Here is a 55436-nt window from a genome sequence, read left to right on the forward strand (position 1 = left end):
CGAGGCCCGGCGCCCGTCGGTGGAAACATCCCGCCGCAATGTGGTGATCTCGATCGGGCGATGATCGAGAATGGCGGTGATCGTGCCATGCGCGATGCCGGTCGGCACGGCGCGCAGGCCAGCGGCCTTCACGCGCCGGACCACCTCCTCCGGCAGATGGACGGTCGCGATGTCGATATCCTTGACCGCGATGCCCAGCAGCGCGTCCCGCACCGCGCCGCCGACGAACCGCGCTTCGCCTTGGTCTGCGCCCAGCGCCTCGCAGAGCGCCAGCAGGCCCGGCCAGGCCCGCCATTCGGCATCGGGGAGCCGCTCGGGGAGGGGCGCGCTCATGCGGCCGCCTCGATGCGCCGGGCGAGGTTGACCAGCATCGCTGCCGTCACGCCCCAGATGCGATGTTCCTGCCACAGAAACTCGTAATAGCTGCGCGTGCCGCCTTCCCAGTCCACGGTGCGCAACGCCCGGTTGGTGGGATCGAGCAGAAAATCGAGCGGCACCTCGAAGATGGCGTCAACCTCCGCCTCGGACGGCCGCAACGCCAGATCGGGCGGGACGACGCCGACAATCGGCTCGATCTCGAACCCCGTGCCGGTGCGGAAGCGATCCGATCGGCCCATCACCTCCACCGCTTCGGGCGGCAGCGCGATTTCCTCATGCGCCTCGCGCAGTGCTGCCTCCACCGCGTCCCGGTCGCCCGGGTCCAGCCGGCCACCGGGAAAGGCGACCTGCCCGGCATGGGCGCGCAGCCCTGCGTGGCGCAGGGTGAAAATCATGCCCGGATCGGGGCGGTCTGTGACCGCGATCAACACCGCCGCGGGGGTAAACGGCCCCTCCGGCTCGGGCCGGTTGCGATACAGGAAGAAATCATGCGTATGCGCCGAGTCGAATTCCGGGCGCAACGAGGCGGTCAGCCGGTCCCGCCAGCTCATGCCGTCGTCTCCAGCGCGTGAAAGATGCCGCCGCTCCACAGGCCCAGAGGATCGTGCCCCTCCGCAATGGCAAGATCGGCCAGCGCATAATAGACCGGGCGGATCAGCCGCGCGCGCAGGCCAGCCTCCAGCCCGAGCGCGGGACGCGGCCCCGCCGCATTCTCTTCCATCCCCAGCGGATGGGCGCCGTCAGCCGTGATCCACTGCCCGGTCGCCCCAATGCGAAACCGCAGCGTGCGCGCCTGCCCTTCCCCGTCGCTCGCCATTTCCACCGCAAAGAAAGGCGCGTCCTCGACCTCGATGTCGAGCATCTCGACCGGGGTCACCAGCACATGCCGCCCGTCCGGCTCGCGCCGCAACAGGCGCGCGAACAGGCTCACCAGTTCGGGGCGGCGGATTTCGCGCTCCTCATGAAACCAGCGGCCCTGTGCATCGATTCGCATGGCGCTGTGCCCGCAGCGCGTGGGCGACCAGTCCATGACCGGATAGGGCCGCGCCGGATCGGCATCCTGCGGGACGCCGGCAATCGGCAGATCGGAACCGGGATCGAGAGGCGCAACCATGCGCTGCAGATAGGCAAGGCCAGCCGGCTTGGCAAAGGGCGTCTCGCACCCGTACCACACGGCGTCCGCCGCGATCAGCGCGCTCAGACCGCCGGCGTGGCCGTCGCCCCCGCCACTAGGGCCGTGCCGCGCGGGCCAAGACTGCCGGCGGAGGGCAGCACCACGCCGGGCGCCGCGCGGGTCAGCAAGCGGTGCCGCTCGACCGGACCGGGCACCGCCCAATCCCCCGTTGCATCGGCCGTAAAACCCCAGAAACGGCCATAATATTCAGGATCGCCGATCATCACCAGCGGATCGCCCGGATGCAGATCGACGGTTTCGATCAGCCGGTCCATCAGCGCGCGGCCGGTGCCATGGCGCTGCATCGCGGGGACCACCGCGACCGGCCCGACCATGATCAGCGGTCTCTCGCGACCGTCCGGCCCGTGCAGCGCCACTGGCCAGCTCTGCAGCGTGCCGATCAACTGCCCGTCCGAATCGAAGGCGGCGAAGGAGAGGTCCGTGAACCAGGCCATGCCCAGGCGGATGCGATAGGCCGTGCGGCCGTGGCGCGCCGGGCCAAATGCCGCATCGAGCAGCGCGGTGATGGCCGCGTCTCCGGTTCCTGCCAGCTCGCCGATCCGTGTCACCGCTTGCCGTCCGCCTTCCAAGCGGGCAATAGCGCCCGAGGCGGCGGCCTTTAGCGCTTCACGCCCAAATGAAAAGGGTTATTCGAGGCTATGATGGCGGGACGCGAGGCGGGAATGCCAGGAACGGGAGGGCACAGCGCCAATCCGGCAAACGGCGTGAATCCCATGGATGACATGCTGCTGCTCGAGATCGAGGATCTTGAGGTGGATGTGCTGACCGGCATCTATTCCGAGGAAACCCATCTGCCGCAGCCGCTGCGAATCAGCATTCGCGCCCTGCTCGAGCATCGCAGCCATTACGAGCCGAATACGCCGCTCAGCACGTCCAAAAACTATATGGACCTCAAGCATGCGGCGACCACGGCGATCACCCGGGGCCAGCACTTCATGCTGGTTGAGGCCGTGGCCGATCACATCATCGACACCATCTTCCTGCAGGACCGCAAGGCGCGCCATGTGACGGTGAAGATCGTCAAGCTGGCCCTCTCCGAGCGGAACGAAAAGATCGGCATCACCCTCTCGCGCTGGCGGAAATAGGGCCGCGGGTCCACATCCCTCCGCCCCCCCCGTTCGCGTCGAGCGAAGTCGAGACACGAACGGGATGTGTGGGGGCGCGAAAACCTAACCCTTCTTCAGCCCAATCTCGCGCAGCCGCTCGTGCAGATAGTCATGCGCGCTGATCGGCGGTTCACGCAGCGGATTCTCCGCGCTCACGCATTGCGGCAGCGCCTCGATCATCACGTCCGGCTCCAGATGCAGGAAGAAGGGCATGGAATAGCGCGGAATGTGGCGGCGCTCGGGCGGGGGATTGACGACGCGGTGGCTGGTCGAGGGCAGCACATGATTGGTCAGCCGCTGCAGCATATCGCCGACATTGATGACCAGCGCGCCGGCCGGCGGCGTGGCCGGAATCCACTCGCCCTCGCGCGTCAGCAGCTGCAGCCCGCCTTCCTCCGCGCCGAGCAGCAGGGTGATGAGGTTGATATCCTCATGCGCGCCGGCGCGAATGCCCGGCGCCTGCGCGGAGACGGGCGGATAATGCAGCAGCCGCAGGATGGAATTGCCCTCGTCGATCTTGGCGTCGAACCAGTCGGGCGCGAGGCCGAGATGGCGCGCCACGCCGGAGAGGATGCGCGCGCCCACGGCATCGAACGCCGCGAACAGCGCTGTAAAAGTCTCCTCGAACCCAGCGATCTCGCCCGGCCAGATGTTGGGCGGCATATCGGCGGCGAGGGGATGACCGGCCGGCAGGGCGCGGCCGACATGCCAGAATTCCTTGAGGTCATTCTCGCTGGCACCCTTGGCGACCTCTGTCCCGAACGCCGTGTAGCCGCGCTGTCCCGCACCGCCGGGCACGAGATAGGCGCGCTTGACCGGATCGGGCAGCGCGAAGAACGCCTTTGCCAGCGCCCAGCCCCGCGCCACGAGGTCCGGGTCCATCCCATGATCGGTGACGATGGCGAAGCCATATTCGCGGAAGCTGCTGCCGATCGCATCGGCGAAATCCTGCGGCGAGAGGCGCGCGAGCGAGAGAGTGGGGACATGCCCCAGCGGATCGGATGACGTCATGACGGTCTCACTCGAACGTGAAATGATGATGCCTGACTAGGCGTTCGCGGCGCGGCTGTCACGCCGGGCCTGGCGGGCGGAAGGCCCTTGCACGCCGCGTACCGGCATGGAATGGCGCCCGGGCAGGCTGGCAAAGGAGGATCGATCGCCCATGCGCTACTGGCTGATGAAATCGGAGCCCGATGTGTTCTCCTGGGACGATCTGGTCGAGAAGCGCCGCGCCGAGTGGGACGGGGTGCGCAACCATGCCGCCAAGCTGAACATGAAGGCCATGGAGGTCGGTGACCAGGCGCTGTTCTATCATAGCAATATCGGCGTCGAATGCGTCGGCATCATGGAGATCGTGCGCGGGGCCGAGCAGGACAGCACGGACGAGACCGGCAAGTGGTTCGCGGTGGAAGTCGCGCCGGTGCGCAAACTCGCCAAGCCGGTCACGCTCAAGCAGATCAAGGCCGATCCTGCATTTGCGAACATGGCTTTGGTGCGACAATCGCGCCTGTCCGTGTCGTCGGTGAGCGACGAGGAATTCCAGAGAATCGTTGATTTATCAGAGCAATGAGCATTTCCAATTGAATGCGCAGGCCACAACGATTGCAGTTTTTGCATCCATCGCCCGGCCTTTGCAATTGAACTTTGCTGCGTTGCAACACAAATGGCCTCCAGAGACCCGGGCGCTGCGCCCGATCAATTCCGGGAGCCACGACATGACCATTCTCAAGAAGATTTTTGCTGCCTACATCTCTGCCGCTGCCATGAGCGTTCCGTTCGGCGGTCTGTAAGCAGCTGAGGCACGGCGCGACCCACTGAGGTCGCTCTGCTGCAAATCAAAAGGCGACGCTGCAAGGCGTCGCCTTTTTTGTGCGCCTTTTTTGCTGGCGAATCTGCGGCCGCTTCCCTACAGCGCGGACCAATGATCGGCCCGGCGCGGATTATCCCCGGACTTATCCACACTCATCCACAGTTTTGATCTCGCTCCCCGCATTGCAGCGGCGGATAATGCTTTGCACGACTCGATTCTCGTGAGACCATCAAGCCATAGAGAGACAGAAATTTTCTGTTAAATCAGGATGTTGAGTCGATCTTACGGACCAAGACCTGCGCGCGGCAACGTGCTCAGGGGATTGGTTCGGCCCGCCGCCAACCGCAGGATCACGCTTCCCCCGGGAACAGGATCGCGAGGCAGCGGGGATGGATGCAGGCTCTGCCGTCTAGGCATGATCCCACATCCGCAAAGGCCGGCACGGCTTGCCCTTCGGGCGAGCCTCGCGCGGTCGATCCGAAGGCGGCCTGCCGCAGCCGGATCAGCACGTCGGACTTCCGCAAGGAACAGGACGTGAGGCGCACGATCTGACGATCGAGAGCGTCGTGCCAGACGCTGGATGTCCCGGAGACGGGCTGGAAGGCGATGGCATCGTGGGGGCCGGTAGCGATGCCGGCCCCCATTTTCATGAGTCGCGTGCGGTGAAAACCCCGCGCGCCGGCCTTGGCTCAGGCCATCAGCGCCTCGGCCTCATCCAGCGTATCCGACAGGAGCTGGACGACGGCACGATAGGGCTCCGGCCCCGCCATGTTCAGCCCCGCGCGCTTGAGGATCTCGACCGGATAATCCGAGCCGCCGGCCTTGAGCACGGCCAGATAATTGTCCCGCGCCTTCGCCCCGCCGCGCTTGATTTCACCGGCGAAATAGACGGCGGCGGAGAAGCAGGTGGCATATTGGTAGACGTAGAAGCTGTTGTAGAAGTGCGGAATATAGGCCCATTCATTGCCATAGGCCGGCTCCATGCCGACCTTCGGCCCATGGTAGCGCGCCAGCAGATCGGTGTAGAGCGTGGTGAAGGCGCCACCCGACAGACCATCGCCCGCCTCGGCCCGGTCATGCGCCACCAGTTCGAACTCGGCGAACATCGTCTGGCGGAAGAAGGTGCCGCGAATATTCTCCATCCGCTGGCCGAGATAGAAGAGCTTCTCCTCGCGCGTCTTGGCCTGCGACTCCATATAATCGAGCAGCAGCAGCTCGTTCAGCGTCGAGGCGATCTCGGCGGTGAAGATCGGATAATCCGCTTTCTCGAAAGGTTGCGCGGCATTGGCGAGCAGGCTGTGCATGGCATGGCCCCACTCATGCGCATAGGTGCTCAGGCTCTCATATTCGTCGCTCAGGTTGAGCAGCAGATAGGGATGCACATCATAGGCGCTGGACTGCATATAGGCGCCCGGCCGCTTGCCGGTCCGTGGCCACGGGTCCATCCACCGCGCGGCCGTCGCGCGTGAGAGGGAGGCGGCATAATCGCGCCCCAGCGGCTGCACCGCCGCGAGCGTCAGTCGCCGCATCTCATCGAGCGAAAAGCGGCGCCCCGTTTCCACCAGCGGCGGATAGATATCGTAATAATAAAGGTCCGGCAGCTTGAGCATCCGGCGGCGCAGCTCGAAGTAACGGTGAAGCTGGGGCAGGCCCTTGTTGGTCTCCGCCACCAACGTGCGATAGACGCCCTCCGGCACATTCGACCCGGCAAGGGCCGATGCCAGCGCGGTGGGATATTTGCGCGCCTTCGCATCGAAGATATTGCCGCGGACCTGCGCCAGATAGGTCGCACCGAAGCTGTTGCGGAACTCGCCATAGGTCTTCCAGAAGGCATCGAACACCGCCTTGCGATCCGCCCGCTCGGGCGCCGCGCGGTGGACGGTATAGCCCTGATTGTCGAGCTTCACTTTTTCGCCGGTTGACAGGGTGATGCTGGGCCAGGGAATGTCCGAACTGCGCAGCTGGTCCGAAATGTCTCCCGGCGCCGAGAGCACGGATGTTGCGCTCGCCAGCAGCCCTTCCCCTTCCGGCGAGAGGGTGTGCGGCGCGCGACGCAGCATGTCGGCCAGCGCATGATCGAACCGATCGCGCAACACGGCATTCCCGGCGATGAACTGCTTGATCTTCGCCTCGCCGATGCTGAGCACTTCCGGCGCGATCCAGGCGCTGGCCTCGCTGAAGGCGGTGAACAGGTCAACCGCCTGCCCCTGCTTCTCCTGGTTCGCAGAGACGCGCACATCTTCGTCGGCACGCAGGCTGGCATAGACATAGACGCGCAGGATCTGCCGGTAGAGATCGGACTGCATGGTGAAGGCCGCCGCGAGCGTCTCGGCACTTTCGCCGAGCCGCCCCTTATAGGCCGCCATGCCCTTGACCGCCTCGAGCGCGGAAAGGCGGGCGCTGTCCCACGCGGCATCGTCGGCATAAAGCGCGCTGAGATCCCAGGTAATATCCCGGTTGGAGGTGGTTTGCGCGGCAAGCGAAGCAGGCGCCAGCGCGGCGAGGCCGGCAATGGCGGCGGCGGCCACGGCTTCGCGGCGGGAAAGGTCGGTCATGCGGTCATCCTGATCGGGCGCCGCGGAACAGGCAGCGCCAGGTTGCGATGCCCCACTGTGTCGGCATTGCGCCTCGATGGGAAGATGCTTGTGCGAAACGGGCGGCGCCCGCACGGCCCGCCGTTGCCCAAAGGAAAAGGCCGCCGGTTTCCCGACGGCCTTCCCTGATACTAAAACGGTGAACTTCTTAGAAGTCCATGCCGCCCATGCCACCCATGCCGCCGGGCATGCCAGCCGGAGCCGAGGACTTGTCCTCGGGCAGCTCGGCAATGGTCGCCTCGGTGGTGATGAGCAGACCGGCAACCGAAGCCGCGTCCTGCAGAGCCGCGCGCACAACCTTGGTCGGGTCGATCACGCCGGCTTCCACCAGGTTCTCATAGACGTCGGTCGAAGCGTTGAAGCCCCGGGTCTCGTCATTTTCGCGCAGCAGGTTGCCAGCGACGACGGCACCGTCGAAGCCCGCATTCTGAGCGATCTGACGCAGCGGCGCTTCGATGGCCTTGCGGATGATGTCGATGCCGCGGGTCTGGTCGTCATTGACGCCCTTGAGGCCGGCCAGCGCCTTGGTGGCGTACAGCAGGGCCGTACCGCCGCCGGGGACAATGCCTTCCTCGACAGCTGCGCGGGTGGCGTGCAGCGCATCGTCAACGCGATCCTTGCGCTCCTTCACCTCGACCTCGGACGCACCGCCAACCTTGATGACGGCCACGCCGCCAGCCAGCTTGGCCAGACGCTCCTGCAGCTTCTCGCGGTCATAGTCGGACGTGGTCGTCTCGATCTGCGCGCGGATCTGCTCGGTGCGGCCCTTGATGGCATCCGCATCGCCAGCGCCATCGACGATGGTGGTGTTGTCCTTGTCGATGGTGACGCGCTTGGCGGTGCCGAGCATGCCGACCGTGACGTTCTCGAGCTTGATGCCGAGATCTTCGGAGATCACCTCGCCCTTGGTGAGGACGGCGATGTCTTCCAGCATGGCCTTGCGACGGTCACCGAAGCCCGGCGCCTTCACGGCAGCGACCTTCAGGCCACCACGCAGCTTGTTGACGACGAGCGTGGCCAGAGCCTCACCCTCGATGTCCTCGGCGATGATGAGCAGCGGACGGCCCGACTGCACCACAGCCTCCAGGATGGGAAGCAGCGCCTGCAGCGAGGAGAGCTTCTTCTCGTGGATGAGGATGTAGGGGTCAGCCAGCTCGACCTGCATCTTCTCGGGGTTGGTGATGAAGTAGGGCGAGAGGTAGCCGCGGTCGAACTGCATGCCTTCCACGACGTCCAGCTCGAAATCGAGGCCCTTGGCTTCCTCGACCGTGATCACGCCTTCCTTGCCGACCTTTTCCATGGCCTCGGCGATCTTCTCGCCGACTTCGGTGTCGCCATTGGCCGAGATGATGCCGACCTGGGCGATTTCCTTGTTGCCGGAAACGGCCTTGGAGCGGGCCTTGAGGTCCTCGACAACCTTGGTCACAGCGAGGTCGATGCCGCGCTTAAGGTCCATCGGGTTCATGCCGGCCGCAACTGACTTCATGCCCTCGCGCACGATCGCCTGGGCGAGAACGGTCGCGGTGGTGGTGCCGTCACCGGCAATGTCGTTGGTCTTCGAGGCCACTTCGCGCACCATCTGGGCGCCCATGTTCTCGAACTTATCCTTGAGCTCGATTTCCTTGGCGACCGACACACCGTCCTTGGTGATGCGGGGGGCGCCGAAGCTCTTGTCGATCACAACGTTACGGCCCTTGGGACCGAGGGTGACCTTCACTGCATCGGCGAGAATGTCCACGCCGCGCAGGATGCGCTCACGGGCATCGCGGGAAAATTTGACGTCCTTGGCTGCCATGTTGCTAGTCCTTCCTTGAATTCAACGGAGTGCGAAAATCAGGCGATGACGCCCAGAATGTCGCTTTCCTTCATGATGAGCAGGTCTTCACCGTCGACCTTGACCTCGGTGCCGGACCACTTGCCGAACAGCACGCGGTCACCGGCCTTGACGTCGAGCGGCGTCACCTTGCCGTCTTCCGCCTTGGCGCCCGTGCCCACGGAGACGATCTCGCCTTCCTGCGGCTTTTCCTTGGCGCTGTCGGGAATAATGATGCCACCGGCAGTCTTCTCATCGGCTTCGATGCGGCGAACGAGCACGCGGTCGTGCAGCGGACGAAATCCCATTATCCAAGTCCTTTCCATAGCGGCGGGCGCTGTCGCTCTCCGATGGATCGCCCGGCCGGCCCTTGCCGAAGCCTGCGCGCCCCCCGGATACCGACTCCGGCACCCCGCCTGTGAAACACTGTGTTAGCACTGTCAGCGAGTGAGTGCTAACGGCCGCCATATGGGTCGGTCGAACCCCACGTCAAGGCGCGGTGCAGCAAAAAACTATTCGTTCTTTTGCCCGCGCGGTGGACCGTTCGGCGTTCTCGGCCGTTGGACGGTATCGCGTCGAAGGCGTCGCGATCCATCGATGACGGTCACTCATCCGCCTCAAGGACCGGCTGAACGCCCCTAAATGATATTGCGAACTAATCGCAAAGAAAAGCCGGAATCTGGCCCGATCGTCATTGAACGGTAAGGAAATTGGGCCTATGGGCGCCTCATCGACCACCGCGCAAAGAAGGAGACGCGCATGGCCCGGAAGAAGATCGCGCTTATTGGTGCCGGCAATATCGGCGGCACGCTTGCTCACCTCGCGGCTCTCAAAGGGCTTGGCGATATCGTCCTGTTCGACGTGGTCGAAGGGATTCCCCAGGGCAAGGCGCTCGATCTCTCGCAGTGCGGTCCGGTCGAAGGCTTCGACGCCAAGATCACCGGCTCCAACGACTATGCGGACATTGCCGGGGCCGACGTCATCATCGTCACTGCCGGCGTCGCCCGCAAGCCGGGCATGAGCCGTGACGATCTGCTCGGCATCAACCTCAAGGTCATGAAGGCCGTCGGTGAGGGCATTCGCGACAATGCGCCCGACGCGTTCGTGATCTGCATCACCAACCCGCTCGACGCGATGGTCTGGGCGCTGCGCGAATTCTCCGGCCTGCCGCACAACAAGGTCGTCGGCATGGCCGGCGTGCTCGATTCGGCCCGGTTCAGCCACTTCATCGCCGAAGAGTTCGAAGTGTCCGCCAAGGACGTCACGACCTTCGTGCTCGGCGGCCATGGCGATACCATGGTGCCGGTCGTGCAATATTCCACGGTCGCCGGCATTCCCGTGCCCGACCTCATCAAGCAGGGCCGCTCCACCAAGGAGCGTATCGACGCCATCGTGCAGCGCACCCGTTCGGGCGGCGGCGAGATCGTCGGCCTGCTCAAGACCGGCTCGGCTTATTATGCGCCCGCAACCAGCGGCATCGCCATGGCGGAAGCCTATCTGGGCGACCAGAAGCGCCTGCTGCCCTGCGCCGCCTATGTCGAGGGCAAGTACGGCGTCGACGGCCTGTATGTCGGCGTGCCGGTGATCATCGGCAAGGATGGCGTCGAGCAGATCGTCGAGATCGCACTGGATGACGAAGCCAAGGGCAATCTCCAGGTCAGCGTCGATGCGGTCAAGGAACTGCTGGTGGCCTGCAAGGGCATCGATCCGAGCCTGGCCTAAGCGATGACGCGCATCGCTTGCTCCTCCTGTTCCCCGGCGAAGGCCGGGGCCCAGCAGCGGCCGTGATGCAATGACCTGCGCCGGCTATGTCTACATCATGGCAAGTCGGCGGAACGGGACGATTTATACCGGTGTGACGAGTGATCTGGTGAGACGGGTCACGCAGCATCGGACAGGAGAGATCAAGGGCTTCACCACCAAATATGGCTGCAAGCTGCTGGTTTGGTACGAAGCCCATGACGATCTTCAGAACGCGCGACAGCGCGAACTGCGGATCATTGAAGAAATAAACCCGGACTGGAACGATCTGTTCGAGTCCATCTGTCAGAACTGGACCCCGGCCTTCGCCGGGGAACAAGGAAGCGAAGCGAGCCCATGAGCATCCTCGTCGACAAGAACACCAAGGTGATCACGCAGGGCATGACCGGCGCGACTGGCACGTTCCACACCGAGCAGGCGCTGGCCTATGGCACGCAGATGGTCGGTGGCGTGACGCCGGGCAAAGGCGGCACCAGCCACATCGGCCTGCCGGTGTTCGACACGGTGGAAGAAGCCGTGGCCAAGACCGGCGCCACCGCGAGCGTCATCTACGTGCCGCCGCCATTCGCCGCCGATTCGATCCTGGAAGCGATCGACGCGGAAGTGCCGCTGATCGTCACGATCACGGAAGGCATTCCGGTGCTCGACATGGTGCGCGTGAAGCGCGCGCTCTCGGGTAGCAAGTCGCGCCTCATCGGCCCGAACTGCCCCGGCGTGCTGACGCCGGACGAGTGCAAGATCGGCATCATGCCCGGCTCCATCTTCCGCAAGGGTAGCGTCGGCGTGGTCTCGCGCTCGGGCACGCTCACCTATGAGGCGGTGTTCCAGACCTCCAATGCGGGCCTTGGCCAGACGACGGCCGTCGGCATCGGCGGCGATCCGGTCAACGGCACCAATTTCATCGACGTGCTGGAGCTGTTCCTCGCCGACGAGGCGACGCAGAGCATCATCATGATCGGCGAGATCGGCGGCGATGCCGAGGAGCAGGCCGCGCAGTTCCTGATCGACGAGGCCAAGAAGGGCCGCAAGAAGCCGATGGCCGGCTTCATCGCGGGCCGTACGGCACCTCCGGGTCGCCGCATGGGCCATGCCGGTGCGATCGTCTCCGGCGGCAAGGGCGATGCGGAAAGCAAGATCGCGGCGATGGAAGCAGCGGGCATCAAGGTTGCGGCCAGCCCTTCGGAGCTGGGCACGACGCTGCTTGAGGTGCTCAAGGCGTAGGTGGTTAACAGCCGCTTCACCCGGGACGGCTTAAAAGGCCGGTCCGGGATGGCGGCACAGGCGTCTTCCGCCCGGCGGAGAGAGGCAAGGATCGAACCGATGGGTTACGAGAATCAGGAATTCAGCGGCGCGCAAGAGGCCGAACAAGGGCCGAGCTGGGCGCGCAAGGGCTGGCCACTCGACAGCACGGACGATCTGACCGCCGCGCTCGACCCCACGCAGATGCAGGTGGCGATCAAGGCCGCCGCCGCCAAGAGCGGCGCGCCCGCCTCGCAGGCCGATGTCGCCAAGGCGGCCGCCGATTCGATCCGCGCGATGATGCTCATTCGCACCTATCGCGTGCGCGGCCATCTGGCTGCCAATCTCGATCCGCTCGGCCTGAGCCAGCGCGACCTGCCGGCCGATCTCACGCCGGAATATCATGGCTTCTCCGGCGCGGAGCAGGACCGCAAGGTCTATGTCGGCGGCGCGCTCGGCCTTGAGTGGACGACGATCCGCGAGCTGGTGGACATTCTACGCGCCAATTACTGCGGCAATGTCGGCCTCGAATATATGCACATCTCCGATGTGGAGGAGCGCCGCTTCCTGCAGGACCGCATGGAAGGCAAGGACAAGGAAATCATCTTCACGCCCGAGGGCAAGAAGGCGATCCTCGCCAAGGTCATCCAGGCCGAGCAATATGAGAAGTTCCTCGGCCGTAAATATGTCGGCACCAAGCGCTTCGGCCTCGATGGTGGCGAGTCGATGATTCCGGCGCTCGAAGCCGTGATCAAATATGGCGGCCAGTTGGGCGTGCGCGAGATCGTGTACGGCATGGCCCATCGTGGCCGTCTCAATGTGCTGGCCAATGTCATGGCCAAGGGCTTCCGCGTGATCTTCCACGAATTTTCGGGCGGCACCGCCAATCCCGAGGATGTCGGCGGCTCCGGCGACGTGAAATACCATCTCGGCACGTCGACCGACCGCGATTTCGACGGCATCAATGTCCACATGTCGCTGGTGCCCAACCCCTCGCACCTGGAGACGGTCGACCCGATCGTGCTCGGCAAGGTGCGCGCGCAGCAGCTGTTCCGCGACGATATCGGCCCCGGCAAGCACAAGCAGGTGCTGCCCGTGCTCATCCATGGCGATGCGGCCTTCGCCGGCCAGGGCATTGTATGGGAGTGCTTCGGCTTCTCCGGCGTGCGCGGCTACAATACCGGCGGCTGCATCCACTTCGTCGTCAACAACCAGATCGGCTTCACCACCAGCCCGCAGTTCTCGCGCGGCTCGCCTTATCCGAGCGATGTCGCCAAGGGCGTGCAGGCGCCGATCATCCATGTGAATGGCGATGATCCCGAGGCGGTGACCTTCGCCTGCAAGCTGGCGATCGAATATCGCCAGACCTTCCATCGCGACATCGTGATCGACATGTGGTGCTATCGCCGCTTCGGCCACAATGAGGGCGACGAGCCGAGCTTCACCCAGCCGCTCATGTATGCGCGCATCAAGCAGCATCCGCCGGTGAGCGAGGTCTATGCCTCGCGCCTGCGCGAAGAGGGCGTGGTGGACGATTCGTTCCTGTCAGCGCAGGTCGAGGGCTTTGTCGATCATCTCGAGGAAGAGTTTGAATCGGCCAAGACCTACAAGGCCAATCATGCCGACTGGTTCGCCGGTCGCTGGTCGGGCCTGCATCAGCCCGCCGACATCGAAACCGCGCGCAAGAATGTCGAAACTGCGGTGTCCCCCAAGCTGTTCGAGAGCCTGGGCCGCACGTTGACGACGGTGCCCGAGGGCGTGAACGTCCACCGCACCTTGCGGCGCGTGCTCGATGCCAAGGCCGAGATGTTCAAGACCGGCGAGAATTTCGACTGGGCAACGGGCGAGGCCTTGGCCTTCGGTTCGCTGCTGTCGGAAGGCTATGGCGTGCGCCTGTCGGGTCAGGATTCGGGACGCGGCACGTTCAGCCAGCGTCACGCCGTCTGGGTCGATCAGGACAGCGAGAAGAAGTACATCCCGCTCTCCACCGTGCCGCACGGCCATTTCGAGGTCTATGACAGCCCGCTCTCCGAATATGGCGTGCTGGGCTTTGAATATGGCTATGCCATGGCGGACCCCAAGAGCCTGGTGCTGTGGGAAGCGCAGTTCGGCGATTTCGCCAATGGCGCGCAGATCATCATCGATCAGTATATCGCCTCGTCCGAGTCCAAATGGCTGCGCGCCAACGGCCTCGTGCTGCTGCTGCCGCATGGCTATGAGGGGCAAGGGCCCGAGCACAGCTCCGCACGGCTCGAGCGCTTCCTGCAGCTCTGCGCGGAAGGCAATATCCAGATCGCCAACTGCACCACGCCAGCCAACTATTTCCACATCCTGCGCCGGCAGATGCTGCGCCCGTTCCGCAAGCCACTGATCATCTTCACGCCCAAGTCGCTGCTGCGGCACAAGCTGGCGGTGAGCAAGGCCGAGGATTTCCAGGGCGATCGCCACTTCATGCGCATCCTCTCCGACCCCACACCGGCGGCGGACGAGCAGACGCGCCGGCTGGTGCTGTGCTCCGGCAAGGTCGCCTATGACCTCATGGAAGCGCGCGACGCAGCCGGAGACAAGGACGTGCAGATCGTCCGCATCGAGCAGCTCTATCCCTTCCCGACCGAGGCGCTCGCGACGCGCCTCAAGCGCATGACCGCGCTGGAGGAAGTGGTGTGGTGTCAGGAAGAGCCCCGCAACAATGGTGCATGGTTCTTCGTGGAGCCCTATATCGAGGAGGCGCTCGATCAGGCCGGCAAGGCGCCGATGCGCGCCCGCTACGCAGGTCGCAAGGCTTCGGCCTCGCCTGCCACCGGCCTTGCCCGCCGTCACCAGGCCGAGCAGGGTGCGCTTATCGCGGACGCGCTCGGTCACAATGTGCGCACCGAGATCAAGCGCCAGAAGAAAGCATAGTCCGCGCAGGCCGCGCCGGGCAGGAGGAAAGACATGGCCACTGAAGTGAAAGTGCCGACTCTGGGTGAATCCGTCACGGAAGCGACGGTGGGCCAGTGGCTGAAGAAGCCCGGCGACGCGGTGAAGGCCGATGAGCCGATCGCCAGCCTGGAGACCGACAAGGTTGCGGTGGAAGTCCCCGCGCCGGTTGCCGGCGTGCTGGGCGAGCTGCTGGTGAAGGAAGGCGACACCGTGAATGTCGGCGCCGTCATCGCCACCGTGCAGGAAGGCGCGGCTGCGGCCAGCAAGCCCGCACCCGCCAAGGCGGAAGCCGCCGCGCCGGCCCCGGCCAAGACGGAGACAGCGCCTGCACCGACGCCGACGCCGACGCCCACACCCGCGCAGGCCGTGCATGAGGGCGACAGCACGCTCGGCGCCATCACCCTCTCGCCTGCCGTCCGCCGGCTGGTGCTGGAGCATGGCCTCGACCCCAGCAAGATCAAGGGCACGGGCAAGGACGGGCGCCTGACCAAGGACGACGTGATGGCCGCCATCGCCGATGGCAGCGCCGTCGCGAGCGAGTCTGCCGTGGCCGCCGCCGCGCCGGCACCGGCGACCGGCAGCTCCGGCCCGTCGCGCCATCAGGAGCGCGTGAAGATGACGCGCCTGCGCCAGACCGTCGCCCGGCGCCTCAAGGAAGCGCAGAACAACGCCGCCATCCTGACCACGTTCAACGATGTGGACATGAGCGCCGTCATCGCGGCGCGCGCCAAGTATAAGGATCTGTTCGAGAAGAAGCACGGCGTGCGTCTGGGCTTCATGGGCTTCTTCGTGAAGGCCGCATGCATGGCGCTCAAGGATATTCCGGGCGTCAATGCGCAGATCGAGGGCGACGAGATCGTCTACAATGATTTCTGCGACATCTCGGTCGCGGTGTCGGCGCCCAATGGCCTCGTGGTGCCGGTCATCCGCAATGCCGAGACGATGAGCATCGCCGAGATCGAGAAGACCATCGCCGATTTCGGCAAGCGCGCCAAGGAAGGCACGCTGTCGATGGCGGACATGGCCGGCGGCACCTTCACCATCTCCAACGGCGGCGTGTTCGGCTCGCTCATGTCGACGCCGATCATCAACCCGCCCCAGTCCGGCGTGCTCGGCCTGCACCGCATCGAGGAGCGCGCCGTGGTGGTCGACGGCCAGATCGTCGCGCGCCCGATGATGTATCTGGCGCTGAGCTACGATCACCGCATGGTCGATGGCCGCGAGGCCGTGACCTTCCTCGTCGCCCTCAAAAACGCCATCGAGGACCCGACCCGGCTGCTGATCGATTTGTGAGGCAGGCAAACATTGCAAACTAGCCCGTGCTCCTGCGAAGGCAGGAGCCCATCGGCGGAGATGAAACGACGAAACGTGGCTTCCTATATCTGATGGCCAGCAAGCCCAATGGCACGCTGTACCTCGGAGTCACGAGCGACCTTGTCGCGCGATGCCATCAACATCGCGAGGGCCATGTCGAAGGGTTCAGCAAACGCTATGGTTGCCGGCTCCTTGTTTGGTACGCAGTATATGACGACCTGCAGGAAGCGCGGCTGCGCGAACTGCAGATGAAGAAATGGAAACGGGCCTGGAAAGTCCGCCTGATCAGGGAGAACAATCCCGGATGGCGCGATCTGTGGTCGGTGATTGCGACCTAGCCGTGGGTTCCTGCCTCCGCAGGAACACAAAGCGGTGACCGGTCAATGGAGCGAGTAATGGCAGACCAGTTCGACTATGACGTTCTCGTAATCGGCGCCGGGCCGGGCGGTTATGTGGCGGCGATCCGCGCCGCGCAGCTTGGGCTGAAGACCGCCTGCGCGGAAAGCCGGGAGACGCTGGGCGGCACCTGCCTCAATGTCGGCTGCATTCCCTCCAAGACGCTGCTGCACGCCTCGCACCTGTTCCATGAGGCCAAGGATGGCGTGCTGGCCAAGCACGGCATCAAGCTCGGCTCGGTATCGCTCGATCTGCCGGCGATGCTGGCGGACAAGGATGCGGCGGTGAAGGGCCTCACCGGCGGCATCGAGTTCCTGTTCAAGAAGAACAAGGTTGAATGGCTCAAGGGGCTCGCCAGCTTCAAGGACGCGCACAGCGTCGAGGTGGCCGGCAAGACCGTGACCGCCAAGAACATCGTTATCGCCACCGGCTCCAGCGTGACGCCGCTGCCCGGTGTCGAGATCGACAATGACAAGGGCGTGGTGGTCGATTCCACCGGCGCGCTGGCGCTCAAGAAGGTGCCGGATCATCTGGTAGTGATCGGCGGCGGCGTCATCGGTCTCGAACTGGGCTCGGTCTGGGGTCGCCTGGGCGCCAAGGTCACCGTGATCGAATATCTCGACCAGATCCTGCCCGGCATGGACGGCGAGGTGCGCAAGGAAGCCGCCAAGCTGTTCGCCAAGCAGGGCTTCGAGATCCGCACCGGCACCAAGGTGACCGGCGTTGCCGTCAAGGGCGGCAAGGCCAGCGTGACGGTCGAGCCGGCTGCCGGCGGCACCGCCGAGACGATCGAGGCCGATACAGTGCTGGTCGCCATCGGCCGCCGCCCGAACACGCAGGGCCTCGGCCTCGACAAGATCGGGCTGGAGCTGAACCAGCGCGGCCAGATCGAGACCGGTCCCGATTTCTCCACCAAGGTCGATGGCGTGTGGGCCGTTGGCGACGTGATTCCCGGCCCCATGCTCGCGCACAAGGCCGAGGATGAAGGCATTGCGGTCGCGGAGAACATCGCCGGTATGACCGGCATCGTGAACCATGACGTCATCCCCAGCGTCGTCTACACCAGTCCGGAGATCGCCGGTGTCGGTCTGACCGAGGAAGCCGCCCGCGAGAAGGGCGAGGTCAAGGTCGGCAAGTTCCCGATGATGGCGAACAGCCGCGCCAAGGCGATCAGCGCGACCGACGGCTTCGTGAAGGTGATCGCCGATGCCGAGACCGACCGGGTGCTCGGCGTGTGGATCGTCGCCGATCCCGCCGGCACGATGATCGCCCAGGCCGCGCAGGCCATGGAGTTCGGCGCGACGTCAGAGGACATCGCCTACACCTGCCACGCCCACCCGACGCACAATGAGTCGGTGAAGGAAGCCGCGATGGCGGTACTCGGCAAGCCCATCCACATGTGAATTGGCATCCTGACCGGCTTGTCCGGTCAGGCGACCGCCGGGGTGTCATCCCGCCGCAGATAGGCGAACATGTGCGGCACATAGTCGGCCTTGCCGATCTCGATGCCTTCCTTTCTGAGGATGGCGTAGGCCGTCACCACGTGAAAATAGAATTGGGGCAGCGCCCAGTCGCGGGCGTAATCTTCACCGGTCATGTCGAAGGCGAGACCGCCGGGAAGGTCGAGCGCGATCGGCAGGCTGGCCCCCGCATCGAGCGCACCGCTCGGCAGCGCATCCAGCGCCGCCAGGGCCTCCGCCAGCCGGGCCCGCGCTTGCGCCAATGATCCCGGCGAGTGACCGGCAGCCTGCCCTTCCGCAGCCAGCGCCACGAGCGCCGCCGGGAGCGGTTGTCCGCGCAGCCGGAATAGCGCCTCCTGCGCCTGCAATGCCGCGAAACGGATCTGCGCTGCCAGCGGATACATGTCTGGCGCCAGTCGCGCGGCAAGCAGCGCTTGTGCCCCCGCCGGCATCTGTTGCTCTGCCTTGTCCAGCAAGCCGGACAAAGTGCGCAGCATCTGGCGGTAGGTCGGGACGAGGCTTGCGGTCAAAGACATGGAGGCTCCGTAGGATCGGCCAAACCGAGCCAGACTAACGTTGCCCCCGCCCCGTGGACAAGCCTTGCCTACTGCATTCCCGATGGCAGGATCGACGGCGATTCCCGCTCCGGCTGGGGCTGCGCGGGCGGCGCCTGACGCTGCTGCTGCGGCGGCCGTTGCTGGCCCGGCTGGGCGGGTGTCGGGCGCGCCGGGCGTTCGTCGCGGCCGAGCACTTCGTCGATCCAGCGCTGGTCGATCCGGCGCGGCGCTTCGGTGCCGCTGGTGTCGCCCGGTGTCGCGCCTTCGGCACCGCTGCTCTGGCCCTCGGCGGGCGGCAGGGGCAGGCCATTCTCGTCCACCATCATGCCATTGTCGGGCGAACCATAGGCCTCTTCGTCCGGTTCGAGCTGCCATTCGGGCAGCACCACCTCGGTCTCGAAATTCTCGACCGGGCGATTGGCCACGGCGGTGCGCATATAGGCCGCGAAGGCCCGTGCGGGCGCGCGCCCGCCGGCCAGGCCGCCCACGGTGCGATTATCATCGCGGCCCATCCACACGCCGGTGGTGAGGCCGCTGGAGAAGCCGACGAACCAGCCATCCTTGTTGCTGGTGGTCGTGCCGGTCTTGCCCGCAACCGGCCGGCCGATCTGCGCGGCGCGGCCCGTGCCGGTGTTCACCGCCGTCTGCATCAGGTCAGTCATCCCCGCCGCAACCCAGGGCGCCACCAGCACGCGGCTGGTATCGTCCTCATGCTCATACAGCGTGGTGCCATCGGCCGTGGTCACCTTGAGGATGCCATAGGGCCGCACCGCCACGCCCTTGCGGGCAACGGAGGCAAAGGCCTGCGTCATGTCGATGAGGTGGACCTCGGACGTGCCGAGCACCATCGAGGGGTGCGTGTTGATCGTCGTGGAAATGCCGAACCGGCGCGCCATGTCGGCGACCGTCGAGAAGCCCACTTCCATGCCCAACTTGGCGGCGATGGTATTGATCGAATAGGCAAAAGCGGTGCGCACATCGATCTCGCCGACATTGCGGCGATTGTCGTTGCGCGGCGACCAGCCGTTGATCGTCACCGGGCTGTCCACCACCCGCGTCTCGGGCGTGTAACCGGCTTCCAGCGCCGAGAGATAGACGAACAGCTTGAAGGCCGAGCCCGGCTGCCGCTGGGCAACGGTCGCGCGGTTATAGTTGGAGCTGACATAATCCAGCCCGCCAACCAGCGCCCGCACCGCGCCATCGCGGTCGAGGCTGACCAGCGCACCCTGCGCGCCGCCCGGCACATTGCCCTTGAGCGCCGCAACGGCGGCCCGCTGCATCCGGGGATCGAGCGTGGTGTAGACGTCGAGCGGCTGCTCGCGCTCGTCGATCAGCGTATCGAGCTGCGGCAGCACCCAGTCGGTGAAGTAGCGCACGCTGTCCTGCGCCTTCTCGGGCACCAGCCGCACGCTATCGAGATCGGCAGCGGCCCGCTCGGCACTGGTGAGGTCGCCATTGGCCGCCATCACGTCCAGCACCACACTGGCGCGGCCGGCGGCAGCATCGGCATCGGCCGTCGGCGAATAATGCGAGGGCGCCTTCACCAGCCCGGCGATGATCGCCGCTTCCTCGAGGCTGAGCGTGGTTGCCGGGTGATTGAAGAACTTGCGGCTCGCGGCATCCACGCCATAGGCGCCACCGCCGAAATAGACCTTGTTGAGGTACAGCTCCAGAATCTGGGACTTGCTGAACTTGCGCTCCATCGCCAGCGCCAGGATCATCTCGCGCAGCTTTCGGCCGGCGGAATAGCTGTTGTTGAGGAAGATGTTGCGCGCCAGCTGCTGGGTGATGGTCGACGCGCCCTGCAACCGCCGCCCCTCGCCACGGCGCACATAGCCCACCCAGGCCGCGCGGGCGACGCCGATCGGATCGACACCGGGGTGCATGTAGAAGCGCTTGTCTTCCACCGAGACCAAAGCGCGGGTCATCACCTCGGGAATCTGCGAATGGTTGAGCCAGCGCCCATAGCTCGGCCCGAGCGAGACGAGCACCGAGCCGTCCGCGGCATGGACGCGGATCATCTGCCCATTGGGCGAGCTCTTGAGCGAGTCGAAGCTCGGCAGCGACTGCATCGCGATGACGACCGCGATCACCAGCGCGATCAGTCCCCCGATGGCGAGTGCGATGCCGACCTTGATCAGCCGGATGGTCCAGAGCCTGATCGAGCTCCCCGATTTTGCCTTGGCCATGCCTTGCCTTGTACCGCTCCGAACCGCTGCGTGCTGCAACTGTGCAGGACGCTACAAGCGTCCAGCGCCTTTACAAGCGCTGAATAGGATATCAATCGTCCTGTGCGGTGCCCTGCGGCTCGAAGTCCAGCGCGACGCTGTTCATGCAGTAGCGCAGGCCTTCCGGCCCCGGCCCGTCGGGAAAGACATGGCCCAGATGCCCGTCGCAGCGCGCGCAGCGCACCTCGACCCGGCGCATGCCGTGGCTCGTGTCGGTATATTCGCTGACCGCCTCGTCTTCCAACGGCGCGGTGAAGCTCGGCCAGCCCGAGCCGCTGTCATATTTATGCCCACTGTCGAACAGCGGCAGGCCGCAACCGGCGCAATGATAGATGCCGGCATCCTTGAGCTTGTCATAGGCACCCGCAAAGGCGCGCTCGGTGCCATGCTCGCGCAGCACATGATATTGCTCGGGGGTCAGGCGCTCGCGCCACTCGGCATCGCTGAGGTTCATCTTGTCCATGCGCGGAATATCGGGTGCCTGCCCGGGCGCGTCAATGGCACCGAGCGGCGGATCGTGGGGCGTGGACCAACGCGCCGAATCTACGGGAAGCAAACGTCCGCTTTTCAACCCTTCTTTTCGTCATCCCGGACTTGATCCGGGATCCCGCTGCCCTTGAAGATCGCAGGTCCAGATTGAGAAACCGGAAGAAGCGGGATCCCGGATCAAGTCCGGGATGACGTCGCTAATGACGAGATAGGGTCCGGCGCCATCGCCTCGGAACTGTCCACGCCCCTCGGGCCAATCGACATTCAGATGATGACGTGACGAAAATGGCGGTTTTCCGTGACCCGGAGCGCAGCGTACTTCAGGTACGTGAGCACCGGAAGCGCGGAATGCCGCCATTTGCAGGCCGTCAGCGCTGAATGTCGATTGGCCCTAGCGCCCGCGTGCGCCGAGCCGTGCGACATTGATCAACTCCTGCGCCAGCACCGTCTCGCCGATCTGGTGCGAGAGGCGGCTGGTCCGCTCCGCTTCGGCCAACCGGTGAATGGCCTTGTCGAGCGCCTCGGCACTCCAGCGGCGCGCCACCTCCTCGTCGCCGCGCCCGCCAAAGCGCGGCGCCTGTCCGCCCTGCGCCTGCGCAAAGCCGATGGCGCGTTGCAGGGTGAGGCGGGCAAGCCCCGCCAGCGAGCCGCCACTCTGGCGCAACCGGGCCATCTCATGCTCGGTGGCGCGGACATTGCCGGAGAGCACGACCATCGCCGCCTTGAAGAGCTGCTGGTCGCCCCCCTCCGCGCCCAGCGCATCCAGCGCCTCGGGCGTCGCGGCCTTGGGCTCCTCGGGCGAGGCATCCAGATACAGCGCCAGCTTCTCGATCTCGCCAGCCAGCAGCCCCCGCTCGGCACCGGTGAGCGCAACCAGCCGCCGGGCCAGATCGCCGGGCAGTTCGAGACCCAGCTCGCGCGCCATGCTGACCGCCAGCGCATCGGCATTGCGGCCCTCCGGCGCATAGCTGACGATGGCGACCACCGCCTTGTCGCCCTCGCACAGCTTGAGCAGCTTGCTCGTCTTGCGCAGATTGCCCGCGATCATCACCACCGGATTGCCGGTCGCAGGCGCCTGCAGCAGGGCCTCGACGGCGGGCACGACTTCCTCACCCGCCGGCTGCACGCGCACCCAGCGCTTGTCCCCGAACATGGAGATGGCGGCGGCCTCATCCGGCAGGCGGGCCGGGTCACTGCGCAGCGTCGCCCCATCCAGGTCGATCCGCTCGGCGCCCGCCCCCATGGCCTTGCCGACGCGCGCCGACAGCGCTTCGCTGCCGGCTTCATCCGGCCCGTACAGCAGATAGAGGCGGATGTTCAGCGCGGGGTCGTCCAGCGCCTTGAGCGCGGCCTGATTGTCCGCCCGCAGGCTCATTCGCGCGCGGCGAGCGCCACGCTGGCCAGCACGCGGTCGGCGACGATCTCGGTCAGTCGCTCCAGCGCGCTATCCTCGGCCGCAACCGTCGCATATTCGCTGGAGGCGACGTCGATGCCCGCGTCCCAACTTGATGTCTCGTCGAGCACGGTCTTGCCATCCTGCGTGTCGACCAGCTGATAGCGCGCGCGCAGGGTCCGGCGTTCGCGCGTCACCGTGTCGTCGGCGCGCACGCCTAGGCCCTCGATGCGATCATCGAGCTGCACCTTGAGCAGAAAGCGCGGGGCAGCATCGCCCATCGCCGCCAGCCGGTCGTTGAGCGCATTGCGCATCAGCCAGCCATTTTTTCCGGGGATCGGCTCCACCTGCACGCTCGCCAGCGCCTTCGCCGCAGCCCCGCTGCGCCCGCCGGCATACATGGGCTTCAATCCGCAGGCCGAGAGGCTGGCGGCAAGGGCGAGGCCCAATAGGAGGCGGCCTAAAGCGAGGCGGGGGAAAGTGCTGGTCATCAGACGACCAGATTGACCAGACGATCCGGAACCACAATCACTTTCTTCGGCGCCCGGCCTTCCAGCTGCCGCGCGACATTGGGCGCGGCAAGCGCAAGGCTCTCCAGCGTCGCCTTGTCCGTGCCCTTGGCGACGGTGATCGTATCGCGCAGCTTGCCCATCACCTGAATGGCGATGGTCACTTCGTCATCGACCAGCAAGGCCGGATCGACGGACGGCCACATGGCGTCGGCGATCAGGCCCTCATGGCCCATCTCGGCCCAGGCTTCCTCCGCAATGTGCGGCGTCATCGGCGCCACAAGCAGCGTCAGCGCGCGAATCGCTTCGGCGCGGGTCGCAGAGGGGGTCGCCTTCTCGATGGCATTGGCCAGCTCGTAGATCTTGGCGACGCCCTTGTTGAAGGCGAGCGCCTCGATGTCCCTGGCGACGCCGTCGACCGTCTGGTGCAGCTTGCGCTTGAGGCCCAAGTCCTCGCTGCCGTCGCCGGTTTCGCCGACTTGCCCGAAGATGCGCCACAGGCGATTGACGAAGCGCCATGAGCCCTCGATGCCGGCCTCGCTCCACGGCAGGTCGCGTTCTGGCGGCGAGTCCGAGAGCATGAACCAGCGCACCGCATCCGCGCCATAGCGCTCGATGATCTCGTCCGGGTCCACGACATTCTTCTTGGACTTGGACATCTTGATGACGCGGCCGATTTCGACCGGCGCGCCATCGGCCAGCAGCGTCGCGCCCTCGGCGGTGCGCGTCACTTCGCTCGGTGCGTAGTAGAGCGGTGGCAGGCCTTCGCCCTGCTTGCGGGCATAGGTCTCATGCGTGACCATGCCCTGCGTGAACAGGCTCTCGAACGGCTCGGCGACGCTGATCTTGCCGATATGGGCCAGCGCGCGCGTCCAGAAGCGGGCATAGAGCAGATGCAGGATCGCATGCTCGATACCGCCGATATACTGGCCGACCGGCAGCCAGCTCTCGGCCTCGGCGCGGTCGAACGGCTGGTCATCGGGCTGGCTGGCGAAGCGGATGAAGTACCAGCTCGAGTCCACGAAGGTATCGAGCGTGTCGGTCTCGCGCACCGCAGCCTTGCCGCATTTGGGGCAATCGACATGCTTCCACGTCGGGTGCCGATCGAGCGGATTGCCCGGCACGTCGAAGCTCACATCCTCGGGCAGCACCACCGGCAGCTGCGCCTTGGGCACGGGCACCACGCCGCAATCCGAGCAATGGATGAACGGGATCGGCGTGCCCCAGTAGCGCTGGCGCGAGACGCCCCAGTCGCGCAGGCGCCAAACGGTCGTGCCCTTGCCCCAGCCCTCGGCCTCGGCGCGGCGGATGACTTCGGCCTTGGCCTCCTCCACGGCCATGCCGTCGAGGAAGCGCGAGTTCACGAGGCGACCGGGGCCGGTATAGGCCTCGTCGTGGATCGGCGCCTGCTCCTCGCCCTGCGGCGCGACGACGCGCTCCACCGGCAGCATATATTTCCGCGCGAAGTCGAGATCGCGCTGGTCATGCGCCGGGCAGCCGAAGACGGCGCCCGTGCCATAATCCATCAGCACGAAATTGGCGACGAACAGGGGCAGCGTCCAGTCCGGATCGAGCGGATGGACAACGCTCAGGCCCGTATCGAAGCCCTTCTTCTCCTGCGTCTCCAGGTCAGCCGCGGCGGTGCCCGACCGGCGGCATTCCTCGGCGAACGCGGCGAGATCGGCATTGTCCTGAGCGAGCGCCAGCGCAATCGGATGATCGGCGGCAATCGCTGCGAAGCTCGCGCCGAACAGCGTGTCCGGCCGCGTGGAGAAGACCTCCAGCTCCTCAATAAGCCCCTCCCCTTCAGGGGAGGGGTTGGGGTGGGGCTGGGTGCTCGCGCCGGGGCGCTCCGCGAGCGATGCTGACGCATCGCCCCCACCCCCGGCCCCTCCCCTGAAGGGGAGGGGTTGGGATAATCTGAACCGGAACTGCATGCCTTGCGACTTGCCGATCCAGTTCTCCTGCATCAGCCGAACCTTCTCGGGCCACTTGTCCAGCGTGCCCAGGCCGGCGAGCAGGTCGTCGGCGAAGTCAGTGATGCGCAGGAACCACTGGTTGAGCTTGCGCTTCTCGACCAGCGCGCCCGAGCGCCAGCCGCGTCCGTCGATCACCTGCTCATTGGCGAGCACGGTCATATCGACCGGGTCCCAGTTCACCGCGCTTTCCTTGCGGTAGACGAGGCCGGCTTCATACAGGTCGATGAACAGCGCCTGTTCCTGGCCGTAATAATCCGGCTCGCAGGTCGCCAGCTCGCGGCTCCAGTCGAGCGCGAAGCCGAGGCGCTTCAATTGGGCCTTCATCGAGGCGATGTTGTCGCGCGTCCAGCTGCCCGGATGGATCTTCTTTTCCATCGCGGCATTTTCGGCGGGCATGCCGAAGGCGTCCCAGCCCATCGGGTGCAGCACATCATGGCCCTGCATCCGGCGGAAGCGGGCCAGCACGTCACCCATGGAATAGTTGCGCACATGGCCGATGTGGATGCGCCCGGAGGGGTAGGGGAACATCTCCAGCACATAGCTTCTCGGCGCGCCCTGGCGGGTGCCGGCCTTGAAGCTCTCCCTGTCGTCCCACACGGCCTGCCAGCGGGCGTCAGCCTGCGCAGGGTTGAAGCGTCTGTCGCTCACTCTCGCCTCGTTCATCAATAGGGCCGGTCCGGCCCCGTGACGGGCGCCGAGGCCGGGCTTTGTCAGCCGCTGATCGCGCGGCGCCGCAGGTCGCGGGCACGCGTCAGGATGATTTCTTCAAGCTTCTGGGTCGTCGCCGCCTGCACGGGGGCGTCGATCCACTGGCCGTTCTGCAGCATCTGGCGGCTGGCCGCCACGCGCAGGGCATCGGCGCGCAGATCCTGGTCGAGGATCGTCACCGTCAGCTTCATGCGCTCGTTCGTCGCGGCGGGATTGATGTACCAGTCGGTCAGGATCACGCCGCCGTTGGAATCGGTCTGGAGCAGGGGCATGAAGGACAGCGTCTCGAGGCTGGCGCGCCAGAGATAGCCGTTGATGCCGATGCTGGTCACGCGCGAGGCGGCCAGATCGGCCTTGGGGCGATCCTTCCCGCCACCGCAGCCTGCCAGCAGCCCGCAGGAAAGCGCCAGCAGCAGGCCGCCCTTCAAAGTCTTGTGTCCGCTCAGAACCATGCGTTGCCTATCCCGTGATGTCCGGTGGTGACCGGGCTCCCTGTCGATCAGCCTCTATAGTGAGGCAGGGCGGCGGCACAAGTGGCGGATTGCGCGGGCTCTGCCGCTCGCGCCGCTGCCGGCATCGGCCCGGCGCAATTTCAGTTGCGATGGGTTGATTTTTGCAACCGTGTTGAACAATGGTCGTTTCACAAAGGGATTATAAGGGGATAACCGGCTCGCCGGTGGCCACTGTGGAGAATCGGTCACGCTTTCCAGCGAATCGTCTCTGCTTCTGGTCCGCGCTATCCCCTCATGATATAAGAACACAGACCGGCCCTCAAAATGGAGTCGGCGCAGGGAGCGAACGGTGACGGTGAAGACGGGAAAGATCGCGTTGGCGGGGGCTTTGACAGCCGCCCTTTCGCTCGCCCTCACCCCGGCGCTTTCCGCTGTTCTCGGTGCAGAATCGAAGGGCCTGGATCAAAGCGGCGTGTCGCTGAAGATGCTGGGCAGCATCGGTTCGTTCACGCCGGTCACCCATGATGAGAAGCTGGCCAAGGCCTATGCCCAGGCCGCACGCGAATCGCAGAGCAAGGGCTTCCGCTTCACGCCGACCAGTGGTTCGGCGGCCGGCAATCGCTCGCTGACCATTCTCGTCCGCACGCCCAACGCCATGGCCTCCGCGCTGGATGGCCGGTCCGAGCGGGTTCTGCCCAATCTCGGCGTCGCGCCTGTCGCATACCGGCTGGGCGTGACCAAGGGTCTCGCGCGGTTCACGCCAGGCACCCGCATCGAATCCTCCAGGCTCGACCCGATCATCGAGAAGTCGATCAGCGAGCCGGTCGCCAGCTTCACGCTGCGCCCGAAGCAGGATCGCTTCTCGGCGAATGTCCAGCTTGAGCATCGCGAAGTCGCGGCTGCTTCGCCAGCGGAAGATACGCCGGCCACGCTCGGCGCCGAGCCCAGCTATGCCGTCGATCTGTCGAGCAGCTATTCGCTGACCCGCAACCTGAACCTGAAGGCTGGCGTGCGCTATGCCGGGCCGAACAACCGGCTCGCACCCACGGTGACGGATCAGGCGCAGGACAGCCAGGCCGTCTACGTCGGGACCACCTTCAAGTTCTAAGCCCGCCTGTGCGCTGACCTCTCGTTTGCGAACGCGCTGAGTCGCGCCCCCAAGCGCTGCGGTTCTTCCGTCTCGATGATTGACATAGCGGCGCCCCACAAGGCAGCACCGCAGTGCGGGCCGCCGAAGGGCGCCGTAACGGGGAGAGGGATTATGCGCATAAATCAGATCGTCCATCGTCGCGATCACGCCGGGAAAAGCCGGATCGGACGCACGACGGGCATCGCCGCCATGGCCCTCGGCCTGCTTCTCTCCGCAGCCCCCGCGCAGGCGGACTGGATCACCAGCTGGTCCGCCGCGCCGGTCCGCCCCCGCACGGATCTTGGCCCACTGATGGCGCCGAGAAGTTATAATAATCAGACGCTGGCGCAGACGCTCCGCATCGCAGCCGGCGGCAAGGCCCTGCGGCTGCGCCTCACCAATGCCTATGGCGAGAAGCCGCTGGAGATCGGCGGGGTGCGCATCGCCCTGCTCGATCCGCAAGGCGCCGAAGTGCCGGGCTCGGCCCGGCTGCTGCGCTTCGGCGGCGCGGCGACAGCCCGCATCCCCGCGCGCGCGCCATTGCTGAGCGACACGGTCGATATGCCCGTGCCGGACCTCGCCCGCCTCTCCGTGCAGATCTATGTGCCGGGCGACACCGGCCCCTGCACCTGCCATGAAAGCGGGCTGGATACGCTGCGCGTCTCACCCCCCGGCAATTATCTCGGCAAGCCTTTCGAGCCTGTGCAGCAAGGTCCGCATCGCCCCTTCCTCGCCGCCGTGGAGGTCGATGCGCAGGACGGTGCCGGGACGATTGCCATGCTCGCCGATTCGATCACCGACGGCATCGGCTCCACGCCCGGCGCGAACCGGCGCTGGCCGGACTTCCTCGCCGCCCGCCTGCTGGCGGCGAATCCCGGCAAGTGGGGCATCGCCAATCAGGGCATCAGCGGCAATCGCGTTCTCAGCGATGGCTTTGGCGATAGCGCGCTGGCCCGGCTGGATCGCGACATCCTCGCCCTGCCCGGCATCCGCTATCTGATCGTGTTCGAGGGCGTGAACGATCTTGGCATCGCCTTTGGCGCCGAGCGCATGGCCCAGCAGGCTGGCCGGCCCAATGTCCTCGCCGATGGCACCAAGGTAACGCTGGAGACGATGCTGGCGGGCTATCGCCAGATCGCCGAGCGCGCACGGGCGCGCGGTATCACCGCGGTCGGCGCGACAATCGCCCCCTATAAGGGCGCGACCTACTGGACGCCGGAGGCCGAGACCGTGCGGGAGGGCATCAATGCCGCCATCCGCTCCGGTAAGATCTTCGATGCCTGGCTGGATTTCGACGCCGCCTTTGCGGACCCCGCCAATCCGCAACAGATGCGGCCCGGCTATCATATGGGCGACTTCTTGCACGGCACCGACGCGGGTTATGAGGCGCTGGCCGCGTCCATCGACCTCTCGCTGTTCAAATAGCGCCACCGCGCGGGCCACGTCTGGGCGTCAACCCGTCGATGGCCGCATAGCCCATAGCCCCAAGGCGCCGCACCAAGGCGGCATGGCGCGGGTGGACCCCGCCAAGGGCGATCACCGGCACAGCCGCAAGCCCCGCAAACGCCGCAAAGCGCGCCGGGCCGAGTGGTCGCGCGCCGGGGTGCGAACGCGTGCGAAACAGCGGGGATAGCAGGACGACATCCGCACCGGCGCGCTGCGCCGCCCGCATTTCCTTATGGCTGTGCGCCGGCGCGCTATGCAGCCAGCGCGGGTCGCGCGGTCCGGCGGTCGGGCCATGATGGCCATCTGCCCCCCATTGCATGGCCGTCCTCGCATCGCCGGCGAGCAGGATGCGGCAATGGCGCTTGCGCGCTGCCCGCCGCACCTGATTGAACAAGGCCCGCCGTGCGATGGGGTCGAGGCGATAATGGCGCAAGATGACGGCCGAATGGCGCGGCAGACGCCCGATGGCGCGCAACAGATCGTCCGTCGCGACGCGCTCGTCGCTCATCAGCCAGACGGTCGGGAGCGGAGTGCGCGATTTGCCTTGGCCTGCGTGCATCGCGCCTTTTATAGCGGCGCCGATGAATGGGCAAAATAATCAGATGAGCGCCGACGGCACGGCCGCAAGCCGGCTGGCGCATGTGCGGGACAGAATCAGCAGGGTCGAGCGCGTCGCGGGTCGCAAAGCGGGCTCGGTGACGCTGATCGCCGTCAGCAAGACGCATCCGGCCGAGGCGGTGCGCCCGCTCATCGAGGCCGGGCAGTGCGTGTTCGGCGAAAACCGCGTGCAGGAAGCGCAGGCCAAATGGCCGGCGCTGCGCGAGGCTTATCCCGATATCCGCCTCCACCTCGTCGGCCAGCTTCAGTCCAACAAGGCGGAGGATGCCGTCGCCCTGTTCGATGCCATTCATGGCGTCGACCGCGCCTCGCTGATCGCGGCGCTGGCCAAGGCCATGGACAAGGCGGGCCGCCGGCCGGACTGCTTCCTGCAGGTCAATATCGGCGAGGAAGAGCAGAAGGGCGGCTGCGCCATCACCGATGTGCCGGCCCTGCTGGCACAGGCGCGCGCGGCGGACTTGCCTGTCGTCGGGCTGATGTGCGTCCCTCCGGCTGAGGTCGAGCCGGCCCCCTATTTCGCCCTGCTCGACAAGCTGGCCCGCGATCATGGATTGCCGGGCCGCTCCATGGGCATGTCCGGCGATTATGAGACGGCAGTGATGCTCGGCGCCACGCATGTACGCGTGGGCACTGCATTGTTCGGTGCCCGCGACGCCATCTGAAGGCCGGCCGCGTCAGCCCGGCTTGCGCTGCGCTTTCACCGCGCCGGCCCACCATTCCAGCTCGTCCGCAAAGCCGGTGAAGCTGCGCACCAGCGCCGCGCCACCCGCGCCGCTTGGTTCGCCGGCCGCATCGAGACTGTCCGTGATCCCGCCGACCGCCACGCTGGCGGGAATCACGGCGATGCCGAGCGTCGTCAGCGTCGGATGCCAGGCATAGCTGGAGCGCGCGCCCGCCATCCGCCCTGCCGAATAGCTGACAATGCCGGCCGGCCGCCGCCGCCATTCCTGATAATAATGGTCGATGAGATTCTTGAGGCCTGGCTGCAGACCGGAATTATACTCGCCAGTGACAAATACGAAGCCATCGGCCGCGCTGATCTTGTCGGCGAGAGCCGTCATCTCGGCCGGTGCGGTGCCGGGCGCGTAGTCGGAGAGGCGCTTGTCCAGCATCGGCAGGCCGACCGCGCGGGCATCGATCAGTTCCACCTTATGGCCCCGTTCGGACAGCGTGCGCACGCAATAATCGGCAAGCCTGATGCCGGCGCGCGCCTCCCGATAGGATCCATAGAAGACGAGAAGCGAAAGGCTCATATTGTCAGGCTCCGTGGCAATGTCGGCGCGAGCCTAGCAGCCTGTCCCATCCTGCGCGACCGGCGAAACGCCGTATCAGCAGAGGGGGCAGCAGAGATGGAAAGCCAAGCGATCTGCGCTAAGGGAGGCGCATGACACCGCAGGATCTGCCCGTACCCGTCGATGCCCTACTCTCCGCCATGGGGCTGGTCGGCATCTTCGTCTTTGCGGCCTCGGGCGCGCTGGCGGCGGCGCGCCTCGGCCAGACCCTCGTCACCTTCACCTTCTTCGCCATCGCCACCGGCGTGGGCGGTGGCACGGTGCGCGATCTGCTGATCGGGGCGCCGGTCTTCTGGATTCACGATGTGCGCCCCGCGCTCATCTGCCTCGGTGCATCGCTGGTGGTGTGGATGACGCCCGAGCGCTGGTGGAGCGAGCGCGCGCTCGACTGGCTGGACGCCGTGGGGCTGGTCGCCTTCGCCGTGTTCGGCACCGCCAAGGCCATGAGCCTCGATATCCCGCCCTTCATCAGCGCGCTGATGGGCATCATCACGGCCTGCGTCGGCGGCATCATCCGCGATCTGCTGGCCGGCCACCCCTCCATCGTGCTGCGCCCAGAAATCTATGTGACCGCCGCCGCCCTGTCGGCGGGCCTCTATGCGCTGCTCGCCAGCATCGGCATGGCAGCCCCTTGGGCCGCCGTGCTGGCGGTGATCGCCGGCTTCATCCTGCGCGCCGTCGCCATCGTGCGCGGCCTCGCGCTCCCGCATTATCGCACCGGTAACAGCCCGGATCAGGCAGGTGGCCCCTCGGGATAATGCGGCAGATCATCGGCCGATGTCAGCCAGCTCAGCGCGCTTGAGGTCCAGATATGCTCGGTCGGCGGGTAGCGCTCGGGTTCATCCAGGCTGCCGATGGCAAGGCCGATCACATTGGCCGAGGCGCGCTCCGAGAACAAGGTGGTGCCGCATGCGGTGCAGAAGCCGCGTCGCAAAGCCGCCGAGCTGTGATGCCACCCCACCGGGCCTTCGATACGGACGGCATCGAGCGGCACCAGCACACGCGCATAAAGCGGTGCGCCGGTCGCCTTTTGGCAGAGCCGGCAATGGCAGGCGCGAATGTTGATCGGCGCCGCATCGGTCGCATAGCGGCAGGCACCGCACAGGCAACCGCCGGTGATCGCGTCCGCCATTCTCAGAGCGGCCGCTGCGCAGCGCCAAGGAGGATGCCGAGCCAGCCTGCCTGCTCGCCCGACGTCATGGCGCTGGCCGGCGTAAAGGCGCGGCATTCCAGGCAGTCCGCGCGGATGGACGGCCCCTCGACCAGCCCCTGCAGGTCACGCATGATCCGCACGGCAATCTGCCGCTGCTGCCGCGCCGCATAGCTCAGCAGATCACGCGGCGCGGTGAGGGCCGGCGCTCTAGCCTCCCCGCTCAGGAACATGCCGAGAAACTGCGCCAGCGAATCCGGCTCGGGGTCGAAATAGCGCGCACTTGCGGCATCGCCGCTCAGCTTGGCGCGCCGCGCGGCTTCCGCCACGGCCTCTTCCAGCCCGCCGAAGCGGTCGACCAGCTTGAGCTGATGCGCCATGCCGCCGGCCCACACCCGGCCCTGCGCGATCTCGTTGACACGCTGCGGCGTCATCTTGCGGTTGCTCGCGACCAGACCGATGAACTTGCCATAGATATCCTCCACGCTCGCCTGCGCCAGCGCGTTGAACTCCGGGCTCACCCCGCCGATCACATCCGGCTCGCCGGATAGCGGCGTGGCCTTCACGCCATCGCTGGTGATACCGACCTTGGCGAGCGCATCCTCGAAGCTCGGCAATATGCCGAACACGCCGATCGACCCGGTGATCGTCGCCGGCTCGGCAAAGATCATGTCGCTGGCCGTACTGACCCAATAGCCGCCGCTGGCCGCGACATTGCCCATCGAGACGACGATCGGCAGGCCCTTCGCTTTCGCCTGGGCCAGCGCGAGGCGAATTTCCTCCGCCGCCGCCGCCGATCCGCCCGGCGAATCGACGCGCAGCACCAGTGCCTTCACCGAATCCTCGGCCACCGCGTCGTTGATGAGGCTGGCGACGCTGGTGCCCCCGGCTTGCCCGGGCGCCGCTTCGCCATCCACGATTTCTCCCGCGACGGTGACGACGCCGACCTGTCCGCCGCTGCCTTCCTTATGCTTGCGCAAATAGCCCTCGAACGGGATGGCGGCATAATCGCCCGGCCGCGGATCGCTCGCCTCCCCGACGATTTCGGCGACATGATTGCCGAACGTGACCGGATCGCCGAGCTTGTCGACCAGCCCCGCCGCCTGCGCCGCCTTGGCGGTATCGCCGCCATTGGCGCGCAGCAGCGCCAGCGGATCGGCCAGATAATCGCGCACCCGCGCCGCCGGACGCGCCTTGCCGACATGCTCCAGCCAGTCGGACCAGATCGCCGTCACCAGCGCCTCATTGGCAGCGCGCGCCTCGGGCGACTGCTCGGCCTGCGTATAGGGTTCCACCGCGCTCTTGAAGCTGCCGACGCGATAGACATGCGCCTTCACGCCCAGCCGGTCGATCAGCCCCTTGAAGTAGAGATTGCTCCCGCCCGGCCCGGTCACCCCGACCATGCCGAGCGGATCGAGCCACACCTCGCTGGCATGGGCGGCCAGCATGTAGCTGGCATCGTCATAATAGGAGGCGCGGGTGAGCACCGGCTTGCCCGCGGCGCGCACCTTGTCGAGCGCCTCGCCCACACGTTGCATGGCGACCTGCCCGCCGCCGCCAAAGCCATCCAGATCGAGCACCACGGCCTTGATCGCGCTGTCGCCCGCCGCCGCCTCGATGGCGCGCACCACATCGCGCAGGCGATACTCGCCCGACCCGCCGGTGCCCGCGACCATCGCATATTGATCGATCGGCCGCGGCTGCTCGACGATCGGCCTGTCCAGCGAAAGATAGAGCGCACCACTGGCCGGAAAGCTCTCTTCCATCCGCGCGGCCTTGAGGCCGGCGTAGAGCAGCGCGAAGAAGAGGATGAGGAAGAGCAGGACCAGCGCGTCCTTCACCCCCATCATGATTTTCCAGGCAGTTTTCACAAGACTCAGCACGTTGGCGGCTCCTTTGCCGCTTCGCTAGCGCATCTTCCTGCCCGATGCACGTTCCCGTCAGATACAGCACCTCTGGCGAGCACGCTCACAGGGCGCTCACGGAACAAGGGGTTGTTCTTTGCGGCTTGCGGGAATGTGGATATGCAACAGCCGGGTGGGGGGACGATATGTCAAGTTTTGCTGCATGGATTGGGAATCGGACCTATCGACAGGCGGGCCTTCTGGCCTTTCTGGTTTCTCTCGCGGCCGTGGTCCGACTGTTCTGGATAGAGCATCCGGTTCTTTGGCAGGATGAGATCTTCACCTGGCTCTATACCCGCGAAACTTACGCCCACCACTTCTCGCTTCATCGCACCACCGATGTACATCCGCCGACCTTTACCGTCCTGCTCAAGGCCTGGATATCCGTATTCGGTGACAGCCGCACTACGATGCGGGCGCTACCAGCGTTCATCGGTGCTCTTTCTGTGCCCGCACTCTTCCTGATTGCGCGGAACTGGCTCGGCCTGCCGGTAGCGATCCTCGCCGGACTGTTTTTCGTTTTTCACCCGCTGAATGTTCATTACACTCGGGAAATCCGCTTTTACGGCGTCATCGCCTTCGCAATGCTGTGGGCGACCTACTTCTATCTCGAGTTGCTCCGACAGCGCGACATGCCGAGGACGAGACAGTGGCGATGCGCCATTGGCTTTACACTCTTCCTCGCCCTTACATTTTACCTCCAATATGTCTCGCTGCTCTTCATGGTCCTCTTTGGCGCAGCAACGCTTCTGCTGCTGCTTTATGATCGCGACTGGCGACTGTTTTGGCTGCTGAGTGCCTGCATCGCCGTCGCGGCCCTGCTGTGCATTCCACAGTCGGTCCATTTTCTGGGCTATGCGATGACCGAAGGTGCGGTCCGCAACAGCTGGATCGCACCCACAGACGTGAAGGTCTTCTACGAACAGACGATGACGGCCATCGCCTTTCCGGCGCTCGCCAAGATCGTTGTTGTAAGTCTGTATGTCTTCGGGGCCCTGCAACTGTGGAAGCAATCCCCGCGGCTGTTCATCGTCATGATGACCTTTCTGGTGCTGGGGCCACTTCTCTTCGCCTTTGTCGGCGTCTTCAAGCCTATCTACCTCGCACGATCGTTCATGGGCGCTCTTGTGACGTTGCCGATTTTGCTCGCTTTTTCCGTGATGAGCCTGCCGCGCAGCTTGCGCCCGCTCGTGCTTCTCCTCCTCGCGATCGCTCATATATGGGCGCTTCTGCCTGACTACCCTGCACAGCGCCTGCCCAACCCCGGAGAGGCGATTGCCGCTAAGGCTTCAGGCTGGCGCGGCGCGACCGTCTATTATGACGAGCAGCTCACGCGCGAGCTCGCCGCCTACCGACTCCCTGCCTCGAATTGGCATGTGCTTAGCCGGAGAAGCCCGGAGGCAGATGAAGTCGCAATTGCCAGTCAGCTTAGGCGGCGTGCCGATGCCATCAACAAGTGTCCGCCAACGATTCTGGTTTTTGAACAGCGTCCGCCGTTCGATTCCGATTTGGGCGAGGCTTGGAGCGCCATGGTTACCCGGTTAGCGCGAATTAGCCCGGTCCGGGACGACCGGACCGAGGCTTACCACCGCTTCGTTAGGTTCGAATGATCTGCTGCGTTCAGCCCTTCTTCTTCCAGGTGAAGAAGGCGGACATCACATAATTCCACACCACGCTGACCAGAATGCCTGCCAGTGCGGACAGGGCCCAGTAGCCATTGTTGACGAACAGCCAGTCTGCCACGCCGACATTCGCCGCAGCGCCGAAGGCACAGACGAGATTGAAGGTGATCCATCCGCGCAGCAATCCCCAGCCCTGCAGGCGCTGGTCGCGGTAGGTGAACATGTTGTTGAGCAGGAAGTTGCTGGTGATGGCGACGAGCGTCGCTGCGGTCTGCGCCACCGCGAAGCTCATGCCCAGCGCCACGAACAGCAGCGTCAGCACCGCAAAGTGGACGACCACACCCGTGCCGCCGACCATGGCGAAGCTCAGGAAGCGGACGGGCACGATATGGCCCACCGCCTTGTCCATGAGCAGCTGCACATATTCCCACAGCACCAGGCTATCGAGCTTGCTCTCGCCGAACTGGCGCGTGCGGAAGGTGTAGGGCACTTCTGCGACCCGCAGCGGCGTCGGTGCGCTGGCCGCGATATCCAGCAGGATCTTGAAGCCCACCGTGGAGAGATTGGGCAGCGAGCGCATGAAGGCATCGCGCCGCATCATCATGAAGCCGCTCATCGGGTCGGAAATCGGCGTCTTGGTCAGCTTGAGCGCCAGCTTGGTGGCGAACTGGCTCATCCGCTGGCGGCTCTCGCTCCAGTCGCCCATGCCGCCGCCTTCGACATAGCGGCTGCCGACCACCAGATCGACATCGTCCGCCCTGATCCGCTCGAACATGGTCTTGAGCACGGATTCGTCATGCTGAAGATCGGCATCCATGATCGCCACATAAGGGGCGGACGTCGCAAGAATGCCCTCGACACAGGCGCTCGACAGGCCCCGGCGCCCGAAGCGATGGAGAATGCGCACGCGCGGATCGCGCTGAGCCAGCGCCCGCACCTTGCCGGAGGTATCGTCGGGCGAATTATCGTCCACGAACACCAGCTCCCAGGCGACGCCGGGCAGGGCCTTGTCGACCAGATCGGCGAGCAGGGCCACATTCTGCGCTTCGTTGAAGGTCGGAACAACGATCGCAAGCTCGGCCGGAAGCATCTGCGCCGCGACCGGAGCTTCTGTCATGGTCTGGATGGTCACTCGGAAAGGTCCTCAATGGCTGGCGCGGCGGGTTGACGGGTCGGCGCTGATGCAGGGTCGGGCTGATGGTACAGCGTACCGGTGAAGGCGAAATTACCGGGACGATCGATTGTTTCCGCCGGGCGCCATCCGGCCGCCGTCAGGGCGGGGACCAGATCCCTCGCCGGCGCGGGCGTCTCACCCCGCGCCAAGGCGCGCAGATCGTTGTGGCTCTTCAGTTCGACATGGCTGACCAGCAATGTGGCGCGGTCGGCCAGCGCCGTCAGCGGCTGCGGCGGCCCACCCGGATCGCCGCCGCGCGTGATCCGAATCGCGGATCGCCCGTCCGCCGTCAGCAGCCATTGCGGCAGATCGTCGCGATGGGTGCGATAGAGCGGAAAATAGGCCCATGCCCAAGCATCGCCGACATGCAGCACGGCGAGCGGCTTCTCAGCCTTGGCCACCATGGACTCCAGCGTGCGCGACGGTCCGTGGATGAACCAGTCGGCCCGCACCAGGAACATGACCAGCGCCGCCGCACTGCCAATGACCAGCAGGGCGGTGCCCGCGTGGCGTACCCAGTCGGCGACCCGGCCGCGCCTCGCGATGGCCCCATCAGCGGCGAGCGCGAGGATCACCGCGAGCGGCGCCAGCATCCAGATATTGTAGCGCGGCGCGAGCGCATCGAATTGCGAGACCAGCAGCGCCGCCGCGATGGTCACGATCATGCCCGCAGCCAGCGCGAGGATCAGGCCGATGACCGGATCATGGCGGATGGCTGTTCCGCGTGTGGCGGCCTGCCCGCCAAGACCGACTGCCGCGATGAGCAAAAGGATGGCGCCCCCGGCAAAGCACAAGGCGGCCACCGGCAGATCGACCAAAGTCGCGCCACTCACCAGCATCTGCGCCAGAAAGGCCGCGATATCGCCCAGACCGACCCCGCCGGCCGGCGCGGCGGAGCCGGGTGCCGGCGAACTCAGATTGGCCGCTCCCAGAATGAAGGGCGCCAGTCCTGCCCACAGCAGCAACAGCAGCGCATAGGCCAGCACCACCCGCACGGCGGCGCGCACAGTCCGCGCATCGATGAAGATGGCCAGCGTATAGGCCGATGTCGCAACGATGCCGAAGAAATGCGTGTAGCCGCTCAGCACACCGAGCAGCACGAACAGGCCCAGCCGCCGCACGCTTTGCGCCACATCGCCGCGAATCACCATCGCCGCCTGCGCACAGCTGATCGCGAGAAGGATGGGATAGGCGCGGATTTCGACGGCCATGGAGACCAGCCGGGGGGAAAGCACCAGCAGCAGCCCGGCAATCAGGGCCGCGCGCAACCCGTAACGGGATGCAAGCGCGCGCATCAGGATCAGGATGCCGCCGGCCGTGATTGCAGCATGATAAAGCCGGAACGCCAGCTCATTGGCGCCCCACAGGTGCCAGCCGATCATATCGATAAAGTAGCTGAGCGGCGGCATCCGGTCATCCGGTACGCCGAACCCGGCATCATAGCCGCCGGCCAGCCAGGAGAGCAGCGCGCCCGGCGCGAGGGTGACGCCGGAAAGCTGGGTCGTCTCGTCGATCCAGATATTCTGGACACGCGCGAAGAGGAATGCCGCAATGGCAAAAATCACGAGGACGGGCGTGGCCGCAAGCCAAAGCCGTCCTGCACCGCTGGACCCCTGCTTCATTGATTCCCCACGTCCCACAGGCCCGCCGGCCCGCATATCAGATCATCATTCAGCTAGCCGCTAGCACCGGCAGCCTAATTTTACGTCAACTGGCGTGCGCGCCATGGCCGAGCGCGAGATACTCCAGCGACTGCATTTCCATCAGGCGGGAGACCGTCCGCTCGAACTCGAACTTGCCATCACCCTGCGGATAGAGATGCTGAGGCAGGGCGTCCGCACCGCCGATCAGCTTGACCTTATGCTCGTACAGGGCATCGATCAGCGTGACAAAACGCGCGGCCTCGTTGCGGTTTTCCGGCCCGAGCACCGGAATGCCGACGATGATGACGCTGTGGAAGCGCCGCGCAATGGCGAGATAATCCGCCGCGCCCCGCGCTTCTCCGCACAGGCGCTTGAAGGAAAACACCGCCACGCCCTTGAGGCTCTTGGGCACATGCAGGCTGCGCCCGCCGCCCACGCTCAGTTCCTCGCTCGGCACATTGGCGCTGTCTTCGGGCGGATAATCCGTCAGCCGAAAGAAAATCTCGCGCAGCTTGGCGGTGGTCTCATCACCGTTGGGGACATGCCAGATGTCCATGCCGCCGAGCCGATCCAGCCGATAATCGGTCGGCCCGTTCAGCGGCACCACGTCGAGCCGCGCCTTGAGCAGATCGATAAAGGGCAGGAACAGCTCGCGGTTGAGCCCATCCTTGTAGAGATCGTCCGGCGCGCGGTTGGAGGTGGCGACCAGCGTCACCCCGGCATCGAACAGCGCGGTGAACAGGCGGGACATGATGGCGGCATCCGCCATGTTGTTGACCACCATTTCATCGAACAGCAGCACCCTGGCCTCGGCCGCGAGTTGCGCGGCGACGGGCGCAATCGGGTCGCCGCTCTCGCTCTCGCGCACGGCTCGCAGCCGCGCATGCACATCGAGCATGAACTCGTGGAAGTGGATGCGGCGCTTGGCGGGGCCATCCAGGCAATCGCGCATCAGGTCCATCAGCATGGATTTGCCGCGCCCGACGCCACCCCACAGGTACACGCCGCGGATCGGCTCGGGCGCCTTGCGGAGCATCCGCCAGAGTACGGAGCCTTTCTTCGGCGCGGCTTCCAGCTCCTGCTGCAGCCGGTCGAGCCGGATCGCGGCAGCGCGCTGATCCGGATCGGGTTTCAGCTCTCCAGCGGCGATAAGGTCGTCATAACAGGAGAGCAGGCCACTCATGCGTCGCGCGGGGAGGCCTCCGCCGGGGCGCTGTGCTGCACGCGCGGCTGCATGATCTCATATTTGGGCAGCGCCGGGTCGAAATAGTCCCAGGCCACGGCATCCTTCATGTAGATGACGCTTTGCGGCGAGACGCGGTCGGGTTCATCGAGAGACCCGGCCTGCACCATGATGAACTCGCCCGGCAGCGTGCCGGATGTGAAAATCCGTCCGCCGCATGTGCCGCAGAAATGCCGCGTCACATCCCCGCCGGTATCGCCATGGTTGGTATAGGTCTTGGGCGTGCCCTCGATGGCGAGCTGGCTGTTATGGATGCCGATGATCGTGGTGTGGCCGGTGCCGGTCGCCTTCTGGCAATCCTTGCAGCAGCATTGGGACACCCACAGCGTCGGCCCGGTCAGCTTGTAGCGGAGCTCTCCGCACAAGCAGCCGCCATCCAGAACTTCGCCTTCCTTCACCATCGCCGATCTCCGAATTGTCGTTGTCTCGGTCGACTGTGACGTCAAATCGCGCGTTCGACCATCATCTTTCGCGTCTCGGCAATGGCCTTGGCGGGCGAAAGGCCCTTGGGGCACACATTGGCGCAGTTCATGATGGTGTGGCAACGATAGAGGCGGAAGGGATCTTCCAGATCATCGAGGCGCTCACCGGTCATCTCGTCGCGCGAGTCGGCCAGCCAGCGATAGGCCTGGAGCAGGATCGCCGGGCCAAGGAAGCGATCGGAATTCCACCAGTAGCTCGGGCAGCTGGAGGAGCAGCAGGCGCACAGGATGCATTCGTAGAGCCCGTCCAGCTTCTCGCGATCCTCGGGGCTCTGCAGCCGCTCCTTGCCGCTCGGCGGCGGGGTGACGGTCTGCAGCCAGGGCTTGATCGAGCTGTATTGCGCATAGAAATGCGTGAAGTCCGGCACCAGATCCTTGATGACGTCCATATGCGGCAGCGGCGTGATGCGGACCTCGCCCTTGCAGTCCTCGATCGCGGTCGTGCAGGCGAGGCCGTTCTTGCCGTTGATGTTCATCGAGCAGGAGCCGCAAATGCCCTCGCGGCAGGAGCGGCGGAAAGTCAGCGACGAATCCTGCTCGCCCTTCATCTTGATGAGCGCGTCGAGCACCATCGGCCCGCATTTATCGAGATCGATCTCGAACGTGTCGTAGCGGGGGTTCTCGCCGCTATCCGGATCGTAGCGATAGACCTTGAACTTCTTGACGTTCGTGGCGCCGTCCTGCGCCTTGTGCACGGTCCCGTTCTTGCGAACGACGCTGTTTGCGGGGAGGGAGAATTCGGCCATCGTCTGTTTCCTGCCGCCTGCTGGCTGATCGGGCGCTTGATGCCGCGCCGCAATAAAAGCAATGCGGCGTCCTAGCGCGTGTGTCCGCGCGGCTCAAGCACCGAGCGGAGGCCACGCGAAATTGCTTGTCACCGCCGCCATCCTGCATCCAAACACCCCGCCAGACGTTCCCGGCGAGCATGACGGTCACAATGAGCGACTCCCTCTTCATCTATAATGAGCGCAGCGGCACATGCGATCCTGCGCTGGTGTCCGCGATCCAGGCCGCGTTCGCGCAGGCCGGCCGCCCCATCGGCACCTCCCGGCCCATCGACGACGGCCCGCTGCCAGACGCCGCGCAGGCCCGTGAGCGCGGCATCGGCCTCGTCATCATTCTCGGCGGGGATGGCTCGCTGGCCTCTACCGCGCAGGCGCTCGCCGGCTGGGATGGCACCTTGCTCGCGCTGCCCGGGGGCACGATGAACCTGCTGGCTCACCGGCTCCACGGCAATCTCGATCCGCTCGCCATCGCCAAGGCCTATCTGGCGGACAAGGGGACCGTGATGGCCGTGCCGGTGATCGAGGCAGACGGGATCACCGCCTATACGGGCATCATCGTCGGCCCCACGGCCGCATGGGGCAATGTGCGCGAGGCGCTGCGCAATCATGATCTCGCCGCGCTGGCGGAAAAGGTACCGGAGGCCATCACCGCCACCTTCGAGGCCCCGGCCGTCTCGCTCGCCGGCGATCCGCGCGATTATCCCGCGATCTTCGTCGAGCCGGCCAAGCAGGGCCTGCATGCCTATGGCGTGCTCGCCCGCAATGCCGGCGAGTTATTCGCGCACGGCTGGGCCTGGCTCTCGGGCGATTTCCGCAATGGGCCCTCCGAATCACTCGGCACCGCCGATCATCTGGAGATAGAAAGCGCCGGCAAGACGCTGGACCTGCTCGTCGATGGCGAGAAGGCGACCACCAAAGCGCCCTTCAACCTCCGCAGCGCCCAATCGGGCGTGCGCTTCTTCGCCGCACAGGGGGACGCAGGCTGGCGCTGAGCCATAGCGCCGCCGCCCGCCGTACGACATTTCTCCCCCTCCAGCGCCCCGCCGGCCCCTTCCCACCAGCCCGCGGACATGCTGAAATGCAGCCATGTCCATGCTCACGCGCCTGCTCACCGCCGCTCTGGCTTTCTCCGCGACAACCGCGCTGGCCGAACCGGCCGACCCCGCCGATCCCAATCTGCCGCGCCTCAAGAAAGTGCTCGCCGCCACGCCGCTGATCGACGGGCATAATGACTGGCCCGGCGCCATCGCCGGCCATGATGGCGATGCGCGCTGGTCGGTGGACCTCACCCGGCTGAACACAGAGGATTTCGATACCGACATCACCCGGCTGCGGCAGGGCATGGTCGGCGGACAATTCTGGTCCGTCTACGTCCCCGCGACGCTGCCGCCGCTGGAGCAGGTCAAGAAGACGCTGGAACAGATCGACCTCGTGAAATCCATCGTGCGCCGCTACCCGGCCGAGTTCACGCTCGCGCGCACCGCCGCGCAGGTGCGGGCCGCGCACAAGGCCGGACGGATCGCCTCGCTGATCGGCGCGGAAGGCGGCGGCCAGATCGACGAGAGCTTCTCGGTCCTGCGCGCTTATGCCGAGCTGGGCGTGGGCTATCTCACCCTGACGCACAGCCGCACCATCGCCTGGGCGGACAGCGCCACCGACGATCCGGCCCATGGCGGGCTCACTCCGTTCGGCGTGGCGGTGGTGCGGGAGATGAACCGGCTGAACATGCTGGTCGATCTCAGCCATGTGAACGAGGATACGATGCTGGACGCGATCGCCGCCAGCCGCGCGCCGGTCATCTTCTCCCATTCCAGCGCACGGGCGCTGTGCGATCATCCTCGCAACGTCTCGGACAAGGTGCTCAAGGAAGTCGCGCGAACCGGCGGCATCGTCATGGTCGCCTTCGCGCCCAATTATATCTCCGAGCCGCGCCGGGTGTGGGGGGTGCAGCAGGGCGCCCAGCGCGCGCTCTACAACCAGCCGCCGCTCAACGGCCTCTATATCGGCCAGCCGGACCGGGCGAAGGCCGCCATGGAGGCCTGGCTCGCCGCCAATCCCGAGCCGCACGTGACGGTGCAGATGGTCGCCGACCATATCGATCATATCGCCAGGGTCGCCGGCTATGATCATGTCGGCCTTGGCGGCGATTATGATGGTCTGCCGGCCCTGCCGGACGGCATGACCGGCGTGGAAAGCTATCCGCCGCTGCTGCTGGAGCTGATGAAACGCGGCTGGAGCGATGCCAATATCGCCAAGCTGGCCGGCGGGAACATCCTGCGCGTCATGGAACAGGCCGAGAAGGTCGCGGCCTCCCTGAAGGACGAACCGCCTGCCACCGGCACGCGCGAGGCGATGGACGCCGCGCCGAAGAGCTAATCCATCCCCTCAATTCACCCCCTCAATTCACTGGCGCGCGCCGCCTGTAACTCAGCGCTTCCGCGACATGCACTCGCCCCACCGTCTCTGCGCCCGCCAGATCGGCAATGGTGCGGGCGACCCGGAGCACGCGGGTATAGCCCCGCGCGCTGAGCTTCATCGCGGCGGCAGCCTGCGCCAGAAGATCGCGGCCCGGCGCGTCCGGCGCGACATGGGCATCCAGCGCGTCGCCGGTCAGTTCCGCATTGGTGCGCGCACCCCCGCTTGATGCCGCGCGCGCGGTCTGGCGGGCCCGGGCCTGCGCGACCCGGGCGGCGACCTCCGCCGATCCCTCGACCGGGGGCGGGAGCAGCAGATCCGCCGCCGAAACCGCGCCGACCTCCACATGCAGATCGATCCGGTCCAGCAGCGGTCCCGAAACCTTCGCCTGATAATCCCCCGCACAGCGTGGCGCCCGCGAGCAGGCCAAAGCGGGATCTGCGAGATGCCCGCAGCGGCAGGGGTTCATCGCGGCAATCAGCTGAACCCGCGCCGGGAAGGTCACATGCGCATTGGCGCGCGCGACGCTGACCTCGCCCGTCTCCAGCGGCTGCCGCAGACTATCCAGTACCGCGCGCTGAAATTCGGGCAGTTCGTCCAGAAACAGCACGCCCAGATGCGCGAGACTGACTTCCCCTGGCTTCACCCGCAGCCCGCCGCCGACCAGCGCCGCCATGGAGGCACTGTGATGCGGCGCGCGATAGGGCCGGTTCTGGCTGATCCGCCCGCCCGAGAGCGTGCCGGCCACGGATGCGACCATGGAGACTTCCAGCGCTTCGGCCGGCGTGAGCGGCGGCAATATGCCGGGCAGGCAACTCGCCATCAGGGATTTGCCGGCTCCGGGCGGCCCGACCATCACCAGATTATGCCCGCCAGCCGCCGCGATCTCCAGCGCCCGCTTGGCGACCTCCTGGCCCTTCACTTGCCGCAGATCCGGCCCCGGCACCGGCGGTTCGACCGTCCCGGGTGCCGGGCGCGGCAGCACCGTCGCGCCCTTGAGATGATTGATGAGACCGAGCAGATCCGGCGCAGCCAGCACGCCTTCCGAACCTGCCCAGGCAGCCTCCGACCCCTGCGCCGCCGGGCAGATCAGCGTCTTGTCCGCCTGCGCCGCATGGAGCGCGGCCAGCAGCACGCCCGGCACCGGCGCGATGCGCCCATCCAGCCCCAGCTCACCCACGACGAGATGATCGGCCAGTTGCTCGGCATCGACGACGCCCATCGCCCCCAGCAAGGCGAGCGCAATCGGCAGATCGTAATGCGAGCCTTCCTTGGGCAAGTCGGCCGGCGAGAGATTGACCGTGATGCGCTTGGGCGGCAGCGAGAGGCCGATGGCGGCGATGGCATTGCGCACGCGCTCGCGGCTTTCCGCCACGGCCTTGTCCGCCAGCCCGACGACGATGAAGTTCGGCAAGCCGGAGACAAGCTGGCACTGCACCTCGACAGGCCGGGCCTCCAGCCCGAGAAACGCCACCGTTTCCACCGTCGCAACCAAGACTTGCCCCCTCTTTGTTCCCCTCCCTGTCTATGTCGGGTCAACGGGGCAAAGTCGAGCCGCTTTCGTCTGGCTGGTAGCGCGGCGGCAGGTTGAACAGCGCCGCGAAGCCCGCCTCCAGCGCCGCATCGCCACTCACGCTGAGCTCGCCCGTCTCGGCAAGCTGGTCGACGGGCATCTTGCCGTAGAAGCGCTTGGCAAGGCCGCGCGCGCTGCCCTCATAGGCGAGGTCCGGCGCCGAGACCTCGCCGGCTTCGACATGATAAACGCCGCGATCCAGACTGGCGCGATAGGGCGTGCCGTCAATGCGAAAGCCGACCTGCAGCACCATCTCCGCCGCCGCTGCCCGATCCAGATTAACCTTGAAAGAGAGCATCATCGCCGTGCCGTTGAGCGGCAGCATCCGGTCATGCGTCGGCGAGCGATAGGCCCATTGCGCCATCGCCAGCACCATCGGCTCGGCCTCCTTGCCCCATGGCGTCAGGCCATAAACCTGCACATTGGCGGGCGGCGGCAGGCGCAGGCGCTCGACAATGTGGCGCTCCTCCAGCTCGGTCAGGCGCTGGGTGAGCACATTGGCGCTCAGCCCCGGCAAGGCGGCGCGCAGATCGGAAAAGCGACGCGGCCCAAGCAGCAATTCTCGGACGACAAGCAGCGCCCAGCGCTCCCCGACCAGATCGAGGCCGTGCGCAAGGCCGCAAGCATCGTCAAACCGGCGCTTTTGAGGGAGTTTCGACTCGTTAGTTATTTTTTCTAACTCCATGGTTGCAACATTTAAGTCTGTGGGTCAGGATCGTCAAGGCGAACCGAGTCGGTCGGCTCGTCCCCGGGAGAGGAAACGCGCTGCCCATGGAACGGATGATGTTCGTCAATCTGCCGGTGACCGATCTGTCGAGATCGATGCACTTCTACGAGGCGATCGGCGCCGTCAACGTGCCGGAATTTACGGATGAGAGCGCCGCCATGATGCGCTTCTCCGAGACGATCTGCGTCATGCTGCTCACCCGCGCGCGCTTTGCCAGCTTTACCGACCGGGAGATCATCGACGCCCACCGCAGCGCGCAGGCGGCCTTTGCCCTGAGCGAGCAAAGCCGTGAGGCCGTGGACGATATGGTCCAGCGCGGCGCCGGCAGCGGCGGTCTCGCAGATCCCAACCCCATGCAGGACCATGGCTTCATGTACGCGCGCAGCATCGCCGATCCCGATGGGCACATCTGGGAGCCGGTATGGATGGACATGAGCGCGATGCCCGAGCCTGCCTGATTGCCACACGACGGAGACACGCCATGTCCTTTCAGGCCTATCTCGATACCATCCAGACAAAGACCGGCCAGTCACCGGACGATCTGCGCGCCTATGCCGCCTTTCATGGCTTTCTCGATGACGAGAAGAAACTGAAGCCGGACGTGAAGGCCGCGACGCTGGTCGCCAGCCTCAAGCGCGATTTCGATCTTGGCCGGGGCCACGCGATGGCCGTCTACGCGCTGCTCAAGGGCGTTCGCAAGGAAGGCGATTGAGCGCGCCGGTCGCCTCCGCGCTTCAGATGAGAGGAGTTCACCATGCCGCAGAAGACTGATGCGCCGATCGAGGTCACCGCATTTTCATGGGTGCCGCCGTTCGCGCGCGGCCATGTCCGCGATCTGCGGGTGCGCTGGGCGCTGGAGGAGGCAGGCCTTAATTATCGCACCCGCCTGATCAGCGCCATCGACCGGCCGGCGGACTATTATCGCGAGCAGCCCTTCGGCCAGGTGCCGCACTATCGGGAGGGGGATGTCGCCCTGTTCGAGAGTGGCGCCATCGTCCTCCACATCGCCGAGAAGGACGAGCGGCTGATGCCGCGCGATCCCGTCGGGCGGGCGCGGGCGATCACATGGGCCGTCGCCGCACTCAACAGCATCGAGCCGGGCATCATGCATCTGGCCGATATCGACCTGTTCTGCGCCGGGCAGGAGTGGGCGAGGCTGCGCCGCCCGGATGCCGTCAAGCAGGTGGAAGGCCGCCTCGACCGGCTGGCCACCGCACTGGGCGACAAACCCTGGCTGGAAGAGCGCTTCACAGTCGGCGACCTTCTGATGGTCGAGGCGCTGCGCAATCTCTCGCCGGATCGCCTCGCCATACCGGACGTGCTGACCGCCTATGTCGCGCGCGGCGAGGCGCGTCCCGCATTCAAGGCCGCCATGGCGGCGCAAATGGCCGACTTCATCTCCGATGATGCGGTCCAATCAGAAGGAGTATCCGCATGACCTATATCGATGGCATCCTCGTGCCGGTGAAACCCGGCCGCAAGGCAGACTATCTGGAGATCGCCCGCCGGGTCGATCCACTCTTCATCGAATATGGCGCGCTGCGCGTGGTGGAGGGCTGGAATGACGATGTGCAGCCCGGCAAGACCAACGATCTGCGCACCGCCGTACTGGCGGAAGAGGGCGAGGATATCGTCTTCTCCTGGATCGAGTGGCCGGACAAGGCGACCCGCGATTCCGGCTGGCAGAAGCTGATGGCCGACGAGCGCATGGCGCACGCCCCGGAAGACAATCCGATGGTCGGCCCGCGCATGATCTACGGCGGCTTCACCGTGATTCTGGACGAGCGGAAATAGCATTGGCGGGAGGAGGCGGTCCCATGACCAACAGGCATGGCGAATTCATCTGGTACGAGCTGATGACCTCCGATCTGGAGGCCGCCCGCGCCTTCTACGGGGCTGTGGTCGGCTGGAGCATCGCGGAGCGAAGCGACATGCCGGGCATGGACTATCGCATGATCCGTGCCGCCGATGGCGAGGTCGGGGGCATGATGGCGCTGGATGCCGAGATGATCGCAGGCGGCGGGCGCCGGATCTGGATCGGCTATATCGGCGTCGATGATGTCGATGCCACGGCTGCGGCGATCCCCTCGATGGGCGGTCGACTCTACGTGCAACCGCAGGACATCCCCGGGGTCGGCCGCTTCGCCATGGCCGCCGACCCGCATGGCGCGCCCTTCTATATCATGCGCGGCAGCGTCGAGGGGGGCGTCAGCCGCGCTTTCTCGCCGCAAGCGGTGGGCCATTGCGGCTGGAACGAACTATCCTCGCCGGACCAGCCGGCAGCGCTCGCCTTCTATACAGGCCTGTTCGGCTGGAGCAGCCCCTCCGTCATGCCGATGGGGCCGATGGGCGACTATCGCTTCCTGTCTGTGGGCGATCTGCCCATCGGCGCCAGTCTGGAACAGAAAGACCAGCGGGCCGAATGGCGCTTCTATTTCCGCCTGCCATCCATCCGCGCCGCGATGGAGGCGGTGGCAGCGCATGGCGGCACCATCACCACAGGCCCCCATGAGGTTCCCGGCGGTGACTGGGTCGTCATGGGCACCGATCCGCAGGGCGCGCGTTTTGCGCTTGTGGGCGGTCGATAAGGAGGAGCGAGCATGACCAGCGCGATCACGCCCTGCATCTGGATGGACGGGACAGCCGAGGAGGCCGCGACCTTCTACGTCTCGCTCTTCCCGGATTCCCGCATCGACCGGATCGTCCGCTATGTGGATGACTCGCCCTTCCCGCCCAATTTCCCCGCCGGCACGGCCATGCTCGTGCTGTTCACGCTGAGCGGCCGTCCCTTCTCCGCATTGAACGGCGGGCCGATGTTTCCGCAGACCGAAGCCGTGTCCTTCGTCATCCCCGTCGAGGATCAGGCCGCGCTGGACCGCGTCTGGACCGCACTCATCGCGGATGGCGGCGCGGAAAGCATGTGCGGCTGGTGCAAGGATCGCTTCGGCGTCTCCTGGCAGGTCGTGCCGCGCCGCGTGCTGGAGATGCAGGCCAGCGATGACGCAGACGCCGTCCGCCGCATGAGCAGCGCGCTCATGACCATGCACAAGATCGACATCGCCACGCTCGAAACCGCCTTTTCCGGAGACTGACCCCGTGAGTTACATCCTCTATGCCCATCCCTTCTCCAGCTACAGCTGGAAGGCGATGATCGCGCTGCACGAGAAGGAACTGCCCTACACGCTGCGCAATGTCGAAGACGAAGGCGTGATGGACGCGCTGCGCGACCAGTGGCCGCTCGGCAAGTTCCCGGTGCTGATGGATGAAGACACACCGGTGATCGAGGCGACGACGATCATCGAATATCTCGACCTGCGCCACTATGAGCGCGCCCCGCTGATTCCCGCCACCGCCCATGATGCGCTGGATGTGCGCTTCATGGACCGCGTGTTCGACAATCATGTGATGACGCCGGTTCAGGCGGCGGTGACCGAGGCCCTGCCCCACCTCATCGGCGCGAGCGATCCGGTGCGCACCCAGCGCGCGCGCGATGCGCTCGAGACCATCTATGGCTGGCTGGAAACGCGGCTGACCGGGCATCTCTGGGCCTCGCCGCAAGGGTTCAGCATGGCGGATTGCGCCGCCGCGCCGGCTCTGTTCTATGCCGATTGGGTCCACCCGATCGGCGAGCGCTATCCGGAATTGCGCGCCTATCGCGGGCGGCTGAACGCGCGCCCGTCGGTTGCCCGCTGCATCGAGGGCGCAAGGCCCTATCGCCATTATTTCCCGCTTGGCGCGGCGGACCGGGATTGAAATCCTCTAACCATCGGCCGGCTGCCGAGGGGTCACGCTCCCACGCTCCCCCCGGCCTGTAGCCTGTAACGATCAGCGCTGGCTCGCGATGCGGGTTTCACCGCCCTTGCTGATCTGCACCGAGTCACCCGCGCCTTCGATCCGCGCGCCGGCATAGCTCAGCTCCTTCTCGGTCACGCAAACCCGGCGGGACATGCGCGTGCCGGTCGTCGCCTGCTGCTTGAAGCAATAGAAGGTCTGGCCACCGCGCTTCAGCACCTTGGCCGGGATCTGATAGGTGGTTTCCGCAGCAGGCGCGGCCAGCGCCGGCTGGGCCAGCGGCAGGATGGCGATAGCGGCAGCGGCGGCGATCAGATGAAATTTGCTCGACATGTTGGTTCTCCCTACTAAATTTTTTCAGTCCCGAATGACTGACACACAAGGTATTGCACTTTGCGTGCCAAATCATAAAAACACGTCTTTTCAGTAATTTGGAAATCGTGAGGCTCAGCGCCTTCAAAAGTCCTCTCCCACAGGTTGGTTATTCGTTCAGATAGTTGGCGAAATTCACCATCGTGCACCGCCAGCCATATCGAGAGCACGCTATTTTGTTTGCGCGTCATCCGCTCTACGCTCCCCGGCGCACAGAATGGGGCACACACCCCGTGAGGAGAGCCAGATGATGAGGATGACGAAGGCCGCGTCGAACGCGCCCGCCAAGGCCCGCGAGGCACGGCGCTGAATGGTTTGGCCGCATAGCTTCACCGATCTTCGTGACGCCGCCCGCCGCCGGTTACCGCGCTTTCTGTTCGATTATGTCGATGGCGGGAGCATCGATGAGCTGGCCCTGGCGCGCAACAGCGCCGCCGTCCGCGCCGTCACCTTGCGCCAGCAGGTGCTGAACGACGTCTCGGCATCCGACCTCTCGACCACTTTGTTCGGGCAAAAGCTCGCCATGCCCCTGATGCTCGCGCCGATCGGCATGGGCGGATTGCTGGCGCGGCGGGGCGAGGCGCAGGCGATCCGGGCCGCCCATGCCAACGGCGTGCCGATGGTCGCCTCGACCGTGACGGTCTGCTCGGCCGAGGAAATCGCCGGCACCGGCCACCCCTTCTGGTTCCAGCTCTACATGGCGAAGGATCGCGCGTTCATCGCCGACCTGCTGGCCCGGGTGAAGGCACTAGGCTGCAACACGCTGTTCATGACCGTGGACCTGCCCCTGCCCGGCCCACGCTGGCGCGACCAGCGCTCGGGCCTCTCGGGGCCGCCCGGCCTGCGCGGTCAGGCCCGGCGCTGGCGTGAGATCCTCGCCCATCCCGGCTGGGCCTGGGATGTCGGGCTCCATGGCCGCCCGCATACGCTCGGCAATCTGGTGCCGATCATGAACGGCAAGGTGCGCATGGGCGATTTTCTGCGCTGGAGCGGCCAGAACTTCGATCCGTCCGTCACCTGGAAGGATCTGGCCTTCATCCGCGAACATTGGTCCGGCACGCTCGTGCTCAAGGGCATCATGGACCCGGTCGACGCGGTCCGCGCGGCGGAGATAGGCGCGGATGGCATCGTCGTCTCCAACCATGGCGGCCGCCAGCTCGATGCCACGGTCGGCACCGCGCAGGCTCTGCCGGATATCGTGGCAGCGGTGGGTGATCGCCTCACCGTGCTGATCGATGGCGGCATCCGCAACGGCCTCGACGTGCTGCGCATGCTGGCGCTGGGTGCCAAGGGCGTCATGATCGGCCGCCCCTGGGCCTTCGCCCTCGCCGCCGGGGGAGAAGCCGCCGTCTCCCGCATGCTCGCACAATATGCGCTCGAACTACGCTCCGGCCTCGCGCTAACCGGCTGCGCCCGCGTAGCGGACGCCGGGCCGCATTTGCTCGACAAGCGGGCGTAAGCGAACAACCTTAGCCCCTCCTGTTGAGCTTCGCTCGCCTGCGGCCCAGAGGAGGGGTTGGGGTGGTGTTACCCCCGCGCAGTCATTCGCCGGCTATGCGATGCTGGCGCATCGCCACCACCCCCAGCCCCTCCTCTCAACAGGAGGGGAGATTCAGCCTCCCCGTCAGGCCGCCTGTTCAAGGGCGGTCGAACCGCTTTCGAGCAACATCGTCGCCGCCGCCGTGTTGGAAATGGGGATGTGATAATTCCGGCTGACCTCAGCCACATCCTCGCCCAAGGCCCCGCGCGCCGCGATCCAGTTAACGATTTCGATGCCCTGGCTACCGGCTTCCTCAACGATATCCAGCGCGCTGATTTTCGTCAGCGCATCCGGATCGGGGCCCAGATTGTCCATGCAGAACTGGTCGTAGCGCTGGTTGATAAAGCCGGCGCGTTCCCCGTCCAGCTGGTGGGAGAGTCCGCCGGTGCCGAACACCACGATCCGCTCGTCGCCCTGCCAGCTGCGCAGCGCCTTGCCGACCGCGCGACCCAGCGCCAGGCAGCGCTTGGGGCTCGGCAGCGGATGCTGCACGGTGTTGATGGCGATGGGCACGATGCGCACCGGCCACTGGCCGCCACCCGGCCATGACAGCTGGAACGGCACGACCAGCGCATGATCCACCAGCATCGACTGGCAGGTCGTGACATCGAACTCGTCCTCCACCAGTCCCTCGATGATGTGCCAGGAGAGGGAAGCGTCGCCCTTGAATCCGTTCTGCACCGGCAGGCCCCAGCCCTCATCGGCATTGTGATAGCTGTCCGCCGCGCCCACCGCGAAGGTCGGCATCTTGTCGAGGAAGAAGTTGAGGCCGTGGTCATTGTAGAAGACCACCGCAACGTCCGGCCTGGCGGTTGCAAGCCAGCGATGGATCGGCTTGAACCCGTCGAAGAACGGGCTCCAATAAGGGTCCTGCTCCTGACCGCGCGCAATGGCGCCGCCGATTGCCGGCACGTGGCTGGTGAAGATACCGCCGAGAATATGCGCCATGGCTCAGGCCTCCTCTTGCTGATGGGCTGCGTCGAGCAGCATTTGACGGAAAGCCTCGACACTCATGCCGGTCTGCTGCGCCCCCACATCCTGCACGTTGAGGCCGTAGATGCCGGCCAGCTTGGCGAGATAATAGATGTTGCCGCCCGCCTCGATCATCTGGAGGACATTGCGGGCGCGGACCGCCTCGCGCTGCTCCTCAGTCAGATGGAAGCGCTCGAAATAGGCTTCCTCGTCCGCCTGATAGGCGGCGCGATTGGCAGCATCGTTGAACGAAAAGCACATGGCGTTCAGCGCGAAACCGCGCGCCGCCGCATCACCGTCGAAAACCGGCGTGCCGGGAATGACTCGTTTGGCGGTCGTTCCCGCCTCGATCGTTTCGATCGCACCCATTGATCCATGCTCCTGCTTCAGGACTGGATCCGTCACTGCGCTCGCCGCGCCGGGCAGACATTGACCTTGATCAAGCAGGGGATGTTGATCGCGCGGGGGGTCGTCGTCGCAGCGCCCCTGGCGCTAGGGGGTCACCAGAAGGCGCGGCGATTAAGCTCGTGACCGAAGGCAAGCAGGGCGACGCCGAGCAGCGTATAAGGCGTCTCGCCGGCCCAGCCATGCGGCAGGCTGAGCGCCCCGGCCATGATGCCAAGGCCGAGCGCGCCGACCGCGACCGGCAGGGCCATGCCATGCTTGAGCGCGCCGTGGCCGAGCGCCAGCGCGCCGAGCACCATGGCGATCATCAGGCCGGCTTCGTGGATGATCTCCGCCTCGAAAATGCCCGCGACAGAAGACAGCACGCCCACGGCAATCGCCGTCGTCAGGCAATGCACGGCGCACAGGCCGGACAGGCCGATGGCCAGCCGGTCGAGCTGTGGCATTGTCCACATCCGGGGTGCGGTGAGCGTTCTCATTGCAAGGGCCATACGCCCCCTCGCGGGAAGATACAACATATCCTTTGCCTCCGGGTGAGCCCTTTATGCTGGGGGCTTGCTTCCGCCGATCCCGCGGCGCATGGGGACCGGATGGCTGAACTTGCGCACTCGTCCTCGCCCGGTGCGCCCGCGGTCAGCGGGCGCCATCTTGGCCGTCCCGCCACGCTGGCACGCTGGCTGTTCGTCGTCGCGGGCCTGATTCTCTTCATGGTGGCGGTGGGTGGCATCACCCGCCTGACCGAGTCGGGCCTCTCCATCACCGAGTGGAAGCCGGTGACCGGCACCCTGCCGCCCATGAACGAGGCACAGTGGCAGCAAGAGTTCGACCAGTATCGCACCAGCTCACAATATGCGCTGATGAACAAGGGCATGACACTCGAAGCGTTCAAGCACATCTATTTCTGGGAATATTTCCACCGGCTGGTCGGCCGCATCATCGGCCTTGCCTATGCCGTGCCACTGGCTTGGTTCGCGCTGCGTCGCACTATTCCGCGCGGCTTCGGTGTCCGCTTGCTGGTGCTGCTGGCGCTGGGCGGCGCCCAGGGCGCCGTCGGCTGGCTGATGGTGAAGAGCGGCCTTGTCGACCGGGTGAACGTGCAGCCGGCGATGCTCGCCGCGCATCTGGGCATGGCGCTGATCCTGCTCGGCGCCGTGGTGTGGACGGCTTGCGACTTCCTCCGGCTGGCCCGACATGATGCCGCCAATCCCGTTAGCGCCACCACTCCGGCCAGCCTCGCGCCGCGACGGGCCTTGCCGACATGGGCGGGCACCATCCCCGTGCTCATCCTCTTCATCCAGTTGCTGCTCGGTGCGCTCACCGCCGGCCTGCGCGCCGGCTATGTCTCCAACACATGGCCGATGATGAACGACCGCTTCGTGCCGGACGGAATCGCATGGTGGGGGTCGCTGTGGATGACGCTGACCAGTGACCCGTTCCTCGTCCATTTCCTCCACCGCTGGTGGGCCATGGTCGCGGCGGGCGCCATGCTGTGGATGGCCGGGCGCCTTCATGCCCAAGGCGCGCTTCGCCTCTCTTATGCGCTGACCGGCGCCACGCTGGTGCAGGTGATGCTCGGCATCGGCACTGTGCTGACCGGCGTGTCGCTGCACATTGCCGTCACGCATCAGGTCACCGGCGCGCTGCTCCTCGCCATCGCGGTCGCCGGCGCGCATCGGATCGGCCAGCGGGATCGCGAATCGGATCTCGCGCCTGCGCGCGCATGAGCGAGATCGCTCTGGTCTACGTGCCTTATGGCTCGCGCGCGGAGGCTGAAGCGGCGGGCCACCAGATGGTGCAAGAGCGACTGGCCGCCTGCGCCAATGTGCTGAGCGAAGGCCGCTCGATCTATCCGTGGGACGGCGTCATCGAGCAGAGCGCCGAAACGGTGGTGCTGTTCAAGACCGCGCCGGACCGCTGCGCGGCGCTTATGACCGCCATTGCGCAGGCCCATGCCTATGATCTCCCCGCGATCCTCACCTGGCCCGCGCAGACCACCCCGGCCTATGCGGCCTGGGTGCACGAAAAAACCCGGCCCGACGCCCGGTTGGACTGATAGGGTATCCTGATACCCGTCAGCAAGGGCGTGCTTTTTCTTGACTCTCCGCCCCCTCATCGCCATTGGGGCCGCGCGGGCGGTGCCTTTTCCGGGGCGCCGCTGTTGTTATTTTCTGGATACTCATTCCTGGAGGCAAGAGGCCATGAAGGCGCTCATGAAGACCACCAAGCCGGCAACCCCGGCCACGGTCGAGAAGAAATGGTTGCTGATCGACGCCGAGGGTCTCGTCGTTGGTCGCGTCGCGAGCATCATCGCGAACATCCTGCGCGGCAAGCACAAGCCCAGCTTCACCCCCCATGTCGACTGCGGTGACAATGTCATCGTGATCAATGCCGACAAGGTGAAGTTCACCGGCAACAAGCTGACCGACAAGCGCTATTACAAGCACACCGGCTATGCCGGCGGCATCAAGGAGACCTCTCCGCAGAAGGTGCTCGAGGGTCGTTTCCCCGAGCGCGTGCTGGAGAAGGCCGTGGAGCGCATGATTCCGCGCGGCCCTCTCGGTCGTCAGCAGATGCGCAACCTGCGCGTCTTCGCGGGCAGCGAACATCCGCATGAAGCCCAGAACCCCGAAGTGCTCGATGTTGCGGCGATGAACCGCAAGAACAAGGTTGGTGCCTGATGTCCGATACCGTCAACTCGCTGTCCGATCTGCAGGACCTCACCCAGGGTAACGCCGATGCGCCCGCCGCCACCGACGCCGTGCAGGCACCGGTGAAGGTGTCGAACGCGCCGCTGCGCCAGCAGGAGCTGGACAAGCAGGGCCGCGCCTACGCCACCGGCCGTCGTAAGG

General features: G+C 65.7%; 60 protein-coding genes (2 of these 60 only partly in view). 29 read left to right on the forward strand and 31 right to left on the reverse strand.

What is annotated here, in order from left to right:
* The 4 genes in view from M2343_RS12455 to M2343_RS12470 are tightly spaced (at most 23 nt apart) and all read right to left on the reverse strand, a layout consistent with a single transcriptional unit that may run on beyond the window.
* Positions 1–333, reverse strand: partial view of a CCA tRNA nucleotidyltransferase gene (locus M2343_RS12455; RefSeq protein ID WP_264576907.1) — the 5' portion only. The gene continues 888 nt to the left of window position 1, outside the view; the window shows 333 of its 1221 coding nt (coding positions 1–333); it begins with the start codon at positions 331–333; its stop codon lies off the left edge, out of view.
* Complete coding sequence (locus tag M2343_RS12460; protein WP_264576908.1) at positions 330–929, reverse strand: CoA pyrophosphatase; 600 nt, start codon at positions 927–929, stop codon at positions 330–332. The genes M2343_RS12455 and M2343_RS12460 overlap by 4 nt, the downstream gene beginning before the upstream one ends.
* On the reverse strand, positions 926–1552 hold the full coding sequence (locus M2343_RS12465; protein WP_264576909.1) for a DUF1285 domain-containing protein: 627 nt from the start codon (positions 1550–1552) through the stop codon (positions 926–928). Before M2343_RS12465 ends, M2343_RS12460 begins: the two co-directional genes overlap by 4 nt.
* Positions 1553–1575: 23 nt before the next feature.
* Entirely contained in the window at positions 1576–2121 is a 546-nt protein-coding gene (locus M2343_RS12470) for a GNAT family N-acetyltransferase (RefSeq protein ID WP_264576910.1), read from the reverse strand.
* 165 nt (positions 2122–2286) lie between these two features.
* On the opposite strand from M2343_RS12470, the gene M2343_RS12475 reads away from it, so the two are divergent.
* Positions 2287–2658 (forward strand): dihydroneopterin aldolase, encoded by a 372-nt coding sequence (locus tag M2343_RS12475; protein WP_181560925.1) that lies wholly within the window; start codon positions 2287–2289, stop codon positions 2656–2658.
* Between the two features lie 84 nt (positions 2659–2742).
* Here M2343_RS12475 and M2343_RS12480 read toward each other — a convergent pair whose 3' ends face one another.
* A complete protein-coding gene (locus M2343_RS12480) occupies positions 2743–3690 on the reverse strand; it encodes an isopenicillin N synthase family dioxygenase (RefSeq protein WP_264576911.1) in 948 nt (315 codons plus the stop codon).
* A 151-nt stretch (positions 3691–3841) separates the two neighbouring features.
* Here M2343_RS12480 and M2343_RS12485 point away from each other — a divergent pair, with 151 nt between their 5' ends.
* Positions 3842–4249, forward strand: coding sequence for an EVE domain-containing protein (locus M2343_RS12485; RefSeq protein WP_264576912.1), 408 nt, complete (start codon positions 3842–3844; stop codon positions 4247–4249).
* Positions 4230–4469 (forward strand): hypothetical protein, encoded by a 240-nt coding sequence (locus M2343_RS12490; protein WP_264576913.1) that lies wholly within the window; start codon positions 4230–4232, stop codon positions 4467–4469. The genes M2343_RS12485 and M2343_RS12490 overlap by 20 nt, the downstream gene beginning before the upstream one ends.
* A 370-nt stretch (positions 4470–4839) precedes the next feature.
* On the opposite strand, the gene M2343_RS12495 is transcribed toward M2343_RS12490, so the two are convergent.
* The 4 genes from M2343_RS12495 to groES form a co-directional block, all read right to left on the reverse strand.
* On the reverse strand, positions 4840–5139 hold the full coding sequence (locus M2343_RS12495) for a hypothetical protein (protein WP_264576914.1): 300 nt from the start codon (positions 5137–5139) through the stop codon (positions 4840–4842).
* 39 nt (positions 5140–5178) lie between these two features.
* The gene (gene pepF / locus M2343_RS12500) at positions 5179–7044 is read right to left on the reverse strand and encodes an oligoendopeptidase F (protein ID WP_264576915.1); all 1866 of its coding nucleotides are present in this window, start codon (positions 7042–7044) and stop codon (positions 5179–5181) included.
* Positions 7045–7231: 187 nt separating this feature from the next.
* Complete coding sequence (gene groL, locus M2343_RS12505) at positions 7232–8878, reverse strand: chaperonin GroEL (protein ID WP_181560931.1); 1647 nt, start codon at positions 8876–8878, stop codon at positions 7232–7234.
* Positions 8879–8916: 38 nt separating this feature from the next.
* Positions 8917–9204 carry a co-chaperone GroES gene (groES, locus tag M2343_RS12510; protein ID WP_181560932.1) on the reverse strand — a complete coding sequence of 96 codons (288 nt, stop codon included), beginning with the start codon at positions 9202–9204 and terminating at the stop codon, positions 8917–8919.
* Between the two features lie 451 nt (positions 9205–9655).
* Here groES and mdh point away from each other — a divergent pair, with 451 nt between their 5' ends.
* The 7 genes from mdh (at position 9656) to lpdA (ending at position 17931) form a co-directional block, all read left to right on the forward strand.
* The gene (gene mdh / locus M2343_RS12515) at positions 9656–10618 is read left to right on the forward strand and encodes a malate dehydrogenase (RefSeq protein WP_264576916.1); all 963 of its coding nucleotides are present in this window, start codon (positions 9656–9658) and stop codon (positions 10616–10618) included.
* Between the two features lie 70 nt (positions 10619–10688).
* Entirely contained in the window at positions 10689–10997 is a 309-nt protein-coding gene (locus tag M2343_RS12520) for a GIY-YIG nuclease family protein (RefSeq protein WP_264576917.1), read from the forward strand.
* Positions 10994–11878, forward strand: coding sequence for a succinate--CoA ligase subunit alpha (gene sucD / locus M2343_RS12525; protein ID WP_181560935.1), 885 nt, complete (start codon positions 10994–10996; stop codon positions 11876–11878). The genes M2343_RS12520 and sucD overlap by 4 nt, the downstream gene beginning before the upstream one ends.
* Before the next feature lie 99 nt (positions 11879–11977).
* Positions 11978–14797: a 2-oxoglutarate dehydrogenase E1 component gene (locus M2343_RS12530; protein WP_264576918.1), complete on the forward strand. Its 2820-nt coding sequence runs from the start codon at positions 11978–11980 to the stop codon at positions 14795–14797.
* A 33-nt stretch (positions 14798–14830) separates the two neighbouring features.
* Entirely contained in the window at positions 14831–16111 is a 1281-nt protein-coding gene (odhB, locus tag M2343_RS12535; RefSeq protein ID WP_264576919.1) for a 2-oxoglutarate dehydrogenase complex dihydrolipoyllysine-residue succinyltransferase, read from the forward strand.
* Positions 16112–16161: 50 nt separating this feature from the next.
* Positions 16162–16470, forward strand: coding sequence for a GIY-YIG nuclease family protein (locus tag M2343_RS12540; protein WP_264577559.1), 309 nt, complete (start codon positions 16162–16164; stop codon positions 16468–16470).
* Between the two features lie 57 nt (positions 16471–16527).
* Entirely contained in the window at positions 16528–17931 is a 1404-nt protein-coding gene (gene lpdA / locus M2343_RS12545; protein ID WP_264571549.1) for a dihydrolipoyl dehydrogenase, read from the forward strand.
* A 26-nt stretch (positions 17932–17957) separates the two neighbouring features.
* Here lpdA and M2343_RS12550 read toward each other — a convergent pair whose 3' ends face one another.
* The 7 genes from M2343_RS12550 to M2343_RS12580 all read right to left on the reverse strand — a co-directional run bounded on the left by M2343_RS12550 (position 17958) and on the right by M2343_RS12580 (position 26303).
* Positions 17958–18524, reverse strand: a complete 567-nt coding sequence (locus M2343_RS12550) for a DUF1993 domain-containing protein (protein WP_264576920.1) — start codon at positions 18522–18524, stop codon at positions 17958–17960.
* Between the two features lie 68 nt (positions 18525–18592).
* Positions 18593–20734 carry a transglycosylase domain-containing protein gene (locus M2343_RS12555; RefSeq protein WP_264576921.1) on the reverse strand — a complete coding sequence of 714 codons (2142 nt, stop codon included), beginning with the start codon at positions 20732–20734 and terminating at the stop codon, positions 18593–18595.
* 91 nt (positions 20735–20825) lie between these two features.
* Positions 20826–21236, reverse strand: a complete 411-nt coding sequence (msrB, locus tag M2343_RS12560) for a peptide-methionine (R)-S-oxide reductase MsrB (protein ID WP_264572327.1) — start codon at positions 21234–21236, stop codon at positions 20826–20828.
* Positions 21237–21653: 417 nt separating this feature from the next.
* A complete protein-coding gene (locus tag M2343_RS12565) occupies positions 21654–22637 on the reverse strand; it encodes a DNA polymerase III subunit delta (RefSeq protein ID WP_264576922.1) in 984 nt (327 codons plus the stop codon).
* Positions 22634–23146 (reverse strand): LPS assembly lipoprotein LptE, encoded by a 513-nt coding sequence (lptE, locus tag M2343_RS12570; RefSeq protein WP_264576923.1) that lies wholly within the window; start codon positions 23144–23146, stop codon positions 22634–22636. The genes M2343_RS12565 and lptE overlap by 4 nt, the downstream gene beginning before the upstream one ends.
* Positions 23146–25791: a leucine--tRNA ligase gene (leuS, locus tag M2343_RS12575; RefSeq protein ID WP_264576924.1), complete on the reverse strand. Its 2646-nt coding sequence runs from the start codon at positions 25789–25791 to the stop codon at positions 23146–23148. Before leuS ends, lptE begins: the two co-directional genes overlap by 1 nt.
* A gap of 62 nt (positions 25792–25853) precedes the next feature.
* Positions 25854–26303 carry a DUF3576 domain-containing protein gene (locus M2343_RS12580; RefSeq protein WP_264574095.1) on the reverse strand — a complete coding sequence of 150 codons (450 nt, stop codon included), beginning with the start codon at positions 26301–26303 and terminating at the stop codon, positions 25854–25856.
* 349 nt (positions 26304–26652) lie between these two features.
* Here M2343_RS12580 and M2343_RS12585 point away from each other — a divergent pair, with 349 nt between their 5' ends.
* Positions 26653–27411: a hypothetical protein gene (locus M2343_RS12585; RefSeq protein ID WP_181560946.1), complete on the forward strand. Its 759-nt coding sequence runs from the start codon at positions 26653–26655 to the stop codon at positions 27409–27411.
* 153 nt (positions 27412–27564) lie between these two features.
* On the forward strand, positions 27565–28857 hold the full coding sequence (locus tag M2343_RS12590) for an SGNH/GDSL hydrolase family protein (RefSeq protein WP_264576925.1): 1293 nt from the start codon (positions 27565–27567) through the stop codon (positions 28855–28857).
* On the opposite strand, the gene M2343_RS12595 is transcribed toward M2343_RS12590, so the two are convergent.
* Positions 28850–29437 carry a thiamine phosphate synthase gene (locus tag M2343_RS12595; RefSeq protein ID WP_264576926.1) on the reverse strand — a complete coding sequence of 196 codons (588 nt, stop codon included), beginning with the start codon at positions 29435–29437 and terminating at the stop codon, positions 28850–28852. The two genes, M2343_RS12590 and M2343_RS12595, sit on opposite strands and share 8 nt — an antisense overlap.
* A 43-nt stretch (positions 29438–29480) precedes the next feature.
* Between M2343_RS12595 and M2343_RS12600 the strand changes: the two genes are divergently transcribed.
* Positions 29481–30158, forward strand: coding sequence for a YggS family pyridoxal phosphate-dependent enzyme (locus tag M2343_RS12600; RefSeq protein WP_264576927.1), 678 nt, complete (start codon positions 29481–29483; stop codon positions 30156–30158).
* A gap of 12 nt (positions 30159–30170) precedes the next feature.
* Here M2343_RS12600 and M2343_RS12605 read toward each other — a convergent pair whose 3' ends face one another.
* Positions 30171–30749 (reverse strand): NADPH-dependent FMN reductase, encoded by a 579-nt coding sequence (locus M2343_RS12605; RefSeq protein WP_264576928.1) that lies wholly within the window; start codon positions 30747–30749, stop codon positions 30171–30173.
* Between the two features lie 131 nt (positions 30750–30880).
* Between M2343_RS12605 and M2343_RS12610 the strand changes: the two genes are divergently transcribed.
* Positions 30881–31546: a trimeric intracellular cation channel family protein gene (locus M2343_RS12610; protein ID WP_264576929.1), complete on the forward strand. Its 666-nt coding sequence runs from the start codon at positions 30881–30883 to the stop codon at positions 31544–31546.
* Here M2343_RS12610 and M2343_RS12615 read toward each other — a convergent pair.
* Together M2343_RS12615 and sppA are read right to left on the reverse strand one after the other, a co-directional pair.
* Complete coding sequence (locus M2343_RS12615; RefSeq protein ID WP_264576930.1) at positions 31522–31920, reverse strand: GFA family protein; 399 nt, start codon at positions 31918–31920, stop codon at positions 31522–31524. The two genes, M2343_RS12610 and M2343_RS12615, sit on opposite strands and share 25 nt — an antisense overlap.
* Positions 31921–31922: 2 nt before the next feature.
* A complete protein-coding gene (gene sppA / locus M2343_RS12620; protein ID WP_413716051.1) occupies positions 31923–33818 on the reverse strand; it encodes a signal peptide peptidase SppA in 1896 nt (631 codons plus the stop codon).
* 170 nt (positions 33819–33988) lie between these two features.
* On the opposite strand from sppA, the gene M2343_RS12625 reads away from it, so the two are divergent.
* Positions 33989–35452, forward strand: a complete 1464-nt coding sequence (locus tag M2343_RS12625) for a glycosyltransferase family 39 protein (RefSeq protein WP_264576932.1) — start codon at positions 33989–33991, stop codon at positions 35450–35452.
* 10 nt (positions 35453–35462) lie between these two features.
* Here M2343_RS12625 and M2343_RS12630 read toward each other — a convergent pair whose 3' ends face one another.
* The 5 genes from M2343_RS12630 to M2343_RS12650 all read right to left on the reverse strand — a co-directional run bounded on the left by M2343_RS12630 (position 35463) and on the right by M2343_RS12650 (position 40752).
* Positions 35463–36581: a glycosyltransferase gene (locus M2343_RS12630; protein WP_413716052.1), complete on the reverse strand. Its 1119-nt coding sequence runs from the start codon at positions 36579–36581 to the stop codon at positions 35463–35465.
* An 11-nt stretch (positions 36582–36592) separates the two neighbouring features.
* A complete protein-coding gene (locus tag M2343_RS12635; protein WP_264576933.1) occupies positions 36593–38260 on the reverse strand; it encodes a hypothetical protein in 1668 nt (555 codons plus the stop codon).
* 85 nt (positions 38261–38345) lie between these two features.
* Positions 38346–39464: a cell division protein ZapE gene (zapE, locus tag M2343_RS12640; protein ID WP_264576934.1), complete on the reverse strand. Its 1119-nt coding sequence runs from the start codon at positions 39462–39464 to the stop codon at positions 38346–38348.
* Entirely contained in the window at positions 39461–39925 is a 465-nt protein-coding gene (locus tag M2343_RS12645) for a GFA family protein (protein ID WP_181560956.1), read from the reverse strand. Before M2343_RS12645 ends, zapE begins: the two co-directional genes overlap by 4 nt.
* A 41-nt stretch (positions 39926–39966) precedes the next feature.
* Complete coding sequence (locus M2343_RS12650; RefSeq protein WP_264571563.1) at positions 39967–40752, reverse strand: succinate dehydrogenase iron-sulfur subunit; 786 nt, start codon at positions 40750–40752, stop codon at positions 39967–39969.
* A gap of 191 nt (positions 40753–40943) precedes the next feature.
* Between M2343_RS12650 and M2343_RS12655 the strand changes: the two genes are divergently transcribed.
* Both M2343_RS12655 and M2343_RS12660 read left to right on the forward strand, forming a co-directional pair.
* Positions 40944–41783 (forward strand): diacylglycerol/lipid kinase family protein, encoded by an 840-nt coding sequence (locus M2343_RS12655; RefSeq protein ID WP_264576935.1) that lies wholly within the window; start codon positions 40944–40946, stop codon positions 41781–41783.
* 94 nt (positions 41784–41877) lie between these two features.
* Positions 41878–43167 (forward strand): dipeptidase, encoded by a 1290-nt coding sequence (locus tag M2343_RS12660; protein WP_264576936.1) that lies wholly within the window; start codon positions 41878–41880, stop codon positions 43165–43167.
* 22 nt (positions 43168–43189) lie between these two features.
* Here M2343_RS12660 and M2343_RS12665 read toward each other — a convergent pair whose 3' ends face one another.
* Both M2343_RS12665 and M2343_RS12670 read right to left on the reverse strand, forming a co-directional pair.
* The gene (locus tag M2343_RS12665; protein WP_264576937.1) at positions 43190–44701 is read right to left on the reverse strand and encodes a YifB family Mg chelatase-like AAA ATPase; all 1512 of its coding nucleotides are present in this window, start codon (positions 44699–44701) and stop codon (positions 43190–43192) included.
* 40 nt (positions 44702–44741) lie between these two features.
* On the reverse strand, positions 44742–45464 hold the full coding sequence (locus M2343_RS12670) for a winged helix-turn-helix transcriptional regulator (protein ID WP_264576938.1): 723 nt from the start codon (positions 45462–45464) through the stop codon (positions 44742–44744).
* An 86-nt stretch (positions 45465–45550) separates the two neighbouring features.
* Here M2343_RS12670 and M2343_RS12675 point away from each other — a divergent pair, with 86 nt between their 5' ends.
* From M2343_RS12675 to M2343_RS12705, 7 genes are read left to right on the forward strand one after another with little or no spacing between them, the layout of a single operon-like run.
* Positions 45551–45964, forward strand: a complete 414-nt coding sequence (locus tag M2343_RS12675; protein WP_264576939.1) for a VOC family protein — start codon at positions 45551–45553, stop codon at positions 45962–45964.
* Positions 45965–45987: 23 nt separating this feature from the next.
* Positions 45988–46218, forward strand: a complete 231-nt coding sequence (locus tag M2343_RS12680; RefSeq protein ID WP_264576940.1) for a DUF4287 domain-containing protein — start codon at positions 45988–45990, stop codon at positions 46216–46218.
* A 42-nt stretch (positions 46219–46260) separates the two neighbouring features.
* On the forward strand, positions 46261–46944 hold the full coding sequence (locus M2343_RS12685) for a glutathione S-transferase family protein (protein ID WP_264576941.1): 684 nt from the start codon (positions 46261–46263) through the stop codon (positions 46942–46944).
* Positions 46941–47300 (forward strand): DUF1428 domain-containing protein, encoded by a 360-nt coding sequence (locus M2343_RS12690; protein WP_264576942.1) that lies wholly within the window; start codon positions 46941–46943, stop codon positions 47298–47300. The genes M2343_RS12685 and M2343_RS12690 overlap by 4 nt, the downstream gene beginning before the upstream one ends.
* Before the next feature lie 23 nt (positions 47301–47323).
* Positions 47324–48094, forward strand: a complete 771-nt coding sequence (locus M2343_RS12695) for a VOC family protein (RefSeq protein WP_264576943.1) — start codon at positions 47324–47326, stop codon at positions 48092–48094.
* A gap of 12 nt (positions 48095–48106) precedes the next feature.
* Positions 48107–48598, forward strand: coding sequence for a VOC family protein (locus M2343_RS12700; RefSeq protein ID WP_264576944.1), 492 nt, complete (start codon positions 48107–48109; stop codon positions 48596–48598).
* A 4-nt stretch (positions 48599–48602) separates the two neighbouring features.
* Complete coding sequence (locus tag M2343_RS12705) at positions 48603–49259, forward strand: glutathione S-transferase family protein (RefSeq protein WP_264576945.1); 657 nt, start codon at positions 48603–48605, stop codon at positions 49257–49259.
* Positions 49260–49331: 72 nt separating this feature from the next.
* On the opposite strand, the gene M2343_RS12710 is transcribed toward M2343_RS12705, so the two are convergent.
* Positions 49332–49631 carry a hypothetical protein gene (locus M2343_RS12710; protein WP_264574073.1) on the reverse strand — a complete coding sequence of 100 codons (300 nt, stop codon included), beginning with the start codon at positions 49629–49631 and terminating at the stop codon, positions 49332–49334.
* A 349-nt stretch (positions 49632–49980) separates the two neighbouring features.
* Between M2343_RS12710 and M2343_RS12715 the strand changes: the two genes are divergently transcribed.
* Entirely contained in the window at positions 49981–51129 is a 1149-nt protein-coding gene (locus M2343_RS12715; protein ID WP_264576946.1) for an L-lactate dehydrogenase, read from the forward strand.
* A 165-nt stretch (positions 51130–51294) separates the two neighbouring features.
* Here M2343_RS12715 and M2343_RS12720 read toward each other — a convergent pair whose 3' ends face one another.
* The 3 genes from M2343_RS12720 to M2343_RS12730 form a co-directional block, all read right to left on the reverse strand.
* Positions 51295–52158, reverse strand: a complete 864-nt coding sequence (locus tag M2343_RS12720; protein ID WP_264576947.1) for a class III extradiol dioxygenase family protein — start codon at positions 52156–52158, stop codon at positions 51295–51297.
* Positions 52159–52161: 3 nt separating this feature from the next.
* The gene (locus tag M2343_RS12725) at positions 52162–52551 is read right to left on the reverse strand and encodes a protocatechuate 4,5-dioxygenase subunit alpha (protein WP_264576948.1); all 390 of its coding nucleotides are present in this window, start codon (positions 52549–52551) and stop codon (positions 52162–52164) included.
* Between the two features lie 131 nt (positions 52552–52682).
* On the reverse strand, positions 52683–53033 hold the full coding sequence (locus M2343_RS12730) for a MerC domain-containing protein (protein WP_264571591.1): 351 nt from the start codon (positions 53031–53033) through the stop codon (positions 52683–52685).
* Between the two features lie 144 nt (positions 53034–53177).
* Here M2343_RS12730 and M2343_RS12735 point away from each other — a divergent pair, with 144 nt between their 5' ends.
* The 4 genes from M2343_RS12735 to rpsI form a co-directional block, all read left to right on the forward strand.
* Positions 53178–54311, forward strand: a complete 1134-nt coding sequence (locus tag M2343_RS12735; RefSeq protein WP_264576949.1) for a COX15/CtaA family protein — start codon at positions 53178–53180, stop codon at positions 54309–54311.
* Positions 54308–54640 carry a divalent-cation tolerance protein CutA gene (cutA, locus tag M2343_RS12740; protein ID WP_264576950.1) on the forward strand — a complete coding sequence of 111 codons (333 nt, stop codon included), beginning with the start codon at positions 54308–54310 and terminating at the stop codon, positions 54638–54640. The genes M2343_RS12735 and cutA overlap by 4 nt, the downstream gene beginning before the upstream one ends.
* A 145-nt stretch (positions 54641–54785) precedes the next feature.
* Positions 54786–55265, forward strand: coding sequence for a 50S ribosomal protein L13 (gene rplM / locus M2343_RS12745; RefSeq protein ID WP_181560974.1), 480 nt, complete (start codon positions 54786–54788; stop codon positions 55263–55265).
* Positions 55265–55436, forward strand: partial view of a 30S ribosomal protein S9 gene (gene rpsI, locus M2343_RS12750; protein WP_264571594.1) — the 5' end (the start) only. Its footprint extends 353 nt past the window's final position; 172 of the gene's 525 nt are visible here — the first part of the coding sequence; the start codon lies at positions 55265–55267; the stop codon falls past the right edge of the window. The genes rplM and rpsI overlap by 1 nt, the downstream gene beginning before the upstream one ends.

Source organism: Sphingobium sp. B8D3B, from assembly GCF_025961875.1.
Taxonomy (GTDB): domain Bacteria; phylum Pseudomonadota; class Alphaproteobacteria; order Sphingomonadales; family Sphingomonadaceae; genus Sphingobium.

Excerpts from the sequence above, each read along its gene's own strand:
- M2343_RS12460 (WP_264576908.1), bottom strand. The coding sequence starts at position 929 with ATGAGCTGGCGGGACCGGCTGACCGCCTCGTTGCGCCCGGAATTCGAC.
- M2343_RS12475 (WP_181560925.1), top strand. The coding sequence starts at position 2,287 with ATGGATGACATGCTGCTGCTCGAGATCGAGGATCTTGAGGTGGATGTG.
- M2343_RS12480 (WP_264576911.1), bottom strand. The coding sequence starts at position 3,690 with ATGACGTCATCCGATCCGCTGGGGCATGTCCCCACTCTCTCGCTCGCG.
- M2343_RS12485 (WP_264576912.1), top strand. The coding sequence starts at position 3,842 with ATGCGCTACTGGCTGATGAAATCGGAGCCCGATGTGTTCTCCTGGGAC.
- M2343_RS12495 (WP_264576914.1), bottom strand. The coding sequence starts at position 5,139 with ATGAAAATGGGGGCCGGCATCGCTACCGGCCCCCACGATGCCATCGCC.
- pepF (WP_264576915.1), bottom strand. The coding sequence starts at position 7,044 with ATGACCGACCTTTCCCGCCGCGAAGCCGTGGCCGCCGCCGCCATTGCC.
- groL (WP_181560931.1), bottom strand. The coding sequence starts at position 8,878 with ATGGCAGCCAAGGACGTCAAATTTTCCCGCGATGCCCGTGAGCGCATC.
- groES (WP_181560932.1), bottom strand. The coding sequence starts at position 9,204 with ATGGGATTTCGTCCGCTGCACGACCGCGTGCTCGTTCGCCGCATCGAA.
- mdh (WP_264576916.1), top strand. The coding sequence starts at position 9,656 with ATGGCCCGGAAGAAGATCGCGCTTATTGGTGCCGGCAATATCGGCGGC.
- M2343_RS12520 (WP_264576917.1), top strand. The coding sequence starts at position 10,689 with ATGACCTGCGCCGGCTATGTCTACATCATGGCAAGTCGGCGGAACGGG.
- sucD (WP_181560935.1), top strand. The coding sequence starts at position 10,994 with ATGAGCATCCTCGTCGACAAGAACACCAAGGTGATCACGCAGGGCATG.
- M2343_RS12530 (WP_264576918.1), top strand. The coding sequence starts at position 11,978 with ATGGGTTACGAGAATCAGGAATTCAGCGGCGCGCAAGAGGCCGAACAA.
- odhB (WP_264576919.1), top strand. The coding sequence starts at position 14,831 with ATGGCCACTGAAGTGAAAGTGCCGACTCTGGGTGAATCCGTCACGGAA.
- lpdA (WP_264571549.1), top strand. The coding sequence starts at position 16,528 with ATGGCAGACCAGTTCGACTATGACGTTCTCGTAATCGGCGCCGGGCCG.
- M2343_RS12550 (WP_264576920.1), bottom strand. The coding sequence starts at position 18,524 with ATGTCTTTGACCGCAAGCCTCGTCCCGACCTACCGCCAGATGCTGCGC.
- M2343_RS12555 (WP_264576921.1), bottom strand. The coding sequence starts at position 20,734 with ATGGCCAAGGCAAAATCGGGGAGCTCGATCAGGCTCTGGACCATCCGG.
- msrB (WP_264572327.1), bottom strand. The coding sequence starts at position 21,236 with ATGGACAAGATGAACCTCAGCGATGCCGAGTGGCGCGAGCGCCTGACC.
- M2343_RS12565 (WP_264576922.1), bottom strand. The coding sequence starts at position 22,637 with ATGAGCCTGCGGGCGGACAATCAGGCCGCGCTCAAGGCGCTGGACGAC.
- lptE (WP_264576923.1), bottom strand. The coding sequence starts at position 23,146 with ATGACCAGCACTTTCCCCCGCCTCGCTTTAGGCCGCCTCCTATTGGGC.
- M2343_RS12580 (WP_264574095.1), bottom strand. The coding sequence starts at position 26,303 with ATGGTTCTGAGCGGACACAAGACTTTGAAGGGCGGCCTGCTGCTGGCG.
- M2343_RS12590 (WP_264576925.1), top strand. The coding sequence starts at position 27,565 with ATGCGCATAAATCAGATCGTCCATCGTCGCGATCACGCCGGGAAAAGC.
- M2343_RS12595 (WP_264576926.1), bottom strand. The coding sequence starts at position 29,437 with ATGCACGCAGGCCAAGGCAAATCGCGCACTCCGCTCCCGACCGTCTGG.
- M2343_RS12600 (WP_264576927.1), top strand. The coding sequence starts at position 29,481 with ATGAGCGCCGACGGCACGGCCGCAAGCCGGCTGGCGCATGTGCGGGAC.
- M2343_RS12605 (WP_264576928.1), bottom strand. The coding sequence starts at position 30,749 with ATGAGCCTTTCGCTTCTCGTCTTCTATGGATCCTATCGGGAGGCGCGC.
- M2343_RS12610 (WP_264576929.1), top strand. The coding sequence starts at position 30,881 with ATGACACCGCAGGATCTGCCCGTACCCGTCGATGCCCTACTCTCCGCC.
- M2343_RS12615 (WP_264576930.1), bottom strand. The coding sequence starts at position 31,920 with ATGGCGGACGCGATCACCGGCGGTTGCCTGTGCGGTGCCTGCCGCTAT.
- M2343_RS12625 (WP_264576932.1), top strand. The coding sequence starts at position 33,989 with ATGTCAAGTTTTGCTGCATGGATTGGGAATCGGACCTATCGACAGGCG.
- M2343_RS12630 (WP_413716052.1), bottom strand. The coding sequence starts at position 36,581 with ATGACAGAAGCTCCGGTCGCGGCGCAGATGCTTCCGGCCGAGCTTGCG.
- M2343_RS12635 (WP_264576933.1), bottom strand. The coding sequence starts at position 38,260 with ATGAAGCAGGGGTCCAGCGGTGCAGGACGGCTTTGGCTTGCGGCCACG.
- zapE (WP_264576934.1), bottom strand. The coding sequence starts at position 39,464 with ATGAGTGGCCTGCTCTCCTGTTATGACGACCTTATCGCCGCTGGAGAG.
- M2343_RS12645 (WP_181560956.1), bottom strand. The coding sequence starts at position 39,925 with ATGGTGAAGGAAGGCGAAGTTCTGGATGGCGGCTGCTTGTGCGGAGAG.
- M2343_RS12650 (WP_264571563.1), bottom strand. The coding sequence starts at position 40,752 with ATGGCCGAATTCTCCCTCCCCGCAAACAGCGTCGTTCGCAAGAACGGG.
- M2343_RS12655 (WP_264576935.1), top strand. The coding sequence starts at position 40,944 with ATGAGCGACTCCCTCTTCATCTATAATGAGCGCAGCGGCACATGCGAT.
- M2343_RS12660 (WP_264576936.1), top strand. The coding sequence starts at position 41,878 with ATGTCCATGCTCACGCGCCTGCTCACCGCCGCTCTGGCTTTCTCCGCG.
- M2343_RS12670 (WP_264576938.1), bottom strand. The coding sequence starts at position 45,464 with ATGGAGTTAGAAAAAATAACTAACGAGTCGAAACTCCCTCAAAAGCGC.
- M2343_RS12675 (WP_264576939.1), top strand. The coding sequence starts at position 45,551 with ATGGAACGGATGATGTTCGTCAATCTGCCGGTGACCGATCTGTCGAGA.
- M2343_RS12680 (WP_264576940.1), top strand. The coding sequence starts at position 45,988 with ATGTCCTTTCAGGCCTATCTCGATACCATCCAGACAAAGACCGGCCAG.
- M2343_RS12685 (WP_264576941.1), top strand. The coding sequence starts at position 46,261 with ATGCCGCAGAAGACTGATGCGCCGATCGAGGTCACCGCATTTTCATGG.
- M2343_RS12690 (WP_264576942.1), top strand. The coding sequence starts at position 46,941 with ATGACCTATATCGATGGCATCCTCGTGCCGGTGAAACCCGGCCGCAAG.
- M2343_RS12695 (WP_264576943.1), top strand. The coding sequence starts at position 47,324 with ATGACCAACAGGCATGGCGAATTCATCTGGTACGAGCTGATGACCTCC.
- M2343_RS12700 (WP_264576944.1), top strand. The coding sequence starts at position 48,107 with ATGACCAGCGCGATCACGCCCTGCATCTGGATGGACGGGACAGCCGAG.
- M2343_RS12710 (WP_264574073.1), bottom strand. The coding sequence starts at position 49,631 with ATGTCGAGCAAATTTCATCTGATCGCCGCCGCTGCCGCTATCGCCATC.
- M2343_RS12715 (WP_264576946.1), top strand. The coding sequence starts at position 49,981 with ATGGTTTGGCCGCATAGCTTCACCGATCTTCGTGACGCCGCCCGCCGC.
- M2343_RS12720 (WP_264576947.1), bottom strand. The coding sequence starts at position 52,158 with ATGGCGCATATTCTCGGCGGTATCTTCACCAGCCACGTGCCGGCAATC.
- M2343_RS12725 (WP_264576948.1), bottom strand. The coding sequence starts at position 52,551 with ATGGGTGCGATCGAAACGATCGAGGCGGGAACGACCGCCAAACGAGTC.
- M2343_RS12730 (WP_264571591.1), bottom strand. The coding sequence starts at position 53,033 with ATGCCACAGCTCGACCGGCTGGCCATCGGCCTGTCCGGCCTGTGCGCC.
- M2343_RS12735 (WP_264576949.1), top strand. The coding sequence starts at position 53,178 with ATGGCTGAACTTGCGCACTCGTCCTCGCCCGGTGCGCCCGCGGTCAGC.
- cutA (WP_264576950.1), top strand. The coding sequence starts at position 54,308 with ATGAGCGAGATCGCTCTGGTCTACGTGCCTTATGGCTCGCGCGCGGAG.
- rplM (WP_181560974.1), top strand. The coding sequence starts at position 54,786 with ATGAAGGCGCTCATGAAGACCACCAAGCCGGCAACCCCGGCCACGGTC.